Genomic DNA, 56370 nt, shown 5'->3' with positions numbered 1-56370 from the left:
TCGCCCGCCTGGGCGCCCGGCCGGACGGCTGGCTGCCGGTCATGCGGCCGGCCCGGGAACGCTGGCTGCGGCTGTGCCTCGTGTACGACACCGGGACCACGATGCCCATGTGGCGGCCCTTGGTCCACGAGCTGCACACGACCTTCGCCCAGTCCGGTGTCTTCCGCACCGTGGAACTCCACGCGGCACGGCCGGACGGCACGGTCCCCGCCCAGGCCGCCGCCGCGTCCGCCGACGGCCGCACGGTGACCCTGCTCATCAGCGACTGCATGGGCCCGCAATGGCGGGAAGGCGCACCGGGCGAGCGCTGGTACCGCACGCTGCGCCGCTGGGCGGAGCGCATGCCGCTGGCCGTCGTGCAGCCGCTGCCCGAACGCCTGTGGCGCACCACCGCCCTGCCCGCGGAACCGGGCCTGCTCCACGCCCCGCGCGCCGCCGCCCCCTCCGGCGCGCTCTGCTTCACGCCGTACGACACCCGGCCGCGCCCGGCGGACGACGCCGTGCCGCTGCCCGTACTGGAGCCCGGCCCGACCTGGCTGTCGCACTGGGCGTCCCTCGTCGCGGATCCGGGAGGCACGCAATTTCCGGGGGCCGTCGGGTGGTTGGGGCACTCCCCGGCTCCGACGGACCCGTCGGAGCGCGAGAACGTGGCCCTGCTCTCCGCCGAGTCGATCGTGCTGCGCTTCCGCTCCACGGCCTCCCCCGAGGCGTTCCGCCTCGCCGGACACCTGGCCATGGGGACACCGCACCTGCCGGTCATGCGTCTGGTCCACGCTGCCGTCGAGGAGCGCCCGCGCCCCCAGCACCTGGCCGAGGTGATCCTCAGCGGGATGCTCACCGGCGTACCGGACGGACCGCCGGGCGCGTACGCGTTCCGCGACGGTGTGCGCGACGTCCTGCTCCGCAGCCTGCCCCGCACCGCGCGCGGCCGCACCCGCCGGTTCCTGGCCCAGGTGGGCGGGCTGATCGACGACAGGGCGGGGGCGGCGCCCGGCGAGCTGCGGGCGGGCGCCCGCGTGGGCGCCGACGGCCCGCACCGTGCCGACGGCCCGCACCGCGCGGACGGGGCGGACGAACCGGCCCTGGAAGCCGAGCCGTTCGCGACGGTGAGCCAGGAGAGCGTGCACCGCCTCGGCGGCACCTCCGGACTGCTCGCGGGCCGCTACCGGCTGGACCGGCCGGTCGGATCGGAGCCGTCGCGGTGGCTCGCGCGGGACAGGTGGCAGGGCGACGAGAACGTACTCGTGCGGACCTACCCGCGTCCGGCGCCGTGGCTGAGGACCGCCTTCACCGGCATCGCGCACCGGCTCACCCAGGTGCGCCACCCGAACGTCGCCGCCGTCCGCGACTACGGCGTGGAGGACGAAACCCCCTATCTGGTCCAGGACTTCGTCGAGGGACGGAGCCTGGACCGGCTGATCGGGCGTTCGCCGGACCGCCTCCCCGACTCCGAGCTCCTGCCTCTCGTCGCTCCGCTGGCCGCCGCGGTGACCGCCCTGCACGCCGACGGCATCGCCCACGGCGCCGTACGCCCCTCGAACGTCGTCGTCACGCCGCTCGGCCCGCTGCTGACCGGCCTCGACATCAAGGCCTTCGACACCACGAGCCGCGAGGAGGACCGCCGGGACCTCGGGCATCTCATCCGCGAGATGTACGGGGGGACCTGGTATCCCGGGTCGCAGCAGCTCACCATGAGCCTGGCCGGCCTGGATCTCTCCGACGAGCTGCAGTGGACGCTGCGGGATGCCGTCAACGGCCTCCTGTCCGACGACCCCGAGGCCCAGCGGCGCGGCGCCGCGCGCCTCGCCCGCCTCGACCCCGAGCCGGCCTACGACCGCCACTACTCCCTGCTCGGACCGCTCGCCGTCCGCCACGACGGGCGTCCGCTGGCCACCGGCTCCGGGCAGGAGCAGGCGCTGCTGTGCATGCTCCTGCTCCAGGAGCGCGGGGTGACCTACAACGAACTGGTCGACGGCCTGTGGGGCTCCGCCGCACCCAAGGACGCGCGCCGCCTCATCGACGCCTACGCCTCCCGGCTGCGCAACGCGCTGGGGCCCGACTCCGTGCGGGCGGCGGGATCGCACGCCCTGCTGCTCCAGGCAGGCGCGGACGACGTCGACCTGTTCCGGTGCCGCAGGCTCGCCGATCACGCGGAGGAGGCGCGCCGCGAGGACGACATCGAGACCGCCCTCCGCCTCGTCCGGGCCGCCCTCGACCTCTGGTACGGCGAGCCCCTGGCGGGCGTCCCCGGCCCGGCGGCCGAGACCGCCCGCACGGACATCCGCGAGCTTCGGCGGTCCTTGGAGCGCATGCGGCGAGAGCTCATGGCGCGTGAGAACGAGCCGGGGCCCGATCCCGTCGAACTCCAGGAACTGCTCCAGGAGTTCCCGCACGCCGACGACGAGACGCTCGCCCCCCACGAGGCGCGCCCCGCCGTCGACCTCGCCTCGCTCGACACCGCACAGAACGAGCCAGAGACGACCGCTCCCACCCGGACCTCCCTCGCCTTCGACCTCCTGACCCGCTCCACCCCCACCGCCGCCGCCCTGCGCGACCTGGGCGAGGTGCTCTCGCGGTTCCTCGTCCACGGCGGCATCGGGCCCGAGCAGTTCACCCTGTCGCCCCGCGCCCGGGGCTGGGACGTGACCGTCGCGGCCGAGGTCCACGCCCTTCAGGTCCTGACCGTCGTCCTGCGGGAACTGCCGCGCGCCCTGCTGGAGATGGCGCCCTTCGGGGCCGCGGTCACCCTCACCCGCGACCCGGACCGGACAGCGCCCGTCATGGAGCCGTCCGCCGAACGCCGGCGCCTGCTGAGCGGCACGAGCACCCGGCAGGCCGTCGTCATCGTCTCCGACGACCTCCACGACGATCTCGTACGCTCCGGACGCTTCGGCACCGTCCGCTTCGAGCGGGTGCCGCACTCCGACGACTGGTACCACTCGATCGCGTTCGGTTCGGCCCTCTCCGTGCCGAGCGCCGTGATCCTCGGCTTCGACGGCACCCTCACCCGTCTCTTCCCGGGCACGGCGTCCTCCGACGCCGCCCGCAGGCTCGCCGCGCTGGCCGTGGAGCGGCGCGACGTGGACGCCGCGCTGGCCGGCGAGGCCGCGCCGCCGGCGGTGCCGGGCGGCCCCGGCTCCGAGAACCCGGGGACGTACCACCCGCTCGACGTGCTGCGCGCCTACGTCCAGGAGCACGGCCCGATCGCGCACGACATGAGCGTCCTCCTGGAGGAACTGGAGACACCCGCCGCGCAGGCCGCCCGTCCCGTCCCCCACTCCTCGGCGCTGCTGCGCGAGCTGGCCCGCTCGCCGATCGGGGAGCGCGTCGCCGTCGCCACCGACGTCTCGCCGCGCGCCGTGTCCGCATATCTGGCCGCCCGCAAACTGCCGCTCCCCGGGGGCGGCATCCACGGCCGCGACCACGACCACCTCCGCCTGCTGCCGGAAGCGGACTGCCTGGGCCGCGCGCTGGAGCGGCTGGACACGCCCCCGGACCGCTGCCTGATGGTCGGCGCCCTCGCCCAGGAGGCGGCCGCGGCGGGCACGCTCGGCGTTCCGTTCGTCGGGCTCGCCGCCGACGAACGGCGGCGCGAGCGACTGCTCGACGCCGGGGCCCTACGCACCGTCAATTCCCTGTCGGAACTGACGGGCCTGGCCGACCACGTCGGCTGAACGCCCCGTTCCTCCCCTCCCGGGTCCGAACGAGTCACACAAAGCCGCCAGATCGGCGAGTATGCGCCTTTTCGGCGGCGAGGCCTCCGGGTCCACTGGAACCACCGCACTGCCTGCGACTCCGCGAACACCACCCGTGCGGCGGCACCCCGCCCGGCTCAGCTCAGCGAGCGCGCCGTCCGCGCCCACCGCACGATGCGAGACAGGACCGCCGTCCGACGGTCCGTACGGTCTGCGCTCTCGGGAGGATCTGCCATGACCGTCAGTCTGGAGCAGTTGCGCCGCTGCCATATCGCCGTCGACCTGGGGGCCGCGCGGACCCGGGTCTTCGTGAAGGGCTCCGGACTCGTCGTCGACGAGCCGAGCGCCGCCGCCGTGAACACCCGCACCGGCGCGCTCATCGCCGTCGGGCAGTTCGCCGAGCAGATGACGGGCCGTACGCCCGGCTACATCAGGGTCGTCCGGCCCGTCTCCGGCGGCACCGTCGTCGACATCGAGATGGCCCAGCGCATGCTGCGCCACCTGCTCGGCGAGAAGCTCCGCCGCGCCCTGCGCCGCAAGCCGCGGCTGCGCGCCGCCGCCTGCACCCCGCACGACGCCGACCCGCTGGCGCAGCGCGCCGCCGTCGAGACGCTGGTCGGCCTCGGGGCGCGCCGCGTGGAACTGGTGGACACGCTCATCGCGGCCGCGGTCGGCTGCGGACTGCCCGTGGAGCGGCCCGAGGCGACGATGATCCTGGTCTGCGGCGCCGCCACGACCCAGGTCGCGGTGCTCTCCCTGGGCTCGATCGTGACCGCCGAACGCATCCCGGTGGGCGGCGAGGCCATCGACCACGCGATCGTCCAGCACCTGCGCCACCAGCACGAGTTGATGCTGCCCTCGCAGTCCGTGCGCCCCCTCCAGCTCGCCCTGAGCGGGAACGGCCTCACCCCGCACGGCCCGGAGTCCACGGAGATCCACGGCAGGGACGTGGCGACCGGCCTGGCCCGCTCGGTCCACGTGGACACGGCGGCGGTGCGCGACGCGATCCACACCCCGCTCACGGCCGTGCTCGACGGCATCGGCAAGGTGCTGCGCGACTGCCCGCCGGACCTGGTGGCCGACCTCGCGGACCGCGGCATCATGATGGTCGGCGGCAGCGCGCTCCTGCCGGGGCTCGACCAGATGCTCCGGGACGCGACCGGAATGCCCGTACATATCGCGGAACGGCCTGATGTGTGCGCTGTTCTCGGCCTCGGTGCGATGCTGGAGGGCAAGATCCAACCGCTGGTCCTGGACCCGCTGTCCGGCTGACCCGCGCACCACGCCACCGCACCACGACACGGAGCACGTCACCGAGATGCCCGAAGGAGCAGACGCCCCGCTGTCCTCGAAGCCGCTGCCCTCGATGCCGCTGCTGGAGGCGGTCCTCGCGGTCGGCACCGACCTCGAACTCCGCGCCACGCTCCAGCACATCGTGGACAGCGCGGCCCGGCTGACCGGGGCGCGCCACGGCACGCTCACCGTCCACGGTGTGGGTACGGGTACGGGTACCGATACCCGTACCCACACCGGTCCCGGCCCGGACGGACCGGGACCGGGAACGTCACCGGGTGAACTGTTCGTGGCGGGCGGCCCCGGTCGCCACCTCGACGGCCACCCCGACGGCCGTCCACCGGCTCGCCCGGAGACGGACGGCGACGCCATCGACGTACCGATCCGCGTCCACGACGAGGCATTCGGCGACCTGCGGCTCGCCGGAAAGCCGGACGGTCCCTTCACCGACGAGGACCGCCAGCTCCTGCGGGTCCTGGCGAGCCAGGCGGGCATCGCGATCGGCAACGCCCGCCTCTTCGAGGCGGCCCGCCAGCGCGAACGCTGGATCGAGGGCGCGGCGGCGGTCACCACGGCCCTCCTCACGGGCGAGGAGGCGGCCGACGCGCTGATGACGGTCGCGGACCGCGCGAGAATCCTCGCGGGCGCGGCGGCGGGCGTGATCCTCCAGCCCACGAAGGCGGGCGGCATGAGCATCGTCGCCGCCGCCACGGACGGGGCACCGCACGGGTGGGGGACGTCGGCGGGGCGCCGGGACGGACAGGGCGGGCAGAGCGGGCAGAGTGAACGGGGCGGGCAGAGCACGGACAGCCGCCCGCTCCCACCCTCACACCCCCACGCCCCCACTCCCACCCCCGCGCCCAAGCCCACTTCCAACCACCCCACCCCCAACGACCTCATCGGCACCACCATCGAGCCCGGCAGCGCCGTCCTGACCCAGCTCCTCGGCGGTGAGCCGGTGTTCATCGAGGACTCGGCGACCGACCCCCGCATGACCACACACGTACGCGTGCGCTTCGGCCCGAGCATGATGCTGCCCCTCCAGGCCGGCGGGCGGCTCATCGGCACGCTCGCCCTGCCCCGCCGCCGTGGCGCGCCCGCCTACACCGCCGCCGAACGCCTGCTCGCCACGCAGTTCGCCTCGCAGGCCGCCCTCGCGCTCGTGCTCGCCGACGCCCAGCAGAGCCGGCAGCGCCTCGCCGTGTTCGAGGACCGCGACCGCATCGCCCGCGATCTGCACGACCTCGTCGTCCAGCGGCTCTTCGCGACCGGCATGATGCTCGAATCGACCCGCCGCAGGGCCCGGTCGGCCAAGGTGCAGACCACGCTCGACCACGCCGTCGACGAGCTGGAGTCGACCATCCAGGAGGTCCGCACCGCCATCTTCGCGCTCCAGCAGCCGCCCGCCGACGCCCCGGCCACCTTCCGCGGCAAGGTCCTGCGCGAGACGGCCGGCGCGGGCGCGGTCCTCGGCGTCCAGCCCTCGGTGCACTTCGCGGGACCCGTCGACAACCGGATCGCGGACCCGGCCGCCGGGCACCTCCTGGCCGCGCTGCGCCGCGCCCTGGCCGCCACGTCGCGCCGGACCGGCGTCACCCGCGTCGACGTGACGGTCGACGCCCGGACGACGCTGCCGGACGGCCGGGAAGGGGTGCGCCTGACGGTGTACGACGACGGGGCCACGGACGGCGTGGAGGCGGGCACCACCGTGACGTGGCAGGCGCCGCTCTAGGCCGCCGCCTCCCCGCGCTCGCCCCATACCCGCCCCACGAATGACCGAGTACAGTCATTCGACGGTGCGCCGGGGCGGAGTGCCCACGAGGACGCTCGGCCGTACGGCGCCCGAGCACCCACCGTGCCACCGCAGCCGGGAGGAACGCGTGCGCCCACCGAAGCTCGACCGGTCGTTCAAGGAAGTACTGGAGCGCCGCAAGCTCTTCCTGAGACCGATCGGCGGCGGGGGAACCGTCCTGGTGTGCGTGGCGGACGGCAGCCCGGAGGGGTTCGAGATCGGCCGCGTCGTGCTGGGGCGCCCCAGCGGGGCGGTCATCCGCTACCGCGTACGCAGGCCCGACAAGAGCTACGAGGTGCAGGAGTCGGAGTGCCTGTCCTGGCTGACCTTCCAGGACCACGTCGGCGACATCCTCAGCCTGGCCTCGTACGACGACGTCCTGCGCCGCGCCGAGATCTCGTCGGGTGTCGCCTCGACCTACACGGCCGACCTGGGAGAGGAACGCGCGGCGTGGCTCGCCGAGGTCCCCGCCCCGGAGGGCATCACCGACCTGGGCAACGGCAGGGTCCGGCTCACCGAGTCCGCCGTCGCCTTCCTCCGCTGCCCCTCGACCCACTACACCCTGACCCTCACGGTCCACCCCGAGCTGGACATCCTGATGATCGAGGGAATGGACTGCTACGACCTGACCCGCGAGGCCTAGCCGCCCGGTCTCAGAGCGCCACCACCGAGACCTCCGTCGCCTTCACGCTCGTCCAGACCTCCGCCCCGTCCGCGAGACCGAGTTCGAGCGCCGCCTGTGGGGTGATCTCGGCGACCAGGTCCGGTGCCTCCTCCGAGGTGATCAGGACCCGCAGCCTGCTGCCCGCGGTGGTGATCTCGCGTACCGTGCCGGGCCATACGTTGCGCGGGCTGCCCTCCGGCTTCTCGCGGTGCACGGAGACGGCCTCCGGCGCGATGACGGCGAGCGCCCGCGCCCCGGCGGCCGGCGGATCGGCGACGACCAGGCGCCCCTCGCCCGCCAGCGTGAGCGTGCCGTCGGCGTCCGCCGTGCCGGGCCAGGCGTTGCGGCCGAGCATCCGCGCCACCCAGGGCGAGCGCGGATGGCGGGTGACGTCGGCGGGCGGCGCGTCCTGCAGCGTGCGCCCCTCGTCGAGCACGAGGACCCGGGTGGCCAGGGAGACGGCCTCCACGGGGTCGTGCGTGACGATCAGGCAGACGCCGCCGAACCCGTCGAGGTGACGGCGCAGGGTGTGGCGGACGTGGGCGCGGGTGGTCTGGTCGAGGGCGGCGAGCGGCTCGTCCAGGAGCAGCAGCCGGGGCCGGGCCGCCAACGCCCGTGCCAGCGCGACCCGCTGGGCCTGCCCTCCGGACAGCTGCGCGGGCCTGCGGTGCGCGAGGTGTCCGACGCCGAGCCGGTCGAGCCACGTCTGTGCCGCCCGCCGGGCCTCGGCCCTGCGCACTCCCTGCGCGCGCAGTCCGTACGCGGTGTTGCCGAGCGCGTTCAGGTGCGGGAAGAGCGCACCGTCCTGCGGCACCCAGGCGACTCCGCGCCGGTGCGGGGGCAGTGCGGTGACGTCCCGTTCGCCGAGCCGCAGCCGGGCGTGGGCGCGCGGGGTCAGCCCGAGCAGGGCGCGCAGGAGGGTGGTCTTGCCCGCGCCGTTGGGGCCGACGACGGCGATGGTGGTGCCGGGTTCGGCGTCGAGGGTGAGTTCGGTGTAGCCGGTGACGTCGGCGTGCAGGGCCCACTTCTCCTGAGGGACGGTTTTCTCCAGGGGGACGGATTCCCCCAGAGCGACGGGTGGGACGGATGGGACGGGAGCGCCCGCCGCGTCGGCCGGTCCGGCCGCACCCGACAGGCCGTCCGAGTCGACCGCGCCGCCCGAGTCGGCCCGCGCCGAAGCCCCCGCACTCCCCCGGCCCCCGACGCCCGCCCCGCCCGTCCACCGCCCCCGCAGCCCGACGAGCACGGCCATCGCGATGGCGAGCAGCAGCAGCGACAGCGAGGTCGCGGCCTCCGGCGAGTCCTGGAGGAGCAGATACACCTGGAGCGGCAGGGTCTGCGTGGTGCCGGGCAGGTTGCCCGCGAAGGTGATCGTGGCCCCGAACTCGCCGAGCGCCCGCGCCCAGGTCAGCGCGGCCCCTGCGGCGAGGCCGGGCGCGACCATCGGCAGGGTGACGGTGAGGAACACCCGGAGCGGAGAGGCGCCCAGGGACGCGGCCGTCTCCTCGTAGCCGGGCCGCAGCCCGCTCAGCGCGCCCTCCAGGCTGATCACGAGGAACGGCATGGCCACGAACGTCGCCGCGACCACCGCGCCGGAGGTGTGGAACGGCAGCACGATCCCGAAGGTGTTCTCCAGCCACGGCCCGAGCAGCCCGCGCCGCCCGAACCCGAGCAGGAGCGCGACGCCGCCGACGGTCGGCGGCAGCACCATCGGCAGCAGCACGAGGGAGCGTACGAGCGCCTTGCCGGGGAAGTCGACGCGCGCGAGCAGCCAGGCGAGCGGCACCCCGAGCAGCAGCGAGAGGCCGAGCGCCCAGAAGGACACGAGCAGCGACAGCTTCAGGGCCTGGGTGACGCCGGGCGTGGTCAGATGCGTCCCGAGGTCGGCCCATTCCGTCCGGGCGAGGATGCCGACCAGGGGCAGCAGCAGGAACGTCACGGCGAGCAGGGCGGGCAGCGCGAGGGCCACGGGCGGGCGGGTGCGGCCGGGGGTGCGGGGACGGATTCTGCTCATCGGGGTTCCCGGGATCGGTGGTGGTGACGCGTACGGCCGGGCGCCCGTGGCGGGGAGGCGCCGGGCGCCCGGCTGCCGTACGCCTTCGGGGAGCGCGGCCCCCGAAGGCTCGGTGCGGGCTACGGCTTCTGGAAGCCCCCGTCGCGCAGGATCTTCTGCGCCTCGGGCGTGCTGAGCCACTTCACGAACGCGGCGGCGGCGTCGCTGTTCTTGGAGTCCTTGAGGGTCGCGGCGGGGTACTCGGCCACGGCGTTCTGCTCGTCGGGGATCTCGACGGCGTCGACCTTGTCGGGGGCGGTGGCGGCGTCCGTCTTGTAGACGATGCCGGCGTCGGCCTCGCCGAGTTCGACCTTGCTCAGCACGGAGCGGACGTTCGCCTCCTTGGAGACGGGCTTCACCTCGACGTGCTGCTTGTCGAGGACCTGCTTGCTGTAGCGCCCGACCGGCACGGCGTCGTCGGCGAGCACGACCTTGAGCTTGGGGTCGGCCAGGTCCTTGAGGTTCTCGACCTTGTCGGGGTTGCCCTCGCGGGTGGCGATCACGAGGCGGTTCTTGGCGATGACGGTGGGGGTGCCGGTCTCGCCCTTGAGGCCGTCCATGGTCTTGGTGTCGGCGGTGACGAGGACGTCGGCGGGCGAGCCCTGCCTGACCTGCGCGGCGAGCTCCTGCGAACCGGCCGGGGAGATCGTCAGCTTCGTGCCCGGGTGCTCCTTCTCGTACGCCTTCTTGGCGGTGTCGAAGACGTCGGTGAGGGAGGCGGCGGCGAGGACGGTGAGGTTCACGTCCTTGTCACCGCCGTCCTTCTTGCCCGCGTTGTCGTCGTCGTTGCCGCAGGCGGCGAGCGGGACGAGCAGCGCGGCGGTCACGGCCGCGGCGGCGGCACGGCGGGCGGTCAGGGCGGGGAACTTCGGGGACATGGGACGGGACTCCTCGCGGAAGGCGGACGACGGAAATACGGTTACGGAGCTACGGATGTACGGAGGCGGGTCGCCGGGGGACGGACGGCGAAGCACCCGCTCCGGACCGGGCACGGAAGGCCGGGCCGGCCGACCGGTCGGGTCGGCGACCGCTCAAGCCCGGTCGATGTGCACGCTCGTGGACTTCACCCGGGCCGTGGCCTGCATCCCGACCTCCAGGCCGAGCTCCTCGACGGCCTCTCTGGTCAGCAGCGAGACGAGGCGGTGGGGACCCGCCTGGATCTCCACCTGCGCGGCGACGTCGCCGAGTTTCACGGCGGTGACGATGCCGGGGAACGCGTTGCGCGCGGAGGTGTACGAGACGTCCTCGTCGCCTCCCCCGCCGTTCTGCCCGACCTCGATGGAGAACGCGGCCAGATCACGGCCGTCGATGAGCCGCCGCCCGGCCTCGTCGCGGTGTGTGGCGACGCGTCCGGCGTCCGCCCAGCGGCGGGCGGTGTCGGGGCTGACCCCGAGCAGACGCGCGGCCTGCCCAATCGTGTAGGACTGCATATGCGACAAGATATGCGCGATCGCCTCGCATTTGTAAAAGTTGAGGCAGTCATCCATCGCAGATGCGCTCCACGGGCGCCCGGTCTGGATGAACCTCCAAGAACAGGCACCGGCCGGCCACGGACTCCGCCGCCCACGAGGACGACCGACCGCGACGGCCGAAAGGCCACGTACACCGACGTGACCCGGCACTCCGCACGACGGCTCCGCGCATACGCCGCCCGAACCGGTCGACTCGCCGTGCATGGCACTCTTCGGCAGGCGCACGCGAAGGCGAAGGCGAAGGCCCGAACGGTCCGCCCGCGCCTGGTGGCCGGCCCTGCGGCGGACCGGCAGCCGGTTCCGGGACGACGGCCTGCCCGACCGGGCCGCCGCCCTGACGTACTACGGCGTCCTCTCGTTCTTCCCCGCGCTCCTGCTGCTGGTCTCGCTCCTGGGCGTGATCGGGGAGTCGGCGACCAGCGCGGTCCTCGACGACCTCCAGAAGCTGACGCCGGGCCCGGTGCGCGACCTGCTGCGCGACGCGGTGCGCCAACTGCGGGACAGCGGCGGCACCAGCGGCGCGATGGCGGTCGCGGGCCTGGTGCTCGCGATCTGGTCGGCCTCGGGCTACGTGGCGGCGTTCATCCGCGCCGCCAACGCCGTCCACGGCCTCCCCGAAGGCCGCCCGGCATGGCAGCTGGCCCCGCTCCGGATCTTCCTCACCCTGACCCTGATGGCCCTGTTCGCGGCCAACGCGCTGATCGTGGTGTTCACCGGACCGCTCGCCGAACGGGCGGGCGACGCGATCGGCGCGGGCCGGGCGGCGCTCACCGTCTGGTCGCTCGCCAAGTGGCCCGTCCTGCTGCTCCTCGTCGCCCTGATGATCACCCTGCTCTTCCGGCGGGCGCCCGACGTCCGGGGCACCGGCTTCCGCTGGCTGAGTCCGGGCAGCGCCCTCGCGGTGCTGCTGTGGCTGATCGCCTCCGCCGGCTTCGCGGTGTACGTCGCCCATTTCGCCTCGTACAACAAGACGTACGGGACCCTGGCCGGCGGCATCGTCTTCCTGGTCTGGCTGTGGCTCTCGAACCTGGCGATCCTGCTCGGCCTCGCGTTCGACGCGGAGCTCGCCCGCCGCCGCCCGGCCGGCACCGAGGGGCCGGGCGGTCGATACGCGTGATCCAAGGGTGAAAAAGGGCCGCCACGGTTTACGTGACGGCCCTCGCGGATACGTTCGCGCAGGTCAGAACGATTCTGCACAGAACCGCTGAGGTGGGGCGGGTGGGACTCGAACCCACGGCCGACGGATTATGAGTCCGCTGCTCTAACCGGCTGAGCTACCGCCCCTAACGGCGCGTCGCGCACATTTGTGCGCGCCGTCTGCCGCAGCATAGCCGCTCATACGATCTCCTGCTTCGGATGGTCGGCATCGCACGACCATGAGGACCGCAGGGCTGGCCACTTGGTTCCACCGGACACGAAAAAGGACCCCTGAGAGGCATCTCAGGGGTCCTTCGTCACAGCTCTCCCGACTGGACTCGAACCAGTAACCTGCCGGTTAACAGCCGGCTGCTCTGCCAATTGAGCTACAGGAGATCGAGCTCCCCCGACTGGACTCGAACCAGTAACCTGCCGGTTAACAGCCGGCTGCTCTGCCAATTGAGCTACAGGGGATCGTCTCGTTGCATCGAACGCACCTAGCTGGGAACTCTCCGGGCGGCGGGCGCTCGCTGCGACACATACATTAGCGCAAGCAGGGGGGTGCTCCGCCAATCGGTATCCCTCGGCCGATCACCAGGCGAGTCGGCGGGCGGGCGACAGACGAGTGGCAGGCGTGCGACAGGCGCGCGAAGCCGACGCAAGGGAAGGGTGGCAGCCATGCGGTACCGGCTCACATTCGTGGCGGGACTGGCTCTCGGGTACGTGCTCGGGACCCGGGCCGGACGCGAGCGCTACGAGCAGTTGAAGAAGTCCGCCCGTGAGATCGCGCAGAACCCGGCCGTGCGCAACACCGTCGAGTCCGCGACGCAGCAGGGCCGCGAGGTCGCGGGCAAGGCGTTCCACTCGGTCTCCGAGAAGGTCGGGGACAAGATGCCCGACTCGGTGGCCGAGCGGGTGCGGTCGCTGCGCGAGCGCGGGCAGGACGGCGGCGGGGACGACTGGGGCACCAGCAACACCTAGGTCCCCGGCGGAGTACGGCGCCCGGAGCACGGGGCGGGGAACACAGGTACGGGACACGTCTCGCGGTGCGGCAGAATTCCAGGCATGGGGATAGTCGCAGGGTTGGACAGTTCGCCCGATTTCACGCGCATCGTGGTCTGTGACACGGACACGGGCGCCGTACTCAAGCAGGGCTATGCCCCGCATCCGACGGAGAGCACCGAGGGTGGCGGCCGGCCCTCGGACGTGGATCCGCAGGCGTGGCTGCTCTCCCTCGGCGAAGCGGCGGGCGGCGGGCTGCTCGAAGGCGTCCAGGCCATCGGCGTCTCCGCCCAGCAGAACGCCCTCGTACCGCTCGACCAGCACGGCAACACCGTGCGGCCCGCGCTCGTCGGCAACGACCGGCGGGCACAGGTCGCCGCCGTCGACCTGGTCGACGGACTCGGCAGCCGGGAGGCCTGGGCGCAGGCCGTGGGCTGTGTGCCGCAGGCCGCGCACCCGGTGACGAAGCTGCGCTGGCTGGCGAAGACGGAGCCGGAGTCGGCGCGGCGCGTGGCCGCCCTCATGCAGGCGCCGGACTGGCTGGTGTGGCAGTTGCTCGGCCGTCCCGCCCGGCGCACGACCGACCGCGGCGGCGCCTCCGGGACCGGCTACTGGTCGGCGGCGACGGGTACGTACCGCCCCGATCTCGTCGAACTGGCCCTGGGGCACCAGGCGATGCTGCCCGAGGTGATCGGTCCGGCCGAGGCCGCGGGGACGACGCCCGAGGGGCTGCTGATCTCGGCGGGCACCGGCGAGACGATGGCGGCGGCGTTCGGGCTCGGGGTGCAGCAGGGCGACGCCGTGGTGTCGCTCGGGGCGTCCGGGTCGGTGATGGCCGTCCACCACGGGGCGCTGGCGGACGCCGGCGGGATGATCACCTCCTTCGCGGACGCCACCGGCATGCATCTGCCGGTCGTGCACACGCTGAACGCCGTGCGGGTGCTGCGCGGCACGGCGGAGATGCTCGGGGTCGCGGATCTGGACGAGCTGTCCGCGCTCGCCATGAAGTCGACGCCGGGCGCGCACGGTCTGGTGCTGCTGCCGTATCTGGAGGGCGAGAAGACGCCGAGCCTGCCGCACGCGGCGGGGACGCTGACCGGGCTGCGGCGCGAGTCGATGAAGCCCGAGCACCTGGCGCGGGCCGCGTTCGAGGGCATGCTGTGCGGGCTCGGGGACGCGCTCGACGTGCTGCGCGGGCGCGGGGTCGAGGTGCGGCGGGTGTTCCTGCTGGGGGCCGCCGCCGAGCTGCCCGCGGTGCAGGCCGTGGCGCCGGCGCTGTTCGGTACGCAGGTCGTGGTGCCGCAGCCCGCGGACTACGCGGCGATCGGTGCCGCGCGGCAGGCCGCGTGGGCGCTGACGGGTCAACTGCCGCTGTGGCAGGGGGCCGCGGCGCAGGTCTTCGAGCCGGGCGAGGAGCACGCGGTGGGGCAGGCGGTGCGCCAGCAGTACGCGACGGTGCGGGAACAGTCGCACCCCGGGGCGTTCACCGCCTGATCCTTCTGGTGGGCCCGCCTTGATCCTTTGGGTGGGCCCACTTCTTTACCGGGGCTGAAATTTGACCGGGTCATGGGTTAATCGGTTGCACGCCGAGGGGGCGGGTGTCGGAGTATGGGGGGCGGCCTCGCCCGACCGCCGACACCCGACTCCTCGAGAGACCCGAGCGTGCTCATACGACTCCTGCGGACGCACCTGCGTCCGTACAAGAAACCCATCGCCCTGCTGGTGCTCCTGCAGTTCCTGCAGACCTGCGCCTCGCTCTATCTGCCCACCCTGAACGCCGACATCATCGACAACGGTGTCGTCGAGGGAGACACCGGCTACATCCTCACCTTCGGCGGCATCATGATCGCCGTCACGATCGTGCAGATGGTCTGCAACATCGGCGCCGTCTTCTTCGGCGCGCGGACCGCCTCCGCCCTCGGGCGCGACGTGCGGGCCGCCGTCTTCGACCGTGTGCAGTCCTTCTCCGCGCGCGAGGTGGGCCAGTTCGGCGCGCCCTCGCTGATCACGCGGACCACCAACGACGTCCAGCAGGTGCAGATGCTGGTCCTGATGTCGTTCACGCTGATGGTCTCCGCGCCCATCATGTGCGTCGGCGGCATCGTGATGGCGCTCGGCCAGGACGTGCCGCTCTCCGGTGTCCTGGTCGCGGTCGTGCCCGTGCTGGGCATCAGCGTGAGCCTGATCGTGCGGCGCCTGCGGCCGCTGTTCCGCAGCATGCAGGAGCGGCTCGACACCGTGAACCGCGTGCTGCGCGAGCAGATCACCGGCAACCGCGTCATCCGCGCCTTCGTCCGCGACACCTACGAGAAGGACCGGTTCCGCAAGTCCAACGCCGATCTGACCGAGGTGTCGCTCGGCACCGGCAAGCTGCTCGCGCTGATGTTCCCGATCGTGATGACGGTCGTGAACGTCTCCTCGATCGCGGTGGTGTGGTTCGGCGCGCACCGCATCGACAGCGGCGGCATGCAGATCGGCGCGCTCACCGCGTTCCTCGCCTATCTCATGCAGATCGTGATGTCCGTGATGATGGCCACCTTCATGTTCATGCAGGTGCCGCGCGCGGAGGGCTGTGCCGAGCGCATCGAGGAGGTCCTGGGCACCGCCTCCAGCGTGGTGCCCCCGGCCGACCCGGTGCGCGCACTGCGCAGCCACGGCCACCTGGAGATCCGGTCCGTGGGCTTCCGCTATCCCGGTGCCGAGGAGCCCGTGCTCAGGACCATCGACCTGGTGGCGCGGCCCGGCGAGACGACCGCCGTGATCGGATCGACCGGCAGCGGCAAGTCGACGCTGCTGAGCCTCGTACCGCGGCTGATCGACGCGACCGAGGGGCAGGTCCTGGTCGGTGGCGTGGACGTGGGCACCGTGGACCCCGCGCTGCTCGCGCGGACGGTGAGCCTCGTGCCGCAGAAGCCCTATCTGTTCGCGGGGACCGTGGCGACCAATCTGCGGTACGGCAACCCCGACGCCACCGACGAGGAGCTGTGGCACGCCCTGGAGGTGGCCCAGGCCAAGGACTTCGTCTCCGGTCTGGAGGAGGGGCTCGACGCGCCGATCTCGCAGGGCGGCACGAACGTCTCCGGCGGTCAGCGCCAGCGCCTGTCCATCGCGCGCACGCTCGTGCAGCGCCCGGAGATCTACCTCTTCGACGACTCGTTCTCCGCGCTCGACTACGCCACCGACGCGGCGCTGCGCGCGGCGCTGGACCGGGAGACGGCGGAGGCGACCGTCGTCATCGTCGCCCAGCGCGTCTCCACCATCCGCGAGGCCGACCGCATCGTCGTCCTCGACGAGGGCCGGGTCGTGGGCACGGGCCGCCATCACGAGCTGATGGAGGGCAATGAGACCTACCGGGAGATCGTGCTCTCCCAGCTGACGGAAGCGGAGGCCGCGTAATGGCTGGTCCTGGCGGCCCGATGATGGGCCCCGACTCCCGGTCGATGGACTTCAAGAGCTCCGGCAAGCGCCTCCTCGCGCAGTTCAAGCCGGAGCGCACCACGATGTACGCGATGCTCGCGACCGTGGTCGTGAGCGTCGCGCTCACCGTGCTCGGCCCGAAGATCCTGGGCCGCGCGACCGACCTGCTCTTCGCGGGCATCGTCGGGCGCGACATGCCCGACGGCATCACGAAGGAGCAGGCCATCGAGGGCCTGCGCGCCAAGGGCGACAGCGGCATGGCCGACATGCTCTCCGGCGTCGACTTCACGCCGGGCCAGGGCATCGACTTCGGCGCGGTGGGCGAGGTCCTGCTGCTCGCGCTCGGCACGTTCCTGGCGGCGGGTCTGCTGATGGCCGTGGCGACGCGGCTGTCGAACCGCGCCATCAACAAGACCGTGTTCCGGATGCGCGGCGACGTGCAGCAGAAGCTGTCGCGGCTTCCGCTGTCGTACTTCGACAAGCGCCAGCGCGGCGAGGTGCTCAGCCGCGCGACGAACGACATCGACAACATCAACCAGACGCTTCAGCAGACGATGGGACAGCTCGTCAACTCGCTGCTGACGGTGATCGGTGTCCTGGTGATGATGTTCTGGGTGTCGCCGCTGCTGGCGCTGGTGGCGCTGATCACGGTGCCGCTGTCGTTCTTCGTGGCGACGAAGGTCGGCAAGCGCTCGCAGCCGCAGTTCGTGCAGCAGTGGCGCACGACCGGCGAACTCAACGCCCACATCGAGGAGATGTACACCGGGCACACCCTGGTGAAGGTGTTCGGCCGGCAGGAGCAGTCGGCGAAGGCGTTTGCCGAGCAGAACGAGCAGTTGTACGAGGCCGGGTTCAAGGCGCAGTTCAACAGCGGGGTCATGCAGCCGCTGATGTTCTTCATCTCGAACCTGAACTATGTGCTCGTGGCCGTGGTGGGTGGCCTTCGGGTGGCGTCCGGTTCGCTGTCCATCGGCGACGTGCAGGCCTTCATCCAGTACTCGCGGCAGTTCTCGATGCCGCTGACGCAGGTCGCCTCGATGGCGAACCTCGTGCAGTCCGGTGTCGCGTCCGCGGAGCGGATCTTCGAGATCCTCGACGCGGAGGAGCAGGAGGCCGACCCGGTGCCGGGCGAGCGTCCCGACCGGCTGCACGGGCGGGTCGAGATGGAGCACGTCTCCTTCCGCTACGACCCGGACAAGCCCCTCATCGAGGACCTGTCGCTGGCGGTGGAGCCGGGCCACACGGTCGCCATCGTCGGCCCGACGGGCGCCGGCAAGACGACGCTCGTCAATCTCCTCATGCGGTTCTACGAGGTGACGGGCGGACGCATCACCCTGGACGGCGTCGACATCGCGAAGATGTCGCGGGACGAACTGCGGTCCGGCATCGGCATGGTGCTCCAGGACACCTGGCTGTTCGGCGGCACCATCGCGGAGAACATCGCGTACGGCGCCGCGAAGGACGTCGGCCGCGAGGACATCGAGGAGGCCGCGCGGGCCGCGCACGCGGACCGGTTCATCCGGACGCTGCCCGAGGGCTACGACACGGTGATCGACGACGACGGCACGGGCGTGAGCGCGGGCGAGAAGCAGCTCATCACCATCGCGCGGGCGTTCCTGTCCGACCCGGTGATCCTCGTGCTCGACGAGGCGACCAGCTCGGTCGACACCCGTACCGAGGTGCTGATCCAGAAGGCGATGGCGCGCCTCGCGCACGGGCGCACGTCCTTCGTCATCGCGCACCGGCTCTCCACGATCCGTGACGCGGACACGATCCTCGTCATGGAGAACGGGTCGATCGTGGAGCAGGGCACGCACGACACCCTGCTGGCGGCCGAGGGGGCGTACGCGCGCCTGTACGCCGCGCAGTTCGCCGAGGCCGTCGCCGAGGTCAACTGACCCTGTCGCGGCCCGGTCCGACCGGCCGCCGTGGCTCGGGGCGCGCCTCCTTCGGGGGCGCGCCCTTCTCAGTCCAGGTAGCCCCTCAGCTGGTCGGCGAAGGCGTGGTCCCTGAGCTTGTTGAGGGTCTTGGACTCGATCTGGCGGATGCGTTCGCGCGTCACGCCGAAGATGCGGCCGATCTCCTCCAGGGTGCGGGGCCTGCCGTCGGCGAGGCCGTAGCGCAACTGGACGACCTTGCGCTCGCGTTCGCCGAGCGTGGAGAGGACCGCCTCCAGGTGCTCGCGCAGCAGCAGGAACGCCGCCGACTCCACGGGAGAGGCCGCGTCGCCGTCCTCGATGAGGTCGCCGAGCGCGACGTCGTCCTCCTCGCCGACGGGGGCGTGCAGCGAGACGGGCTCCTGGGCCAGGCGCAGCACCTCGCTGACGCGCTCGTGGGGCAGGTCCAGGTGGGCGGCGACCTCTTCGGGCGTGGGCTCGTACCCGCGCTCCTGGAGCATGCGGCGCTGGACGCGTACGACGCGGTTGATGAGCTCGACGACGTGGACCGGGACGCGGATGGTGCGGGCCTGGTCGGCCAGCGCGCGGGACATGGCCTGGCGGATCCACCACGTCGCGTACGTGGAGAACTTGTAGCCGCGGGCGTAGTCGAACTTCTCGACCGCCCTGATCAGGCCGAGGTTCCCTTCCTGGACGAGGTCGAGCATGGTCAGTCCGCGGCCCACGTAGCGCTTGGCGACGGAGACGACCAGGCGCAGGTTGGCCTCGATGAGGCGGCGCTTGGCCATGCGGCCCATGACGACGAGTTTGTCGAGGTCCAGGGCGAGTTGGGAGTCGAGGTCGGGGGTGCCCGCCAGTTTCTCCTCGGCGAACAGGCCGGCCTCGACGGCACGGGCGAGCTCCACCTCCTCCGCTGCGGTGAGCAGGGGTATCCGCCCGATCTCGCGGAGGTACTGGCGGAACAGGTCGGAGGAGGGGCCGCCGGTCTCGGTGCGGCTGCGGGGGGTGGGCAGGTCGAGGGTCTCCGGCTCCAGGGCCTCGGGCGCCTCGGTGGTCTCGGGGGTGTCGGTGGCCTCGGGGCCTTCCTGCGCCGGCTGGGCTTCCCGCGTCGGCTGGGCCTCGGGTGCGCCCTGCGCCTCCGGGTGCCGGGAGGCACGGCTCTGCGGTGGGACCGCCTCCAGGACGTCCGTATCCGCATCCGCGCGCGCGGCGGTGTCGGTCTGGGTGAGGGTCTGGGTCTGCACGGGGGCGACCTCCAGGATGATCGCTGCTGAGGCGTGCGGCAACGGGAGAGAGACGGCGGCCTCGCCGCTGTCCGTCCCGAACACGATGTGTGGAACCGCGGGGGTGTCGGGCCCGCTGTCTGCGGGCCGGCCGCGCTCCGAGGACTCAGGCACCGGAACCCAGTGTGGGGTACGACACACGGCCGCCACGAGGGGCGTGCGGTGACTTTTTGAGTCCGGTCCGTGACCGCCCGGTTACCCGCCGGGTAACCCTTGGCCCCGGAATGAATCCCCGCGCGGGCCCGGAAGTCGCCTCGGAGGGACGTACGCGGTCGCCTCAGAGGGACGTACGCAGCTGCCTCAGAGGGCGTCCGCGCCGCGCTCGCGCAGCGCCTGGCCGTACTGCTGGAGGACCCACAACTCGTTCTGCACGGCGGTCAGATGCTGGGGGTCGCCGCCCGCGCCGAGGCGGGCGAGGCTGCCCTGGACGTCGCGGATGCGGCGGTCCACGGCACGCAGCCTGACCTGCACGAGCTGGATGCCCGCGTACATCTCGTCGACCGTCCTGCGCAGGATCGCCTCGACGGCGAGCTCGGTGACCATCGAGCGCACGGCGTCGTCGGGCGCCGCGTCGCGGACGCGGACCAGGTACTCCTGCGGGTCCTGTACGCCGAGCTCGGCGCCGCCCGCCTCCTCCACGGCGCGGCGCACCGCGGCGTACGGCGGGGCGGTGAACTCGTCGACGCCGTACGCGTCGAAGGCCGGGGAGACCAGCTCGGGGCGTTGCAGGGCCAGTTTGAGCAGCTCGCGCTCGGTGCGGTGGGCGGGGCTGCGCAGGGTGAGGGCGGGGCCGCTGAAGCCCGGCGGGGCGCTCTCGTACGCGGGCGAGGGGCGCTGGGCGGCCGGGGCGGGGCCCTTGCCGCCGCGCTCGCGGGCCCACCGGGCCAGCTGGGCGACGCGCTTGACGACGAACTGCGTGTCGAGGATGCCGAGCATGCCGGCGAGCTGGACGGCGACCTCGTGCTGCGCGCCGCTGTTCTTGATGCGGGCGACGACGGGCGCGGCCTCGTCGAGGGCGGCGGCGCGGCCCGCGGGGGTCTCCAGGTCGTAGCGCGCGACGATCTGGCGGAGCGCGAACTCGAAGAGCGGGGTGCGGGGTTCGACCAGGTCGGCGACGGCCGCGTCGCCCTTGGCCAGGCGCAGCTCGCAGGGGTCCATGCCGTCGGGGGCGATCGCGATGTACGTCTCGGCGGCGAACTTCTGGTCGTCCTCGAAGGCGCGCAGGGCGGCCTTCTGGCCCGCCGCGTCGCCGTCGAAGGTGAAGATCACCCGGGCCGAGCCGTTGTCCATCAGGAGGCGGCGGAGGATCTTGATGTGGTCGCCGCCGAAGGCGGTGCCGCAGGTCGCGATGGTGGTGGTGATGCCGGCGAGGTGGCAGGCCATCACGTCGGTGTAGCCCTCGACGACGACGGCGCGGCTGGCCTTGGCGATCTCCTTCTTGGCCAGGTCGATGCCGTAGAGGACCTGGGACTTCTTGTAGATCGCCGTCTCGGGCGTGTTCAGGTACTTCGGGCCGTTGTCGTCGTCGCGGAGCTTGCGGGCGCCGAAGCCGACGACGTCGCCGCCGATGTCGCGGATGGGCCACATCAGGCGGCCGCGGAAGCGGTCGATGGGACCGCGGCGGCCCTCCTGGGAGAGGCCGGAGAGGGTCAGCTCCTTGTCGGTGAAGCCCTTGCCGCGCAGATAGCGGGTGAGGTGGTCCCAGCCCGCCGGGCTGTAGCCGACGCCGAAGTGCGCGGCGGCGCTCTGGTCGAAGCCGCGCTCGGCCAGGAAGGTGCGGCCGATCTCGGCCTCGGGCGAGTCCAGCTGCTCCACGTAGAACTGCGCGGCGATCTTGTGGGCCTCGACCAGGCGGATGCGCTCGCCCCGCTGGTGCGCGGGGTTGTACCCGCCCTCCTCGTAGCGCAGCGTGATGCCCGCCTGGGCGGCGAGGCGCTCGACCGTCTCCGAGAACGTGAGGTGGTCGATCTTCATCACGAAGGCGATGGTGTCGCCGCCCTCCTGGCAGCCGAAGCAGTGGAAGAGTCCCTTGCTCGGGCTGACCTGGAAGGACGGCGACTTCTCGTCGTGGAAGGGGCACAGGCCCTTGAGGTTTCCGCCTCCGGCGTTGCGCAGCTGGAGGTAGTCGGAGACCACGGCGTCGATCGGGACCGCGTCCCGGACCGCCTTCACGTCTTCGTCATTGATCCTGCCTGCCACGTAGGAATACTACGGCGCCCCTGTGACACTCTCGTCCGGCCGGTCACGACAGGAGCGACGCCAGGGGGGTCGACGGGTCCGCGAGGGCGTCCGGGTCGGGCCGTGCGCCCCGGCGGATCAGCTGCTGGATGGGCTCCGTGACGTCCCACACATTCACGTTCATCCCCGCGAGGACCTGGCCGTCGCTCAGCCAGAAGGCGATGAACTCCCGCTTCCCCGCGTCGCCCCGGATCACGACCTGGTCGTACGTCCCCGGAGGCGCCCAGCCCGAGTACTCCAGGCCCACGTCGTACTGGTCGGAGAAGAAGTACGGCACGCGGTCGTACGTGACGTCCCGGCCGAGCATCGCGCGGGCCGCGGCGGGGCCGCCGTTCAGGGCGTTCGCCCAGTGCTCCACGCGCAGCCGGCCGAAGAGCGGGTGGTGGAGGGCGGCCACGTCGCCCGCGGCGTGGATGTCGGGGTCCGAGGTGCGCAGCGCCGTGTCGACGGCGATGCCGCCGCCGTGCTCGCGGTCGACGAGGTCGAGGCCCGCGGACTCGGCGAGGGCGGTGCGCGGGGCCGCGCCGATCGCGGCGAGCACGTCGTGCGCGGGGTGCTCCTCGCCGTCGTCGGTGCGGGCGGCGAGGACCATGCCGTCCTGTCCGGTGATCTCGGTGAGGCGCGCGCCGAAGTGGAAGCGGACGCCGTGCTCGGCGTGCAGGTCGGCGAACATCTGGCCGACCTCGGGGCCGAGGACGGAGTGCAGCGGCGTCGCCTCGGGCTCGACGACGGTGACCTCCGCGCCGTACTCGCGGGCGGCCGCGGCGACCTCAAGGCCGATCCAGCCGGCGCCCGCGATCACCAGGTGGCCGTTGTCCCTGCCGAGGGCCGCCAGGACGTGGCGGAGGCGGTCGGCGTGCGCGAGGCGGCGCAGGTGGTGGACGCCCGCGAGGCCGGTGCCGGGGACGTCGAGGCGGCGGGGCTCGGCTCCGGTGACCAGGAGCAGCTTGTCGTAGTGGATGACGGTGCCGTCGCCCAGGCGCACGGCCTTGGCGGCGCGGTCGATGGCGACGACCGTCTGCCCCAGGTGCAGTTCGACGTCGGCCTGCGCGTACCACCCCGGTTCGTGGACGAAGACGCTGTCGCGGTCCTCCTTGCCCAGGAGGTACCCCTTGGACAGGGGCGGGCGCTCGTAGGGGTGGTCCCGCTCGTCACCGATGAGGATCACCCTGCCGGTGAAGCCCTCGGAACGGAGGGTCTCGGCCGCCTTGGCGCCGGCCAGACCTCCTCCGACAATGACGAACGTCTGATCCGCGTCGACCACTTCATGCCTCCTTGCCGGGGGTACCGGGGGTGTCCCCCGGAAGAACACAGCCTTGCCTCTGGGACATGCCGCCACAGGGAGCGTCCCGCACGGAGCGTGATGGGGGAAGGGGGCGTGGCCCCAACTGGCCACATCTCGTCACGCCCCGTGGTCACTTCAAGGTCACTCGGCGTCGTTTCACCGGGGCCTCGCCGTCAGTCGGGTGTGCAGGGCGCGGGCCGACGCGTCGGTGAGGGACGCGATCTGGTCGACCACGACGCGCTGGGCGGCGCGGTCGTCGGACGCCGTGTCGTAGAGCGCGCGGAACTGGGGGTCGAGGCCGTCGGGGGCGCGGGCGGTGAGCGCCTCGGCGAGCTCGGCGACGACGACGCGCTGGTCGGCGCGCAGCCGCTCCTGGGCGGGGCGCTGCATCACATAGCGGTCGGCGACGGCCTTGAGGACCGCGCACTCGTGCCGCGCGGCGCGGGGGACGACGAGCTCGGCGGCGTAGCGCGTGAGGGGGCCCTTGCCGTACCGCCCGCGGGTGGCGGTCTCCGCGGCCAGGCAGAAGCGGCCGATGAGCTGGCTGGTTGCGTCCTTCAACCGGGCCTGGGCGACGGCCGAGCCGTCGTAGCCGTGCGGCCACCACTCCTGGTCGAGGAGGCGGTCGAGGGCCTGGGCGAGCTCTTCGGGGTCGGTGTCCACGGGGACGTAGCGCCCGATGGCCACGTCGAAGATGTCGCGCCGCTCGGGCTCCGCGTGCAGGGCGTTCGGATCGATGTGTCCGGCGTGCAGGCCGTCCTCGAAGTCGTGGACCGAGTACGCGACGTCGTCGGACCAGTCCATGACCTGCGCCTCGAAGCAGGTGCGCTGGCCGGGGGCCTCCTTGCGGACCCAGTCGAAGACCGGCCGGTCGTCTTCGTAGACACCGAATTTGGGTGACGCGGGGTCGGTGGGGTGGGCGCCGCGCGGCCAGGGGTACTTGGTGGCGGCGTCCAGGGCGGCGCGGGTGAGGTTGAGGCCGACGCTCACGAGGTCGCCGCCGGCGTCGGAGGGGACGAAACGCTTGGGTTCGATGCGGGTGAGGAGCCGCAGCGACTGGGCGTTGCCCTCGAAGCCGCCGCAGTCCGCCGCCACTTCGTTCAGCGCCTGTTCGCCGTTGTGCCCGAACGGCGGGTGGCCCAGGTCGTGGGAGAGGCAGGCCGTCTCCACCAGGTCGGGGTCGCAGCCGAGGGCGGCGCCCAGCTCGCGGCCCACCTGGGCGCACTCCAGGGAGTGCGTGAGGCGGGTGCGGGCGCTGGCGTCCCAGGCCTGGCTCCTGGTGCCGGGGGTGACGACCTGTGTCTTGCCCGCGAGGCGGCGCAGCGCCGCGGAGTGCAGGACGCGCGCGCGGTCGCGCTGGAAGGCCGTGCGCCCCGGCCTCTTGTCGGGCTCGGCGGCCCATCGCTCGACGGCGGCCTCGTCGTAGGCGCTGTAGGCGTCGTATCGCGCGTTCGGTGCTGTGCCTTCCATGCACCGACAGTAGACGCAAGCAGTGACAAAGAGGGATCTGGCCCCTCGGATCCAGCCGTGCGGATCCGCTCCGACGTGTGTGGTGGCGGGGTGTCAGACCGCCGTGAGGTGCCGGTGTTCGGGGCGGTGCGGGGCGGTGCGTGCCTGGTCGTAGCGGTGCAGGACGAGCCGGGCGAGGGCCGGGTGGGTGCCGAGCGGGGCCGAGGCGAGCCAGGGCGCGGCGGCCGCGCTCTGGGCGGCGAAGCGGCCGGGCGCGGTGAAGTACGCGGCGACGGCGGCGCGGTCGCGGCCCTGGGCGGCCAGCGCGGCGAGGGCGTCCGGCACGGTGCGGGCGCAGGCCGCGGTGGGCGCCGCGTAGGCGGGGACGACGGGGACGCCCAGGCGCTCGGCGAGCAGCTCGGCGGTGGCCTGGGCGTCGGCCGCGGCCTCCGGGTCGCGGGAGCCGGCGGCGGCGAGGACGACGCCGTGCCGGGCCGCCGCGGACCGGCCCGGGGGCCGTGCGGGCCAGCCGGACTCGACGAGCCGGGCGTGCAGGGCCTCGGCGAGCAGCGGGTGCGGGCCGAGCGGGGCCGCGACGCGGGTCTCGACGTGCGGCGCGGCCGCGGCGGCCCCGGGGATGTCGCGCTTGACGTGCTGGCCCCTGCCGAGCAGCAGCGGCACGAGCACGGCCCGGCCCCCGGGGTGCGCGGCGAGGGTGTCGGTGAGCAGCGGCTCGTTCAGTTCGATGTGGCCGAGGCGGACGGCGAGGCCGGGGCGCAGCGCGCGGATCCGCTCGGCGAGGGCGGTGACGATGCCGAGGGCGCGCGGGTCGCGGCTGCCGTGGGCGACCAGGACGAGGGTGGGGTCGGGTGCGGGGGCCGGGCGGCGGGTGCCGCCGAGGGACATGTGGCTGAGCTGGGTGCCGAGTTGGCTGGTGATCCGGTTCATGAGCTGCGCCGTACTGTCGAGACCGTCGAGGCCGGTGCTGCCGGGACGGTCGGGGTGAGTGCTGCCGGACTCGTCGTACAGAGGGTTCGACGGCGTCATGGACCGAGGATGGCCGGAGCGTGTTGCGACGGCGTTGCGCGCCCGTCACGGCTGTTTTCCCCGGTCTCACGGCGCCGTCCGGGCCGGGGTCAGGGGCGGGGCTCGGGGCTGTGTCGGGGGTGGTCTCCGGGTTGTTTCGGGGGCGGGAGTCGATGACGCGGTCGGTGGGGTCGCTTACGGTTGTGGCAGTGATCGGATCGGGGGAGATCCGGTGGGCACGGGGGCGATGGCATGGAACGGACGGGGTGGGCGCGGCGGTCGAGGCCGCCGGGCCGGTGGCGGGACCAGCAGGCCGGGCAGTGGCTGCGGCGGGTGCGGCGGCGTGCGCGGCTGCCGCGCACGCGGAAGGGGCAGCGCAGGGCCGTGCAGGCGGTGATGGCGCTGTGTGTGCTCGCGCTGCTGCCGACGACCTGGCTGTTCGTGGCGACGGACGACGAGGTGGGCACGGTCGCGGGCGCCCCGCGGTCCGAGGTCGCGATGGTGTTCGGGGCCGGGCTGTGGAAGGGCGAGCCGTCGCCGTATCTGGCGCACCGGCTGGACGCGGCGGCCGAGTTGTACCGCGCGGGACGCATAGAGGTCGTGCTCGTCACGGGCGACAACAGCCGCGAGGACTACGACGAGCCGGACGCCATGCGCGCCTACCTGACCAAGCACGGGGTGCCGGACCGTCGGATCGTCAGCGACTACGCGGGGTTCGACACGTGGGACTCCTGCGTCCGCGCCAAGAGGATCTTCGGCGTGGACCGGGCCGTGCTGATCAGCCAGGGCTTCCACATACGCAGGGCGGTGGCGCTGTGCGACGCGGCGGGCGTCTCGTCGTACGGCGTGGGGGTGGACGCGGTGCACGACGCGACCTGGTACTACGGCGGCGCGCGGGAGGTGTTCGCGGCGGGCAAGGCGGCGGTGGACTCGGTGTTCCGGCCGGATCCCCGTTTCCTCGGCCCCCGCGAGCGGGGCGTGGACCGGGCACTGGCCACGCCCCGCTGAGGGGGCGCCCCCGTCAGGGACACGACCGCCTCACCGTGCGGCGCGCGGGCCGCTGAGGTCCGCTTACCCCGCGCGTAACGCGATCGCGCGGCGGCGCGTAACACGCACGGCGGAGCCTGGACCGCATGCACTCCACCGCGACACCGGCGACCCCGACCCACTGTCCGTACTGCGCCCTGCAATGCGGGATGGGCCTGGCCGCGGGCCCTCGGGGCGTGGACGTGGTGGAGCGCGCCGGGTTCCCCGTCAACAAGGGAGCCCTGTGCGGCAAGGGGCGTACGGCCCCCGCGCTGCTCTCCTCCCGGGTGCGCCTGACGGAGCCACTCGTCCGGTCCCACGCCACGGGCAGGCTCGCACCGGCCACCTGGGAGGAGGCCCTCGACCGGGTCGCCGACGGGCTGTCCCGCACGCGGACGGATCATGGCGCGGACGCGTGCGGGGTGTTCGGCGGGGGCGGGCTGACCAACGAGAAGGCGTACGCGCTGGGCAAGTTCGCACGGGTGGCGCTCGGCACGTCGCAGATCGACTACAACGGACGGTTCTGCATGTCGTCGGCCGCGGCGGCCGGGCAGCGGGCGTTCGGGCTGGACCGGGGGCTGCCGTTCCCGCTGGCGGACATCCCGCGCACCGGCTGCGTGATCCTCGTCGGGTCGAACCTCGCCGAGACGATGCCGCCGGCACTGCGGTACCTGACCGAACTGCGTCAGAACGGCGGCACGTTGATCGTGGTCGATCCGCGGCGGACGCGCACCGCGGAGCAGGCCGACCTGCATCTGGCACCCCGGCCGGGCACGGACCTGGCGCTGGCGCTGGGCCTGCTGCACCTGGTCGTGGCCGAGGGCCGCACGGACGAGGCGTTCATCGCGGAGCGCACGAGCGGCTGGGACCGGGCGCGGGCGGCGGCGATGGCGCACTGGCCCGAGCACGTCGAGCGGATCACCGGGGTGGCGGTGCCCCGGCTGCGGGAGGCGGTGCGGATGTTCTGCGACGCCGGGGCCGCGATGGTGCTGACCGCGCGCGGGCCCGAGCAGCAGTCCAAGGGCACGGACACCGTGGGGGCGTGGATCAATCTGTGCCTGGCCACGGGGCACGCGGGGCGCCCACTGTCCGGGTACGGCTGCCTGACGGGCCAGGGCAACGGCCAGGGCGGGCGCGAACACGGCCAGAAGGCGGACCAGTTGCCCGGGTACCGCAAGCTGACCGACCCGGCGGCGCGGGCGCACGTGGCGGGGGTCTGGGGGGTGGACCCGGACACGCTGCCCGGCCCCGGCAGGTCGGCGTACGAACTGCTCGACGCGCTCGGCGGGGACGTCAGGGCGCTGCTCCTGATGGGGTCCAACCCGGTGGTGTCGGCGCCGCGGGCCGCGCATGTGGAGGAGCGGCTGCGCTCGCTCGACTTCCTCGCGGTGGCGGACGTGGTGCTGTCCGAGACGGCCCGCCTCGCGGACGTGGTGCTGCCGGTGACGCAGTGGGCCGAGGAGACCGGGACGGTGACGAACCTGGAGGGCCGGGTGCTGCTGCGGCGCCGGGCGGTGGCCCCGCCCGACGGGGTGCGCTCCGATCTGGACGTGCTGCACGGGCTCGCGGAGCGGCTCGGGCACGGGAAGGGGTTCCCCACGGACCCCGAGGAGGTGTTCGAGGAGCTGCGCAGGGCGAGTGCGGGCGGGGTCGCGGACTATGCGGGGATCTCGTACGAGCGGTTGGCGGAGGGGGACGGGGAGGGGGTGTTCTGGCCGTGTCCGGCGGAGGGTGCGGGGCTCGCCGAGGAGTCGGGGACCGGAAGGGAACCGGGGACGGGCGGGGGCGCGGAGACGGGCCGGGGCCCGGGTGGTGTGCCGCATCCCGGGACGCCCCGGCTGTTCCTCGACCGGTTCGCGACGGAGGACGGGCGGGCGCGGTTCGTGCCGGTCACGCACCGGGCCTCGGCCGAGGAGCCGGACGCGGAGTATCCGGTGCTGCTCACCACGGGGCGGGTGCTCGCGCAGTATCAGTCGGGGGCCCAGACGCGGCGGGTGGCGGAGCTGAACTCCGCGGCTCCGGGGCCGTTCGTGGAGCTGCATCCGCGGCTTGCGGCGCGGCTGGGGGTCGTGGAGGGCGAGCGGGTCGCGGTGGTGTCGCGGCGCGGCCGGGCGGTCGCGCCGGCTCGGGTCACCTCGGCGATCCGCTCGGACACCGTGTTCATGCCGTTCCACTGGCCGGGCGAGGGGCGGGCCAACTCGCTGACGCATCCGGCACTGGACCCGGTGTCGCGGATGCCGGAGTTCAAGGTGTGCGCGGTGCGTCTTGAGCGGGTGGACCGCGGGCCGGCGCAGGGGGCGCGGGAGGCGGCGGGACGGGCCCGGGGCTGAGGCTTCCCCGGGCCCGCCGATGGTGGCCGGCGAGAGGTCAGCAGGTGCGTCCGATGTACCAGGCGCCGTCCACGTCCCCTGCCTCACCGATCCAGGTGACGCCCGGGCCCACGCACTGGATCGTGTTGGGACCCCAGTCGTCGATCTCGATGAGGATCTTCGAGCCGTCGCTCGTGCAGTGGTTGTAGTACGCGTCGCTTCCCGTCTCGAAGAACCCGCAGGGGTCCTTCACGGACGGCTCGGCGGAGGCCGAGGACGCCATCGACATCCCCAGGCCCAGGGCCAGGGCGCCGATCAGGGCCGGCAAGGTACGGCGAACTCGCATGAGGCGTCTCCTTCTTGGGACAGGTGCTCGCGCACCACCTCGTGCACCGGCCCACGCCGGTGCACACGGAGAGCTTCCAGTCACTCACTGTCCGTAGTCGCGCGAAGTCGCCCGCACGAGTGATTCGATCCATCAGATCGAGTGCGCGGGCGTTTGAGCTGCGGATTCAGCCTGGCGGGGCGGGAGTTGAGCCCTGGGACGGGAGTTGCCGGCCGAGCCGGTGTGACGCCCAGTCACCGTTGCCGATCACCGCACCCGAGGTGCGCAGCCCGGCCGCCACGTGCGGGGCCGCCACGTACACCCAGGCGCGCACCGGCCCTCCCTCCGGACGGACCACGTAGCGCACGATCCGCTCGTACAGGTTGCGGGGGTCGCCCGGGACGTACTCCTCCAGCAGGTCCAGGGCGACGAGGAGACGGTCGTACGCGGCGGGCAGCGCGGTCACCAGCTCGCCGCGCACCGGGCCCGCCTCGGGGTCCTCGACGAGGTAGGGGTAACCGGGTCCGTCGTACAGGACCGCGCCCGGCAGCAGGGCGGGCTCCTGCGTGGCGACCCGGCCGGCCAGGTGGGCGGCGTGGTTGCACTCCCCCGGGCGCAGCGTGCCGTACACGAAGAACGGCAGCCGGGCCGCGCCGCCGGGCCCGCTCACTCGACGGCTCCCCGGTCCCCGACCTCCTGCGCCACCCAGTCCAGGTAGGCCGCGCTCCCCCGGACCACCGGTGTGGCGATGATCTCCGGGGTGTCGTAGTCGTGGGCGCCGGTGAGCCATGCCTCCAGGGCGGCGTACCGTGCGGGCGTCGTCTTGAGCAGCACCTGCCACTCCTGGGCGGTCTCGATGCCGCCCTCCCAGCGGTAGACCGAGGTGACGGGCCCGGAGATCTGCGCGCAGGCCGCGACCCGCTCCTCGACCGCGCCGCGCGCGAGGCCCCGCGCCTTGTGTTCGGTGTCCGTCGTGGTCAGCACGGTCAGCGCCCGTACCGCCGGTTCGTCGTCCATAGGCATACGCCGATTGTGCACAGCGGCGCGGGCGGGTGCCCCGGAAGAACGACGGCCAGAGGCCGGGGACCAGGTCCAAGGTCCCGAAAATGGCGATTCCCGCTCCTTTATTCGCGACTGTTACACAACCTCCCGTTTTCCGTGATGGACGGTTCCTACCGTCGAGAGCGGTGGCCGGTCCCTCTGCCGAATCCCCTGTGCAGTCCCCGGACCGGCCACCACCAGCCTCCGCACCCGCCGCGACAGTCAGCCACTCATGAACCCGATCCCCCGCCGCCTGCTCCTCCTGGGCGCCGTCCCCTTCGTCGTGCTCGCGGCCCTCGTGCTCACCGGGTGCGGCGGCACGAACGGGCTCGGCGCGGGCGAGGCCGCGCCCTCCGTGTCGATGCAGCCGCGCCCCGAAGCGGTCTGGCCCGCCTGGTCGGGCACGTCCTCGCGCGCGCCCGGCGCCGAGGCCGGCACGCACCAGCCGCCTCCGGAGGCGTTGAAGGGCCTGCCGAAGGTCGGTTCCGGAGGGCTCGCCGCGATGGACGTCCACGCGATCCTGCGGGCCGATCCGCGGACCAGGCCGCTCGCCGACCGCGGGATGATCGACCGCCCGGGGCGGGCCGGGCTGCGGCCGCCGATGTTCGTGGACCTGACCGGCGACAAGAAGCCCGAGATGCTCGTGGCCGCCGACACGGAGAGCGGCCGGAACGTCCTGGCCGTCTACACCGAGCGCGACGGCAAGGTCTATCCGATCCTGTTCACCTCCGGCAGGACCCTGAGCATCGAGACGATCGGCCCCGATCTGCTGGTGCGCACGCCCTGCGCGGACGGCGGCGAACAGGCCGTGCGCTTCCACTGGAACGGCATGCGGATGACCGCCGTCCCCGACGTCAAGGACTACAAGCGGCCGGGACGTCCGAACGGGACCGCCGAGCCGAAGCGGACCGCGGAGCCGAAACGGCCCGCCGAGCCGAAACAGCCCGCCGCCCCGCAGCGGACCGCCGACCCCACGAGCACCCCGCCCCCGCCCCCGCCCTCGTCCCCGTCTCCCGCCTCATCCCCGTCCCCGTCCCCCGGAGCGCCCTGATGCGGCGCTCCGGGGTCCGCGCCGCCCTCAACAGCCTCGGCCTGCGCTGGAAGATCACCGCGCTGCTCGCCGTGGGCTGCGCGGTGGTCGCCGTCGCCATCGGCCTGCTCGTCCACAAGGCCCGCCTCGACCAGGTCACCGACAGCGCCCGGTCGGGGGCGGTGGCGCAGTTGGTCCGCGTGCGTCAGCTGTACGAGCTGACGGGGCAGGTCGACCAGGACGACACGGACTCCGCCATCGACGATCCCGCCCTGCCCGCGCCGTTGCGGCAGGCGGCGCTGGCCGGGCAGCGCCAGACCTACCTCGACATGTCCTCGGGCGACCCGTGCGTCTGGGCGGCGCGGCCGGTCGGCGACAACCCGCGCCATGTGCTGTCCGTCCGCCAGCCGCTCGACGAACAGGCCGACGAGATGGCCGAATTCGACCGGCAGCTGATGGTCTCGGGCGCCGTCGTCGTCGGGCTGGCCGCGCTCGGCGGCGCCGGCCTGTCCAGCAGGCTCAGCCGGGAGCTGCGCACCGCGGCGGCCACCGCGCGCCGCATCAGCCAGGGCGACCTCGACGCCCGCATCGACCACCCGCGCCCGCCCGGCCTGCGGCACGGCAAGGACGAGGTCGCCGAACTGGCCACCGCCGTCGACACGATGGCCGCCTCCCTCCAGCAGCGTCTGGAGGCCGAGCAGCGGTTCACCGCGGATGTCGCCCATGAGCTGCGCACCCCGTTGACCGGGCTGCACACGGCGGCCGAGCTGCTGCCGCCGAGCCGCCCGACCGAGCTGGTGCGCGACCGGGTCCTCGCCCTGCGCACCCTCACGGAGGACCTGCTCGAAGTGGCGCGCCTGGACGCGGAGGTGGAGAAGCCTGACCTGGACGTGCATCCGCTGGGGCGGCTGGTCGAGACGATCGCGGAGCGCGCGGGGTGTTCGACGGCCGGGTTCACCGCGCAGGGCACGAGGAGCGCGTACGGGACGTTCGTCCGCACCGACGCGCGCCGGCTGGAGCGGATTCTGGCCAACCTCGTCGGCAACGCCCGCAAGCACGGCGCCGATCCGGTCGAGGTGCGGATCGACGGCGTCGAGGTCACGGTCCGCGACCACGGTCCCGGCTTCCCCGACCACCTGCTCGAGGAGGGTCCGCAGCGCTTCCAGACCGGGGCGCGGGAGCGCGGCCAGGGCACGGGCCTCGGCCTGACCATCGCGCTCGGCCAGGCCCAGGTGATCGGGGCCCGCGTGGATCTCTCCAACGCGCGGGACGGCGGCGCGGTGGCGGTGGTGCGCCTCCCGAGGGCCTGATGCCCGTACGCCCCCGACGTACGCCCCTCCCGAGGGCCTAACTCCCGTACGGCCGGACCGCCTTGGCCGACCGCAGGGCCCAGCCCCACCAGGCCAGCTGGTCGAGCATGGTCTTGGCCGCCGCGTCCGCCTGCGCCGGGTCGCGGTGGCGGCCCTCGTCGTCGAAGAGGGTGCCCGCGTTGTGGAAGGAGACGGTGTCGCGGATGGTCACGGTGTGCAGCTCGGCGAAGACCGGGCGCAGGTGCTCGACGGCACGCAGGCCGCCGGAGAGCCCGCCGTAGGAGACGAAGGCGACGGGCTTGGCCTGCCATTCGGCGCGGTGCCAGTCGATGAGGCTCTTCAGGGACGCCGGGTAGGAGTGGTTGTACTCGGGGGTGAGGACGATGAACGCGTCGGCGGCGGCCAACTGCGGGGTGACCTTGTCCAGTTCGGCGGCCACGGCGGGGTCCGGGCTGAAGGAGAGGGCCGTCGGCAGGTCGGACTCGGCGAGGTCGACGACGTCCGGGACGAGGTCGGAGCGCTCGCGGACCCGGGCGAGCAGCCACTCGGCGACGATCGGCCCGAAGCGGCCCTCGCGGTTGCTGCCGACGACGACGGCGACGCGGAGCGGGGCGTCGCCGTCACCGGCACCGAGGGCTCCGGCGGGAGCGGCCTCGACCCCGGCATCGAAGGGGGACTTCAGGGAGGACGTCGACGGGGAGGACGTCGAAGGGGACGTGGTTTCGGTCATGCGCCAAGCCTCGTAGTTAAACCATGGTTCAGGTCAAGCGGTGCCGCGGCTACGCTGACGGCCATGAGCGCCCCCCTCGACCCGCACGCGAAGGAAGCCACCGTCGGCGAGCTCGCCGCGCGCAGCGGAGTCGCTCCCTCCGCTCTGCGGTTCTACGAGCGCGAGGGGCTCATCACCTCCCGCCGCACCACCGGCAACCAGCGCCGCTACAGCCGCGACACCCTGCGCCGGGTCGCCTTCATCCGCACCTCCCAGCGGCTCGGCATCCCGCTGGCCACGATCCGCGACGTGCTCGGGCTGCTCCCGGACGACCGCACGCCGACCCGCGAGGACTGGGCCCGGATCTCCGCGTGCTGGCGCGAGGACCTCGACACCCGGATCCGCACCCTGGAGCGGCTGCGCGACAGCCTCACCGACTGCATCGGCTGCGGCTGCCTCTCGCTCGCCAAGTGTGCGCTGTCCAACCCGTGGGACGAGCTGGGCGAGCGGGGGCCGGGGCCGCGCCGCCTGGTGGAGGAGCGGGATCCGGTCGAGGAGACCCGGGAGAGGACGCCGGCGGAGGGCGTCTCGTAGCGTGACGCCCATGACAACCACCGCGCCGGCGCAGCGCATTGAGATCGACGGACGTCCCGCCACCGCCGAGAGCCTGCTGTGGCCGGCGCTCGTCACCACCGGGCACTTCACCGCGATGCAGGTCAGGGGCGGCCGGGTGCGGGGGCTCGACCGCCATCTGGCGCGGCTCGACGCGGCCACCCGCGAGCTGTTCGGGCAGAGCCTCGACGGGGAGCGGGTGCGCGGCCTGGTGCGGCACATCCTGCGGGACGACACCGCCGACGCCTCCGTACGCGTCTACGTCCACGCCCCCGACGACGAGCCGTCCCTCATGGTCACGGTCCGGCCGCCGACCGAGCTGGCCGCCACGATGGCGGACCGCGCGCAGGCGTTGCGGTCCGTGCCGTATCAGCGGCCCTTCGCCCACATCAAGCACCTGGGCGGCTTCGCGCAGGCGCGCCACGGCGATCTCGCGCGGCGCGCGGGCTTCGACGACGCGCTGCTCACCGGCCCCGACGGGACGATCAGCGAGGGCGCCGTCACGAACATCGCCTTCTTCGACGGCACGGACGTCGTGTGGCCCGACGCCCCGCACCTGGCGGGCATCGCGATGCAGCTGGTCGAGGCGGGGCTGCCCGCCGCGGGGCTGCCCACGCGGCACGCGCCGGTCACGCTCGCGGACCTGCCGTCGTACGCGGCGGCCTTCGTCACGAACTCCTGGGGGATCAGTCCGGTGCGGCGGATCGACGACGTCGCCTACAAGGTCGACGAGAAGCTGATGGCGATGGTGGCCGGGGTCTACGAGCAGGTGCCCTGGGACACGGTCTGAGCCGGTGACGGGTGCCGCCCCGGGCGGGGACCCGGTCTGAGCCGGGGCCGGTGCCACCCCGGGCGGGGACCGGTCCGGGCGCCCGTGACGGGTGTCGCCACGGAGGGGGTCACCCATTCACAGGCGCCGTGCGCGCCCTTCGGACTCGTGCCGTCCGCACGCCGGTGACCTGCTGGAACGCCGCCCGCACCGGGTCGGGAGCCGCCCCATCCGCGCCTTTCTGATGGCCCATCAGGAGGCGTGCGCCGCCGAGTGCCACTTACCTCGGTAGAGCGGGGTTCGACCGACGCAGCGGCACTTGGGGGTGCCGCGGGCCGTGCCTTCGCGAAGGCTCTCGGAGGAACGAGTACATGCGCATCGCCCGCCTGCTGACCGGTACCGCTCTCGCCGTGGCGGCGGCGGGCGCGGCGGCCTCCCCCGCGTCCGCCGCGGCCTCCGGAGGCCTGGAGATCCATCCGGCCACCGTCACGCCGGGCACCACCGTCACCGTGAACACCACCGCCTGCGGCTCGGGCGGGACCGCGACGGGCGACGCGAGCGCGGTGGGCGCGGGCACGTTCACGCTGGCGCCGAGCATGCACCAGGAGGACGCGGTCGGGCAGTTCAAGGTGCCGCCGTCCGCGCAGCCCGGCACGTACGAGATCGTCGCCAAGTGCTCCGGGTCCGGCGGCTCCGGCGTGAAGAACAAGCAGGTCACGGGCGATCTCATGGTGACGGTCACCTCGACCGCGGCGGCCGGTGAGCGGCAGCAGCCGCACCCGAAGGGACACGTGAAGACGGGGGTCGGCGGCGCGCTCGGTCCCGACCCCGTGCAGACCGCGGCGGGAGTGGCGGCGCTGGCCGTCGCCGCCGCGGGCGGTACCTGGCTCCTGCATCGCCGGGCGAGAGGCGACAGGATCTGACGGACACCCTCCGCTGTCCACCGGTACCGCCACCCCTGCCCCCTCCCCGCCCATGTCCCCTCGTGGGCGGGGAGGGGGACGAGGGCCCGGCCCGCCCGACCCCGAGGGGGACGCCGTATGCCTCGCAGGAAGACCGCCAACGCCGTCATAGGTGCCGTCACCGCCGTGGCGCTGTGCTCCGGGGCGTGGCTGCTGCGCAGCGGCGCCGCGTCGCATCCGCCGCCCCAGCCCTCCGCCGCGCAGGCCGCGTCGGCCCGGCCCGGCGCCCATGAGCACGAGCGGGCCGCCGTCCGCGACCGGGGCCCGGCGCCGCTGCCGCCCTCCCCGCCCGACCGGGTGCGGATCCCCTCGATCGGCGTCGACGCGCCCCTGATGGGCCTCGGCCTGACCCGCCAGGGCAGCCTCGACGTCCCGCCGCCCGAGCGCGAGAACCTCGCGGGCTGGTACGAGGCGGGCACCACGCCCGGCGAGCGGGGCACCGCCGTCGTGGCGGGGCACGTCGACAACAAGGAGGGGCCCGCCGTCTTCTACGAGCTGGGCGCGCTGGAGAAGGGCAGCACGATCGAGGTGGAGCGCAGGGACGGCGGGGTGGCCGTCTTCACGGTCCACGCGAACGAGGTGTACGACGCGAAGGACTTCCCCGACGAGAAGGTGTACGGCCCCGCGGCCCGCCCCGAGCTGCGGGTCATCACGTGCGGCGGGAAGTACTCGAAGAAGACCGGCTACCAGGGCAACGTGGTGGTCTTCGCGCACCTCACCGGGGTCCGCTAGGGCGGTCGGCTAGGCCACCCACTGCTCGTACGCCATCTTCACCACGAGCCCGAAGACGGTGGTCAGGAGCACGATCCGGACGAAGCCGCTGCCCTTCTTCAGCGCGGTGCGCGCGCCGAACATGCCGCCCGCGAGGTTGAACAGGGCCATCAGGCCGGCCAGCTGCCACAGGACGGCGCCCTGCCAGGCGAACATCGCGAGGGCGCCCGCGTTGGTGCAGCAGTTGACGATCTTCGCGGTGGCGGAGGCCGCGACCAGGTCGAGGTGGAGCACGGCGGTCAGGGCGAGCACGAGGAAGGTGCCGGTGCCTGGCCCGATGAGGCCGTCGTAGAAGCCGATGCCGAGACCGGCGAGGCCGATCGCGGCGAGGATGCGCTTCGGGGACGCGGGCTCGGCCGAGGGCGCGGTGCCGAAGGCGGGCCGCAGGATCACGAAGGCGGCCACGGCGAGCAGCACCACCATGATCACGGGCTTGAGGACCTCGGTGCTCATGCCGGCCGCGAAGAAGGCGCCGCCCATCGACCCGGCGAGCGCGGCGAGGCCGATGCGGACGGCGGTCGGCACGTCGACGGGGGTCTTCCTGACGTACGTCACCGCGGCGCCCGTCGTGCCGACGATGGCGACGGCCTTGTTCGTGCCGAGGGCGTGCGCGGCGGGCGTGCCGCCGGGCAGGCCGAGCAGCAGGGCGGGGAGCAGCAGCAGTCCGCCGCCGCCGACCACGGCGTCGATCCAGCCGGCCGCCAGGGCGGCGAGGCAGAGGACGACGACCGTGGTCAGGGATATGTCGGGCATGATCGCGACCTTATGGACGCGATGCGTGTGCCGTCCATCGAACCGGGGAGAGTTGAGGGTCTTCTGAGCTTGCCGGGCCGGGCCAGGGCACCCGGCGACCGGCCGTGGCGGGTCGTCAGGGGGCCGCCTGCGGGTCCGGGGCCGTCGCCGGGGCGCGGTCGGGGGCCGGGGGCGCGGACGGGTCGACGGTGAGGGCGAGCGCGGTGGCGAAGAGCGCGCTCGCTCCCGCGAGGCCCGCGGTGAGCGCACGGCGGGCCTGACGGGTGGGGCCCCGGTCGGGGGCGGCGGGTCTGCGGTGGCGTCCCATGGTCACCTTTCTGCGGGGTCTCGGTCCCGCGGTGGGTCTCGGGCCCGCGGTGGGTCGGCGGATTCTCGGGCTCGCTGCGGGGGCTCGCCCTACTGGGGTCTTGGCCTGCTGGGGTCTCGCCCTGCTGGGGGTCTTGGCCCGCCGCAGGTCTCGACCTGCGGCGGGTGTGGGATCACAGCGGGTCCTGGCCCACTGCGGGCCTCTACTCACTGCGGGCCCCGCCCCGCTGGGGGTCTTGCCTTGCTGCGGGTCCTGGCCCCCTGCGGATCTCGCCCCGCTGAGGGTCTCGCCCCACTGCGGTCTTGGCTCACTACAGGTCTCGACCTGCTGCGGGTCCAGGCCCGCTGCGGGGCCGCCGCGCCGCGGTCCCCGCCGCTGCGGGGCTCGGTTCAGAACGTGAAGCACTCGGCGTGGATCCGTTCCTCGGGGACTCCGGCCCGGACCAGCGCGGTGGTCGCGGCGGCGGACATGCCGGGTGGGCCGCACAGGTAGACGTCGTGCTCGGCGAGGTCGGGGACGAGGTTGCGCAGGGCCTGCGGGGCGAGCGGGTCGAAGGCGGCGTCGGAGGGGCCGAGCAGATAGTGCAGCGCGGCCCGCCGGCCGCGCGCGATCTCCTCCAGCTCCTCGCGCAGGACGAGCTGCTCCGCGCTGCCCGCGCGGTAGAGGAGGGTCAGGTCGCCGGGGCCGCCGGGCAGCGTCTCGAACAGGGCCCGCATCGGGGTGATGCCGACGCCGCCCGCGAGGAGCAGCACCTTGCGGCGCGTGCGCCGGTGGGCGGTGAGCGCGCCGAAGGGCCCGGTGGCCAGGACGCGCGTGCCGGGCCGCAGCCGCCGCATCCGCCGGGTGTGGTCCCCGGCAGCCTTGACGGTGATGCGCAGGGTGTCGCCGCGCACCGGCGCGGAGAGCGAGAAGGGCAGCGCCGTGTGCCAGAGCCTGCGCCGCAGGAACCGCCAGCGGAAGAACTGCCCGGGTTCGGCGCGCAGTTGGTCGAGGCCGATGCCCTGCATGACCACGGAGACGACGCCGGGCCCTTCGGCGCGTACGTCGACGACGCGCAGGCTGTGCCGCAGCGCCTGCCGCACGGGGACCACGAGGCGGTACCAGACCAGGAGCACGGCGACGGTGGCGTGCAGCAGGGACCACAGCCACACCGACAGGACGTTCGACGCGACGTCGGGCCCGGCGAGCTGGTGGGCGAAGGCCAGCGCGGCGCCGAGGTAGGTGAGCAGGTGCACGGCCCGCCAGGTCTCGTGGGGCACGCGGCGGCGCACGGCGCGGGCGGAGCTGACGCCGACGGCGGCGAGCAGGGCGGTGCCCGCGGTGGCGGCGGCGAGGCCGGGGTAGCCGAGCAGGTCGAGGGCGGCGCTCAGGAGGTCGGTGCCGGCGTGGGCCGCGTACCCGCACAGGGCGAGCAGCGCGTGGCCCGCGCACAGGCTCAGCACGTACCGCCCGCCCAGCGCGTGCCGCCGCGCGAGCAGGTCGGCGCCGACGCCGTGCTCGACGGCCGGGACGCGGGCCATCAGGAACAGCATGACGAGGATCCCGTACCCGGCGAGCAGCCCCGTCAGGTGCGCCCCGGTGGCGAACAGCACGTCGAGCCGCGCGGACGGCTCGGCCTGCACGGCCCACAGGGCGGTCACGCCCGCTCCCCCGCCGAGGATCCCGACGCGCAGGGCCCGCGGGGAGACCCGGACCGGCGGGACGGGGGCGGCGGGCGCGGCGGGGCGGGCCGCGGCGGCGCCACGGGCCCGGCGCCGACCGCCGGACGGCCGCCCGGCCGGTGCCGGGCGCGAGGGCGCCGGGGGCGCCGGGGGCGCCGGGGGCGCCGGGGGCGTCAGCGGCACGGTCGGCATGGGCGGTATCGGCGCGTCCGACGGCGGCTTCGTCCGGCTCAGGTAGGCGGAGAAGGCCGGGTACGCGTCGAGTCTGGGGTCGGCTGCCTCGGTGGTCACGGCGGCACACTAGGCGCCGGGACCCGCCGGAAGAGGCTGGTCAGCGGCGCACGGGAGATCCTTAAGGCGGCCTTGAGGATCGGCTCAACAGGGGTTAAGCCAGGGGCTCCCGCGGCGGGCCCGGCAGGGGCCCGTGGCCCGGTGCGCGGCCCCTCACACCCGCGGACGCCCCGTGCTGAGGGCAGCGTTCCCCCCGGGAAACAGCGGCGATCCGGCCGGGTAACACCCGCCCCGCAGGCTGCGGGACATGACATCGACGGTAGTGGTGATCGGCGCGGGCCTCGCGGGCACCCGCATCGCCCAACGCCTCGGCGCCGACACCGTGCTGATCGGCGAGGAGGAGCACGCCCCGTACAACCGCGTCCTGCTCGCCGAGGTCCTCGCGGGCCGGTACGGCCCGGACGTCATCGCCCTGCCGAGCCCCGAGGGCACCACGCTGCGCACCCGGGCGGTCCGCGTCGACCGCGCGGAACGGCGGGTGCACTGCGCGGACGGCACCGTCGTCCCGTACGGCACCCTCGTCCTCGCGACCGGCTCGAACCCCGTCCTGCCGCCCCTGCGCGGCCTGTTCGCGCCCGGCGCCCGGGAACTCCCCCGTGGCGTGCACGCCTTCCGGACCATGGACGACTGCCTCGCCCTGTCCGCGGCGGTGGCGCCCGACACCCGCGCCGTCGTCATCGGCGGCGGCCTCCTCGGGGTCTCCGCGGCCCGCGCGCTCGCCCGGCGCGGCGCCGAGGTCGTCCTGGCCCAGCAGGCCGAGCGGCTGATGGAGCGCCAGCTCGACCCGGCGTCCTCGGAGTTGGTGCGGCGCCACCTGACCGGCCTGGGCGTGGAGGTGCACACCGAGTGCCGGGTGCGCGGGCTCGGCGTCGACGGCGGTGCCGTGCGCCGCGTCGAACTCGCCGACGGCTACGCCCTGGACACCGAGCTGACCGTCCTGGCCTGCGGGGTGCGCCCCCGCACCGGTCTGGCGCTGGGCGCCGGCCTGGACGTACGCGAGGGGATCGTCGTGGACGACCTGCTGCGGACGTCCGATCCGCACGTGCGGGCCGTCGGTGACTGCGCCGAGCACGCGGGCCGCGTCTACGGCCTGGCGACCCCGGCGGTGGAGCAGGCCGACGCGCTCGTGGACGCGCTGACGGGCGCGGCCCGCGGACGGGCCGCCCGCCCGTACACCGGCAGCCGCACCCTGACCCGCCTCACGCTGCCGGGCCCCGGCCCCGACGCCCTGGACCTCGCCGCCTTCGGCGAGGTCGAGCCGCGCCCCGACGACGACGTCGTCGAGCTCGCCGACGCCACCCGCGGGACGTACCGCAAGGTCGTCGTCCGCGGCGACCGGCTCGTCGGCGGCGTGCTGCTCGGCGAGCTCGGCTCGGTGGGCGCCCTGGCCCGCGCCTGGGAGTCCGCCGAGCCGCTGCCCGACGACGCTGGCCCCCTGCTCCACCTGCTCACGCCCGACCTCACCCCCGACGGAGGCCGCTGACATGCCGCAGCCCGAACACACCCCGCGACCGCACCGCCCCACGCTCGCCCTCGTGGGCCACGGCATGGTCGGCCAGCGCTTCCTGGAGGCCGCCGCCGAGCACGGGCTCACGGCGAGCCACCGCGTGGTGGTCCTGTGCGAGGAGCCGCGCCCCGCCTACGACCGGGTCGCGCTCACCTCGTACTTCTCGGGCCGCACTCCCGACGAACTGTCCCTGACCGACCGGGAGTTCCTCGACCGGCACGGCATCGAGCTGTACGTCGGCGAGCCCGCCGAGCGCATCGACCGGGAGAGCAGGACGGTCACCGCGCGCTCGGGGCGGACCTTCGCGTACGACACGCTCGTCCTCGCGACCGGCTCGTACCCGTTCGTGCCGCCGGTGCCCGGCAAGGACGCCACGGGCTGTTTCGTCTACCGCACCATCGAGGACCTGCTGGCCATCGAGGAGTACGCGAAGACGCATGCCACGACCGGCGCCGTCGTCGGCGGCGGACTGCTCGGCCTGGAGGCGGCGGGCGCGCTGCGCGGGCTCGGACTGACCACGCACATCGTGGAGTTCGCGCCGCGCCTGATGCCGGTGCAGGTCGACGAGGGCGGCGGCCGGGCGCTGCTGCGCACCATCACCGGCATGGGCCTGACCGTGCACACCGGCACCGGCACGCAGGAGGTCCTCACGGACGGGGACGGCGCCGTGCGGGCCATGAAGCTGTCCGACGGCGGTGAACTGGCCACGGACATGGTGGTGTTCTCGGCGGGCGTGCGCCCGCGCGACCGGCTCGCCCGTGACATGGGCCTCGCGGTCGGCGAGCGCGGCGGCATCGCCGTCGACGAGCGGTGCCGCACCAGTGACCCGGACGTGTACGCGATCGGCGAGTGCGCGCAGGCCGTGGACGGCCGGGTCTACGGGCTCGTCGCGCCGGGCTACGAGATGGCCGCGACGGCCGCCGCCGCGATCGCCGCCCGCGAGGCGTCCTTCACGGGCGCCGACCTGTCCACCAAGCTGAAGCTCCTCGGCGTGGACGTGGCGTCCTTCGGCGACGCGCACGGCACGGCCGAGGGCTGCCTCGACGTCGTGTACGCCGACTCCCGCTCGGGGACGTACAAGAAGCTGGTGATCGGCGCGGACGGCACGCTGCTCGGCGGGGTCCTCGTCGGCGACGCGGAGGCGTACGGCACGCTGCGCCCGCTCACCGGGTCCGTGCCGCCCCTCGCGCCCGAGCAACTGGTCCTGCCGGCGGGCGCGGGCGGCCCGGTGGTGCTCGGCCCCGCCGCGCTGCCCGACTCGGCCGTCGTCTGCTCCTGCCACAACGTCACCAAGGGCACGATCCGCGGCGCCGTCACCGAGCACGGCTGCACGACGGTGCCCGAGGTCAAGAAGTGCACCAAGGCCGGTACGGGCTGCGGCAGTTGCGTGAAGGTGCTCGGGCAGCTGGTGGACGACGAGCTGTCGGCGTCCGGCGTCGAGGTCGACAAGGGCCTGTGCGGCTGCTTCGGCCAGACCCGCCAGGAGCTGTACGAGATCGTGCGCGCCCTGCGCGTCACGTCCTTCCGCGCGCTCCTGGACGGGCACGGCCGCGAGGGCGCGCGCGGCGGCGAGGGCTGCGAGGTCTGCAAGCCGGCGGTCGGCTCGATCATCGCCTCGCTGGCCCCGACGATCGGCGCGGACGGCTATGTCCTGGACGGCGAACAGGCGGCGCTCCAGGACACCAACGACCACTTCCTCGCCAACCTCCAGAAGAACGGCTCCTATTCGGTGGTGCCGCGCATCCCGGGCGGCGAGATCACCCCCGAGAAGCTCATCGTCATCGGCGAGGTGGCGCGGGACTTCGGGCTCTACACGAAGATCACCGGCGGCCAGCGCATCGACCTGTTCGGCGCCCGGGTCGAGCAACTGCCCATGATCTGGACGCGGTTGGTGGACGCGGGCTTCGAGTCGGGGCACGCGTACGGCAAGGCGCTGCGCACGGTGAAGTCCTGCGTCGGGCAGACCTGGTGCCGCTACGGCGTGCAGGACAGCGTGCGCATGGCCATCGATCTGGAGCTGCGCTACCGCGGGCTGCGGGCGCCCCACAAGCTGAAGTCGGCGGTCTCCGGCTGCGCGCGCGAGTGCGCGGAGGCCCAGTCCAAGGACTTCGGCGTGATCGCCACGTCCAGCGGCTGGAACCTGTACGTGGGCGGCAACGGCGGCGCGACCCCGCGCCACGCGGACCTGCTCGCCCAGGACCTGGACGACGCCGCCCTGGTGCGCCTGATCGACCGGTTCCTGATGTTCTACATCCGCACCGCCGACCGCCTGGAGCGCACGGCGGCGTGGCTGGAGCGGATCGAGGGCGGCCTCGACCACGTGCGGGACGTCGTCGTCGACGACTCGCTGGGCATCTGCGCCGAGCTGGAGGCGCTGATGGCCGACCACGTCACGCACTACCGCGACGAGTGGGCAAAGACCCTCGACGACCCCGAACGCCTCGCCCGCTTCGTGTCGTTCGTGAACGCGCCGGGCGTGCCGGACCCCACGGTCGGCTTCGTCCCCGAGCGGGACCAGATCAAGCCGGACCTGCCCCTGCTCTCCCTCAGCCCCCGGCCCCTGGAAGGAGCCTCCCGATGAACGTCCAACTCCGTCTGGCGGACGACTGGTTCGCGGTCTGTGAGCGGGCGCGGCTGACGCCGGGGCGGGGCCTCGCGGCCCTGCTGCCCGACGGCAGGCAGGCCGCGCTGTTCCTCGACCGCGAGGGCCGCGCGTACGCCATCGACAACCGTGACCCGTTCACGGGCGCGGCGGTGCTCTCGCGGGGCCTGCTCGGCTCGGCGGACGGGCGGCCGTTCGTCGCCTCGCCGCTCCTGAAGCAGCGGTTCGACCTGGCGACGGGGCGGTGCCTGGACGACGACGAGGTGACGGTGGCGGTCCATCCGGTCCGGATCGCGTGACGGGCACCGGGCCGCGTGACCGGCACCGTCCACTCGGCGGGGACCCCTTGACTGGTCGTTCCAGAATTTGCTTGACCGGTCGTTCCAGAAAGCCCTAGAGTCCTCTTCGTGGCCAGGACCAAGGAATTCGATCCGGACGCCGCGCTGCAGTCAGCCCTGGAGCTGTTCTGGCGGCGCGGCTACGAGGCGACGTCCATGGCGGACCTCGTCGAGGCGCTCGGCATCGGGCGCGCCAGCATCTACGCGACCTTCGGGAACAAGCACGACCTGTACCTGAAGGCCCTGGAGCGGTACGGGGAGCAGCAGAAGCCGCTGCTGCTCTCCGAGCTGGCGCAGCCGGGCCCCGCGCTGCCCGCCGTACGCGCGGTCGTCCGCCGCTTCGGCGCGGAGGCCACGGCGGACGAGCACCGCCTGCCCGGCTGTTTCGTCACCAACACGGCGACGGAGCTGGCGCCGCACGACGCGGCGGCCGCGCGCAGCGTCGAGCGCAGCTGGGACAGCATCGAGACCCTGCTGCACTCCGCGCTCGTGCGCGCCCGGGCCCAGGGCGAGCTGCCCGAGGACCGCGACCCGCTGACGCTGGCCCGCATGCTGCTCGTCCTGATGCAGGGCCTGCGCGTGGTCGGCAAGGCGAGCGGCGAGCCGGCGCGGATCCGGGACGCGGTGGAACAGGCGCTGGCCCTGCTGGACTGACCTCAGGCGCCCCCTCCCCCCTTCCGCCCCCTGTCGCACACCCCTGTTGCACACCTCCTTTTTCATGCCCTCATTCACGCCCTTATTCATGTCCTTATTCATGCCCTAATACTAGACCGAACGGTCAAGAAAGAGTGACGTCATGACTGGCGCAGCACCCACCCGCACCCGCTTCACCGGCCGCACCGCCCTCGTCACCGGCGGCGGCTCCGGACTCGGCCGGGCCATCGCGCTCGCGTTCGCCGCCGAGGGCGCGAACGTCGTCGTCGCCGGGCGGACCGAGGCCACCCTGAAGGAGACCGTGACGCTGATCGAGGAGGCCGGCGGCACCGCGCTCGCCGTCACCGCCGACGTCGCCCGCTCCGCCGACCTGGCCGCGCTCGTCGCCGCCACCGTCGAGCGCTTCGGCTCCCTGGACGTGGCCGTCAACAACGCGGGCATCCTGCGCGCCGGGCAGCCGGTCGCCGAGCTGCCCGAGGAGGACTGGCGCACGATGCTCGACATCAACGTCACCGGCGTCCTGCTCGCCCTGCAGGCCGAGGTCAGGCAGATGCGCACGCAGTCCACGGGCGGCGCGATCGTCAACATCGGCTCCACGCTCGGCGCGCACACCAGCCTGGCCGGCACCGCGGCCTACGGCGCGACCAAGGCCGCCGTCTCCGCGCTGGGCCGCGCGGCCGCCGCCGAGCACATCCGGGACGGCGTCCGCATCAACACCGTCAGCCCCGGCTCCTCCGACACCACCATGTCGTTCCGCCCCGGCGAGACCGAGGCCGACCGCGCGGCCCGCGTGAAGGAGACGAACCCGCTGGGCCGGGTGTCGACGACCGGGGAGGTCGCCGCGGCCGTGCTGTACCTCGCGGCGGACGAGTCGGGCTCCGTGGTCGGCGCGGACCTGGTGATCGACGGAGGCGCGGCGGCCTGAGGAAAGTGCCTGCCGTAGGCTCCCCCTCCGACTTACCGTCGAGTAAGAAGACGGTGTCGTACGAGAAGCCGATGGAGAGGGAGCCCTGCCATGGCCGCCTGGACCGCGAGCGACATCCCCGACCAGAGCGGCCGCACGGCCGTGGTCACCGGAGCGAACAGCGGCATCGGCCACATCACCGCGCGCGAGCTGGCCCGCCGCGGCGCCCGCGTGATCCTCGCCTGCCGCAGCGAGGAGCGCGGGCGCGGCGCGGTGGACCGGGTGCTCGGCGACGTGCCGGGCGCCGCCGTGGAGTTCCGGCCGCTCGACCTCGGGGACCTGGCGTCCGTACGGGACTTCGCGGGCGCGTACGACGACGAGCGCCTCGACCTCCTGATCAACAACGCGGGCGTCATGGCCCTCCCCCAGGGCCGCACCGCGGACGGCTTCGAGACCCAGTTCGGCGTCAACCACCTCGGGCACTTCGCGCTCACCGGCCTGCTGCTCCCCCGCCTCCTGGGCACGCCCGGGGCCCGGGTCGTCAGCGTCTCCAGCGGTTTCCACGCGCTCGGCACCATCGACTTCGACGACCTCAACGGCGAGCGGCGCTACCGCCGCTGGATCGCCTACGGCCGCTCCAAGACGGCCAACCTCCTCTTCATCCACGAACTGGCGCGGCGCCTGGCGGCCACCGGCTCCGACGTCGTCGCGGCCGCCGCCCACCCCGGCTACGCCTCGACCAATCTGCACAGCGCGGGCCCCCGGATGGAGGGCCGCAGGACGGCCGAGCGCGTCATGGAGCTCGGCAGCCGCGTCATCGCGCAGTCCGCGCGGGCGGGGGCGCTGCCCACGCTGTACGCGGCGACGGCGCCCGGCGTGCGCCCCGACTCGTTCACCGGCCCCGGCCCGCTCGGCTACCGCGGGGCGCCGACGCGTTCGTGGCGGATGAAGTGGACGCGCGACGACGCGACGGGCGAACGGCTCTGGGCGGCCTCGGAGCGGCTGACGGGGGTGCGGTACGACGCCCTCAAGGGCTGAGCCCCGTAACGCGCGGGCCCGGCCGGGCGTCACGCAGCCGCGCGCAGCTCCACCGCCGCCAGCGGGACGAACCCGGGCCCCTCTCCGGCGGTCGGCGCGTCCTTGCCCGCGAGGCGCCGCAGCATCGCGAGCGCGATCCGCTCGCCCTGCGCCTTGGCGCGGTCCGCGTTCGGGCCGCTGTGCAGCCCGTCGACCGTGGCGTGCCACAGCTGGACCCAGCGGCCGAAGTGCTCGGCGGTGAGCGGGCGCGCGGTGTGCAGGGCGGCGTGCGGGGCGAAGGCGTTGCGGCGGTACTCGGCGGTGCGGAAGAGCGCGCGCTCCCAGAAGTCGGTGATGCGCGGCAGGTGCACGTCGAGGTCGGTCCCGGCGATCTCCGTGAAGAAGGGGCCGATCAGCGGGTCGTCGAAGGCGGCCGTGTAGAAGCGGCGGAGCAGCACGTCGAGGTCGGCGCGGGACGCGACGTCGGCGCGGGCGCGCGGGGCGACCGCGGCGGGCGGGAGGTCCGCGCCCGCGCGTACGGCGGGCTCGGTGGGTGGGAGGTCCGCGGAGAGCGGGATGTGCCGGGCGTCCATCCCTCCACGGTCCGCCCGTCCCCGGCCCGCTCCCAGGGCCGAAGGTCCCCGTCACCGCAGGTCGGAGGCCTCGAAGACACCTCGTACCGCCGCCCCGTCCGCGCGGTCCACCAGACGCTGGAGCTCCACGCAGCCCGTTCTGAGCAGCCCCGCCTCGCGGGCCGCGCGGGCGCCCGTGTCCAGGCGGTGCAGGAGCAGGGGGTTGGCCACCAGGATCTGCGGGTCGAGCTCGACGCGGTTGCCGAGGGAGTCGCTCAGGACCAGGCGCGCGGCGACACCCTCGCTGTGCCGCACGGCGGTCAGCAGCCCGGTGCACACGTGCCGGCGCCTGCCGAGCCCCCGCACGGCGAGCCAGCCGGGGCCCGCGGTCACGCGCACGGGGTGCAGCACGAGGTACAGCAGCCCGGACAGCCCGGCCCACAGCGGCGCCCGGACCGCGTCCAGCGTGCCGTTGGCCCAGTCGACGAGCAGGACGAGCCCGAAGAGCGTCACCGCGCAGAAGACGGCGGCCCGCACGTCGTCCGCCCAGCCGCGGTCCGACATGACCTCGCCCGGCACACCCGCCGTCGTCGTCCCGCCGACGAGGCCGTCGTCCCGTGCCCTGCCCCGGCGCACCGCGCCCCGTGTCGTCCTGTGATGTCCCATGTGCCGCACCGTAGGACGGCCGGGCCGCCGCGTCAGCGCCGTTGACGGAGTGCATACACACGCGGGGCGGGGTTTGACGGGCCGCTGACGCGACACGCCGGGCTCCCGCAGCGGGACACTCGGCCGCAACACCCCTGTCGTAATTCCTCTGCATGGTTGATCGTTGGGCCGGGCACACAAGGCCGGGCCACGGACTTCGCACGGCGCACAGAGGCAACTCCGACATCGCACAGGGGGACGACCAGCATGACCATCAGCCGCAGGACACTGCTCGGGACGGGCGCGGCACTCGGGCTGCTCACCGCGTGCGGCTCCAACACCGGGCGCGGAGACGGCGGTTCGGGCAACGGCCCGGAACTCTCGCAGTGGTACCACCAGTACGGCGAGGCAGGCACGGAACAGGCCGTGAAGCGGTACGCCGCCGCGTACAAGAAGGCGGACGTCAGCGTGCAGTGGCGGCCCGGCAACTACGACGAGCAGACCGCCGCGGCGCTGCTCACCGACTCCGGCCCCGACGTCTTCGAGGTCAACGGCCCCTCCCTGGACCAGATCCGGCGCGGCCAGGTCGTCGACCTCACCGACCTCTTCGAGGGGGTGAAGGACGACTTCAACCCGGCGGTGCTCGCCCCGAAGACGTACGACGGGAAGATCTGGTCGATCCCGCAGGTCGTCGACATGCACCTGCTCTACTACCGCAAGAGCCTCCTCGACGACGCGGGCGTGCGGCCGCCGAAGTCCCTCGACGAGCTGGTCGACGCGGCGAAGGCGCTGACCACCAAGAAGGTCAAGGGCCTCTTCCTCGGCAACGACGGCGGCGCCGGCGCCCTCGGCATCACCCCCTTGTACGCGGCCGGCCTCAGCGCGGTCACCGAGGACGGCAAGGTCGGCTTCGACGACCCGGCGGCCGCCCGCGCCCTCGGCAAGCTGCACCAGCTGTACGCCGACAAGTCGCTGCTGCTCGGCGCGCCCGCCGACTGGTCGGACCCGTCGGCGTTCACGCAGGAGCTGACCGCCATGCAGTGGTGCGGCCTGTGGGCGCTGCCCGCCGTGAAGAAGGAACTCGGCGACGACTTCGGGGTGTTGGCGCTGCCCGCCGACGGCTCCGGCGGCACACCCGCGCTGCCCGTCGGCGCGTACGGCGCGGCGGTGAGCGCCCGCAGCGACCGCAAGAAGGAGGGCAAGGACTTCCTGAAGTGGCTGTGGATCGACAGGACCGACTACCAGCGGGACTTCGCGCTCTCCTACGGCTTCCACATCCCGGCCCGGCTCTCCCTCGCGAAGAAGGCCGACGAGCTGAAGGAGGGCTCGGCCGCGGACGCCGTGCGCTACTCCACCGAGTACGGCTACGCGGAGCCGCTGCTGTGGACCAAGGCGAGCCGCACCGCCTACCAGGACGCGCTGAGCCGCGTCATCAAGTCCGGCGCGAACCCGGAGAGCGAGCTCAAGTCCGTCGTGCGCACCGTGCGGGCGGAGCTGGAGCGGGTGAAGAAGAAGCCGTGAAGCGCGAGTCGACGGAGCCGGGCACGGTCCGCGCCCGGCCGTTCGGCACCCAGAACCGCACTCTGTGGTTCTGGGTGTTCGTCGGGCCCTTCCTGCTCGGCCTGGTCCTTTTCACCTACGTACCGCTCGGCTGGAGCGTCTACCTCAGCTTCTTCGACGCCCACAACACGGTCTCGCCGACCGACTTCATCGGCTTCGACAACTACACGTCGATGCTGCGGAACGACGCGTTCACCGACAGCCTGGTCACCTTCGCGGTCTTCTCGGCGTTCATCGTGCCCACCACGTTCGTGCTGTCGCTCGCGCTCGCCCTGATGGTGAACCGCGTCCGCCGCGCGCAGGCGTTCTTCCGGTCGGTCTTCTTCCTGCCCGCGGCGTGCAGTTACGTCGTGGCGGCCCTGGTCTGGAAGCTGTCGATCTTCAACGGGGTGCGGTTCGGGCTCGCCAACACCGTGCTCGGCTGGTTCGGCACCGACCAGATCGCCTGGCTCTCGACCACGGAACCGCCCTGGTACTGGCTGGTCATCGTCACCGTGCGGCTCTGGCTCCAGGCCGGCTTCTACATGATCCTGTTCCTCGCGGGGCTCCAGCGCATCTCCCCCACCCTCTACGAGGCGGCCGCCGTGGACGGGGCGCGGCCCGGCTGGCAGGTCCTGCGGCACATCACGCTCCCGCAGCTGCGGGCGACGTCGGTGGCCGTGACGCTGCTCCTGGTGATCAACGCGTTCCAGGCCTTCGACGAGTTCTACAACCTGCTCTCGGACTCCCAGGGCTATCCGCCCTACGCCCGCCCGCCGCTCGTCTACCTCTACTACACGGCGCTGGGCCAGGAGCAGAACCTCGGCTTCGGCAGCGCGGGCGCGGTGATCCTCGCGCTGATCATCGCGGTGGTGACGATCGGCCAGGCGAGCTGGTTCGGCCTCGGACGGAAGGAGGACTGAGCACGATGGACGACGCCCTGGTCCGGGTGGGCCGCGCGCTGCGGTCCGTCCTGCTGATCGCGCTGGCCCTGCTGTTCCTGATCCCCTTCTACCTCCTCGTACGCAACGGCCTGGCGTCCGAGGACGACATCACCTCGCCCGAGTGGACGTTCTTCCCCTCGACGCTGCACTGGTCGAACATCTCGGAGCTCTTCGACGACCCGACCGTGCCGATGGCGCGCGCCCTGCTCAACTCGTCGCTGATCGCCGTCGCGACGACGCTCGGCACGCTCGTCCTGGCCTCGCTCGCCGGGTACGGCCTGGCCCGTATCCCCTACCGCCACGCGAACAAGGTCTTCTACGCGATCCTCGCCACGATGATGGTCCCGGCGGCCGTCACCTTCGTCCCGAGCTTCGTGCTGGTCTCCTCGCTCGGCTGGGTCTCCACGCTGCGCGGCCTGATCGTCCCGACGCTGTTCTCGGCGTTCGCGTGCTTCATCTTCCGGCAGTACTTCCTGGGCTTCCCCAAGGAGCTGGAGGACGCGGCGCGGGTGGACGGGCTCGGCTACTGGCGCACGTACTGGCGCGTGGTCGTGCCCAACTCCCGGCCCGTCTTCGCGGCCGTCGGCACGATCGTGTTCATCGGCGCGTGGAACTCCTTCCTGTGGCCGCTGGTCATCGGCCAGGACCGGGACGCGTGGACGGTGCAGGTGGCGCTGGCCACCTACACCACGTCCCAGGTCATCCGGCTGCACACGCTGTTCGTCGCGGCGGCGGTGTCGATCGTGCCGCTGCTCGTGGTGTTCCTGTTCTTCCAGCGGTGGATCGTGGCGGGGGTGGAGCGGTCGGGGATCGACGACTAGCGGGACGGCACGGGCCGACGCGGGACGGCGCGGGCCGGCGCGTCAGGCCCGCGCCTCGAAGCGGTACAGCGAATAGCCGTACGTCGTCTGCCGCTTGAGGCCCCGCATCCGGATGTGCCGCGCGGTCACCGGCTCCGCCAGGTCGACCGCGTCGACGCCCGCCGTCGTCCGGCCGCGCCGCTCGGCGACGGTGCGCCAGCCGGAGGCGCCCGCGGGGTCGTCGGTGGCCTCCAGGTCGTAGTCGCGCCCGGCGGCGGCCTCCCAGTCGAGGAGCAGCCGCCGCACGGTCCGCGCCCGGCCCAGGTCGACGGCGAGCCACTCGCCGTCGGTGTAGCGGGAGGCCCAGCGGGTCGCCGGGTCGCCGTCGACGGCGTTCTCCGCGCCGAGCGAGGCGGTCTCCGCCGACGACGCGGTGGCCTGCCCGCCGCGCGCCAGGTCGGGGGCGTCGAAGAGCTGGACCGCCCACAGCGTCCAGCGCGCCCGCCCGCTCTCCCGGCCGCGCACCCGCACATACCGGGCCGTCCCGGTCTCGAACTCCAGCTCGTCCCAGCCCGGTTGGTCCCTGCCCCGGCGCTCGGCGACCTTGCGCCAGCTCCCGCCGTCCCGGGAGACCTCGATGTCGTACGCCCGCCCGTGCTCGGGCCCCCACTCCAGCCGGACCCGCGCCACGGCGCGCTCCTCGCCGAGGTCGACGCGCAGCCAGGGCCCGCCGCGCTCGGCGGCGCTGGTCCAGCGGGTGGCGGGGTCACCGTCGGCGGCGTGCGCGGGGTGGGCGCCGGAGGACGCGGTGGCGGGCGCGCCGAAGGCCAGCTGGTCGGGCTCGGCGAGGGTGGGGGTCACGGTGGTGAGGCCGGGACCGAGCGCGCCGCGCCGCAGCAGCGCGGTGAACTCGCCGTACGCGAGGCCCTGCGCGGCGCCGCTCCACATCTTCTGCGCGAGGGTGCCGTACGTCCTCTCGACCAGGGCGTGCGCGTCCTGCTGGGTGTAGGGGGTGCGCACGAGGTCGTTCCACACGGCGGACATGGCGCCGCGCAGCTGCGGGTCGCGCGGCGGCAGGCTCTCGGCGCCGGGGAAGACGTGCGGCTCCCAACTGTCGTACAGATAACGGCCGTCGAGTCCGTGGCCGTGGTAGTAGTCGGCGAACGGGACGATGTAGAGGGTGGCGTCGTTCGTGTTGACGATCTCGTAGCCGTCGGCCTTGGCGGCCCGGGGCCCGTACCAGCCGTTGTTCCAGCTGTGCACGGTGACGTCCCGGTCGTATCCGTCGGCGGACCCGGCCATCTCGGTCAGGCTGCCCCAGGCGCGCGGGTGCTTGCCGAGGCCGCGCAGATGGGCGGCCATGGCGTTGAAGTAGGCGCGGTACTGGGCCTCGGGTCCGGTGTACTCGTCGGCGCCGTAGTGCACTTCCGGGGCGCGGAACCACGGCACGAACTCGTCGAAGACCTTCTTCATGAACGCGGTCGTCTCCGGTTCCGCGAGGTCGAGGTGGTCGGAGTTGCCGCCGTCGAGCCCGAGCGAGGGATGCAGGCGCACGAAGGAACGGGCGTGCGCGGGGGCGTCGATCTCGGGCGTGAGCTGGACGGCGTGCAGGGCGGCGGTGTCCTCGAAGGAGTCCCAGTCCCGGCGCGAGTACGACCCGTCGGGCGCCGCGAGCCCGTCCCACTCGGGCTTGTCGCTGCGCAGCCGGAAGGCGTCGTAGGCCTTGCTCCAGTCGCCGTCCGGTGCCTTGATCTCGTTGTCGTTGAGGTGAAGTTGGAGGTCGTTGAGCTTGAACCACCCCATGATCCGCAGGTAGTCGCGGACGAAGCCGGGGGTGAAGAAGCGGCGCCCGACGTCCAGCATGAAGCCGCGCAGCCGGTAGTTCGGCCAGTCGCGCGCGGTGCCGACGGGGACCCGGGAGCGCGTCGCGTCGTGGAGCAGGATCTGCAGCAGCGTGCGGGTGCCGTAGTAGACGCCGCTGTAGGCGGGCGCGGTCACGGTCACGGCCCGTTCGGCGACGTCGAGGGTGTAACCCTCCTCCCGGTAGCGCTCGCCGCCCTCGGGGTGCCGGGCGGCCGGGTCGAGCCGCAGCACGATCTCACCGCGGGCGGGCCCGCCGTGCCCCGCGCGGCGGGGGGCGGCGATCTCTATGCCGGTGACGTCGGCGAGGTCATGGGTCAACTGCCGTGCGAGCGGCATGAGTCGCCGGGCGTCGCGCTCGGGGACGACGACGCGGGACGCCCCCGTCAGCCGGTACGCGCCGGTGCCGCCGTCCCACTCCTGGAGGGCGGGCACGACGGTGGGCCGTCGGTCGGCACGTGGGGCTCCCGCTCCTGCGGCTGCCCGCGACCGGGCCGCCGCCACGGGCAGCGGGAGGGCGACGGCGGCAGCCGCCACGGCGGTCGCGGTGATGAGGGCACGGCGGGAGAGGTGACGGGGCGGATGCGGGGGCGCGTGACGGGAGGGAGGCGTCATGGCAGTGGACTACACCACTCAACTCACCATGGTCACAAGAGAATCAACGGAATCGCCCAGCACGGTCGGCAGGCGACCCCCGGGAATCAACAGTTCTCAAGACAGTCACCGTGGGCTGCCGGACACGAACCGGGTTCAGGGCAACCGGAATCCGCCCGACGGGGATGACAGGCCCCCGAGCCAGCGATGCCGTGGGTACACACGGGCGAGGAGATCGGCCAGGGTCGTGCGCTGAGCCGACGTCATGTGAGGGACGGTCGCGTCGAAGTCTGCCTGGTCCTTGGGGCGCGCGTGCTTGGCCTTGAACAGCAGGACCAGTTCAGGCGCCAGGTAGGGGATGCCGTCCGGAGTCCGGTGGATGATCTCGCCGTACGGCAGCCGGATCGTCTCGTCGTGCCGACAGATCCAGGTCGTGCCGTCGTGGGGTTCGCGGAACACGTCGAGCAGATAGTCGCCGGTGGCCGGATCGCGCAGCCAGGTCTGATGTGTCGCGGCCAGCACGTCGGGGGTGGTGTCCTCCCAGACCCGACCGCTGCCGACCGCGTCGAAGACGTATCCCGCGAAGCGGTCGCGCACCTCGGGGAAGTCCGCGGCGGGAACGGCGATCTCGATGTCCCCGTGCTCGCGGGTCCGCGCCCCGCGAAACAGATCCAGCGCCCAGCCTGCGGCCACGCACCAGGGAGCGCTGACGCCGGCCAAGCGCTGTGCGACCTCACTCGGGGTCCAGCAGGACGCCCACCTGGCGTCGAGGGCATCGAGCTCGGCGGGCGACAGCTCGACCCCACCACTGGGAAGTTGCTCGCTCACGAGAGGGAATCTACCAACGGGACCGAAACGATCGCAGACGTGGATTGTCGTGTGCAGTCGTTGCCGTCAGCGCTGCCGTCTCCTCAGCCGAGATACGGCTGCTCGCGGTGCTCCAGAAAGTGCCGGAGCCTCAGCCGCTGCGTGTGATGCATCGGCAGTTCCTCAAGATCGCGCGGAGGGACGAACCTGAGTTCGGTCGACTCGTCGGAGATCGCGAGCCGACCGCCGATGATCCGGGCCGTGAAACAGACGTTGAACTGGCGTCGGACCTCGCCGTCCGTATACACGATGACGTGTTTCGGATCGGTGTACGTACCGACCAGGCCCACAATCTCCACGTCGAGGCCGGTCTCCTCCTTGACCTCGCGGACTGCCGCGCCGGGCAGGGAATCGGTCAGCTCCATGCCGCCTCCTGGCAGCGCCCACAGTTCGTTGTCCCGGCGGCGCTGGAGCAGGATCCGCCCCCGGCCGTCAGTGACGACCGCTGAGGCCGCGACTACAAAGCTGTTCGGCATGGGCGCGTCGGGATCGTCGTAGTACTCGGTCCGCGCCATGGTCACTCCTCCAGCGGTACTGGCTCCGCGCAGACGAAAGGCCGAACCACCCGAGCCCGGGCAGCCTTCCGGGTGGTCCGGTCACGGAAGCCCTGATCAGGAACCCCGGTGCCAATGGCACCGCCCCTCCTACGCCCCGCCCACCGCCGTCAGCAGCGCCAGTGGGGCCGCCGCCGAGCGGGATTCCAGGACGCACGAGTGCGGGTACGGCACCGGGAGCGGGTGGGCCGTCCTGTCGTAGCCCGCGAGGACCTCCGGGAGGCGGCCGTCCGCGGTGGCGGCCGCGGCGGCCAGGCCGCGGGCGACCGTGCGGGCCTCGTCGTGCAGGCCGTAGCGGGCCAGGCCCAGCGCGATCAGCGCGTTGTCGTGCGGCCACACCGAACCCCGGTGGTAGGAGAGCGGGTGGTACGCGGGCTGGCCGGCCGCGACCGTCCGCACCCCCCAGCCCGAGAAGAAGTCCGGTTCCATCAGGCGGCGGCCCACCGCCTCGCCGTACTCCTTGTCGAGCAGCCCGGACCACAGCAGATGGCCGGCGTCCGAGGCGAGCGCGTCGACCTGGTGCCCCTCGCCGTCCAGGGCGAGGGCGGGGAAGTTCTGCTCCGCCATCCAGAAGTCCCGCTGGAAGCGGTCCCGCAGATCACCGGCCGTCTGCGCCAGCAGATCGCCGTAGACCTTGTCGTCCCAGACGGTCCGCGCCAGCCAGGCGGTGCGCCGCAGGGCGTCGTACGCGTAGCCCTGCGCGCCCGCCGCCATGACCGGGCCGCTCGCCCCGGTGCCGTCGGCGGAGCAGATCGCGCCGGGCGAGTCCTTCCAGTTCTGGTTGGCGAGGCCGCCCTCGTCCGCGCGGTAGACGAGATAGCCGCGCGAGGTGAGCCCGCCGTGGTCGAGCATCCAGCCGACGGCGGCGCGCGCGGTCCCCGCGAGGCGACGGGCGAGCGCCGTGTCCCCGGTCTGTTCCGTGTACGCGCCGAGGAGCACCAGGAAGAGCGGGGTCGCGTCGACCGAGCCGTAGTAGCGCCCGAACGGCACCTGGCCGAAGTGCGCGAGCTCGCCGTGGCGCACCTCGTGGACGATCTTGCCGGGCTGTGCGACCGCACCCTCGACGGCCTCGGTGGCCTGGGTCGCGGCGAGCGCGGGGAGCGTGTCGGCGGCCAGGCCCGGCAGATAGGGCAGCGCGAAGAGCGAGGTCAGCAGGGCGTCCCGGCCGAGCAGCGTGAGGAACCACGGCACGCCCGCGCCGGGCACGCTCAGCACCTCGCCGTCCGGCCCGTGCGCCGGCACCCGCAGGACCGCGAGGTCCGCCAGGCCGCGCGTGCACGCGTCCGCGAGGTCGGGCCAGCCGGCGGGCAGCGTGACCCCGGCGGCGAAGTCCTGCTCGATGGCGTCGAGTTGCCGGACGGCCTCGTCCGGGCCACTCGGCACCGGAACGTCG

Annotated in this window: 47 protein-coding genes and 4 tRNA genes (2 of these 51 running past the window's edge); 27 read left to right on the top strand and 24 right to left on the bottom strand. The window is 73.4% G+C overall.

Going from position 1 to position 56370, the window contains the following annotated elements; translation table 11 throughout:
* The 4 genes from AB0L89_RS02385 to AB0L89_RS02370 all read left to right on the top strand — a co-directional run.
* A protein-coding gene (locus AB0L89_RS02385) for an SAV_2336 N-terminal domain-related protein (RefSeq protein ID WP_365132923.1) crosses the window boundary here: on the top strand, positions 1 to 3674 show its 3' portion. Its footprint begins 535 nt before the window's first position; the window shows 3674 of its 4209 coding nt (coding positions 536-4209); its start codon lies beyond the left edge, outside the window; its stop codon occupies positions 3672 to 3674.
* Positions 3675 to 3929: 255 nt separating this feature from the next.
* On the top strand, positions 3930 to 4967 hold the full coding sequence (locus AB0L89_RS02380; RefSeq protein WP_365132920.1) for a rod shape-determining protein: 1038 nt from the start codon (positions 3930 to 3932) through the stop codon (positions 4965 to 4967).
* 46 nt (positions 4968 to 5013) lie between these two features.
* On the top strand, positions 5014 to 6720 hold the full coding sequence (locus AB0L89_RS02375; RefSeq protein ID WP_365132917.1) for a GAF domain-containing protein: 1707 nt from the start codon (positions 5014 to 5016) through the stop codon (positions 6718 to 6720).
* 148 nt (positions 6721 to 6868) lie between these two features.
* Positions 6869 to 7423 (top strand): hypothetical protein, encoded by a 555-nt coding sequence (locus tag AB0L89_RS02370; RefSeq protein ID WP_365132914.1) that lies wholly within the window; start codon positions 6869 to 6871, stop codon positions 7421 to 7423.
* 10 nt (positions 7424 to 7433) lie between these two features.
* On the opposite strand, the gene AB0L89_RS02365 is transcribed toward AB0L89_RS02370, so the two are convergent.
* The 3 genes from AB0L89_RS02365 to AB0L89_RS02355 all read right to left on the bottom strand — a co-directional run bounded on the left by AB0L89_RS02365 (position 7434) and on the right by AB0L89_RS02355 (position 10927).
* The gene (locus AB0L89_RS02365; protein WP_365132911.1) at positions 7434 to 9458 is read right to left on the bottom strand and encodes an ABC transporter permease; all 2025 of its coding nucleotides are present in this window, start codon (positions 9456 to 9458) and stop codon (positions 7434 to 7436) included.
* Positions 9459 to 9577: 119 nt separating this feature from the next.
* Positions 9578 to 10375: a molybdate ABC transporter substrate-binding protein gene (modA, locus tag AB0L89_RS02360; protein WP_365132908.1), complete on the bottom strand. Its 798-nt coding sequence runs from the start codon at positions 10373 to 10375 to the stop codon at positions 9578 to 9580.
* Between the two features lie 153 nt (positions 10376 to 10528).
* Positions 10529 to 10927: a helix-turn-helix transcriptional regulator gene (locus AB0L89_RS02355; RefSeq protein WP_365132905.1), complete on the bottom strand. Its 399-nt coding sequence runs from the start codon at positions 10925 to 10927 to the stop codon at positions 10529 to 10531.
* A gap of 244 nt (positions 10928 to 11171) precedes the next feature.
* Here AB0L89_RS02355 and AB0L89_RS02350 point away from each other — a divergent pair, with 244 nt between their 5' ends.
* Positions 11172 to 12086 carry a YihY/virulence factor BrkB family protein gene (locus AB0L89_RS02350; RefSeq protein WP_365132902.1) on the top strand — a complete coding sequence of 305 codons (915 nt, stop codon included), beginning with the start codon at positions 11172 to 11174 and terminating at the stop codon, positions 12084 to 12086.
* Between the two features lie 93 nt (positions 12087 to 12179).
* Here the strand turns inward: AB0L89_RS02350 and AB0L89_RS02345 are convergent.
* The 3 genes from AB0L89_RS02345 to AB0L89_RS02335 form a co-directional block, all read right to left on the bottom strand.
* Positions 12180 to 12253 (bottom strand) — tRNA-Ile (locus tag AB0L89_RS02345).
* A gap of 176 nt (positions 12254 to 12429) precedes the next feature.
* Positions 12430 to 12502 (bottom strand) — tRNA-Asn (locus AB0L89_RS02340).
* A gap of 5 nt (positions 12503 to 12507) precedes the next feature.
* Positions 12508 to 12580 (bottom strand) — tRNA-Asn (locus AB0L89_RS02335).
* 204 nt (positions 12581 to 12784) lie between these two features.
* Between AB0L89_RS02335 and AB0L89_RS02330 the strand changes: the two genes are divergently transcribed.
* The 4 genes from AB0L89_RS02330 to AB0L89_RS02315 all read left to right on the top strand — a co-directional run bounded on the left by AB0L89_RS02330 (position 12785) and on the right by AB0L89_RS02315 (position 18423).
* Complete coding sequence (locus tag AB0L89_RS02330; RefSeq protein WP_365132899.1) at positions 12785 to 13087, top strand: YtxH domain-containing protein; 303 nt, start codon at positions 12785 to 12787, stop codon at positions 13085 to 13087.
* Positions 13088 to 13171: 84 nt separating this feature from the next.
* Entirely contained in the window at positions 13172 to 14602 is a 1431-nt protein-coding gene (locus tag AB0L89_RS02325; RefSeq protein WP_365132896.1) for an FGGY family carbohydrate kinase, read from the top strand.
* Positions 14603 to 14770: 168 nt separating this feature from the next.
* Complete coding sequence (locus AB0L89_RS02320; RefSeq protein WP_365132893.1) at positions 14771 to 16504, top strand: ABC transporter ATP-binding protein; 1734 nt, start codon at positions 14771 to 14773, stop codon at positions 16502 to 16504.
* Complete coding sequence (locus AB0L89_RS02315; protein ID WP_365132890.1) at positions 16504 to 18423, top strand: ABC transporter ATP-binding protein; 1920 nt, start codon at positions 16504 to 16506, stop codon at positions 18421 to 18423. Before AB0L89_RS02320 ends, AB0L89_RS02315 begins: the two co-directional genes overlap by 1 nt.
* A gap of 68 nt (positions 18424 to 18491) precedes the next feature.
* Here AB0L89_RS02315 and AB0L89_RS02310 read toward each other — a convergent pair whose 3' ends face one another.
* From AB0L89_RS02310 to AB0L89_RS02290, 5 genes are all read right to left on the bottom strand, one after another.
* Positions 18492 to 19820: a sigma-70 family RNA polymerase sigma factor gene (locus tag AB0L89_RS02310; protein WP_365132887.1), complete on the bottom strand. Its 1329-nt coding sequence runs from the start codon at positions 19818 to 19820 to the stop codon at positions 18492 to 18494.
* A gap of 186 nt (positions 19821 to 20006) precedes the next feature.
* The gene (gene dnaG / locus AB0L89_RS02305) at positions 20007 to 21905 is read right to left on the bottom strand and encodes a DNA primase (RefSeq protein WP_365132884.1); all 1899 of its coding nucleotides are present in this window, start codon (positions 21903 to 21905) and stop codon (positions 20007 to 20009) included.
* Between the two features lie 43 nt (positions 21906 to 21948).
* Positions 21949 to 23208, bottom strand: coding sequence for an FAD-dependent oxidoreductase (locus AB0L89_RS02300; RefSeq protein WP_365132881.1), 1260 nt, complete (start codon positions 23206 to 23208; stop codon positions 21949 to 21951).
* Positions 23209 to 23385: 177 nt separating this feature from the next.
* Positions 23386 to 24699: a deoxyguanosinetriphosphate triphosphohydrolase gene (locus AB0L89_RS02295; protein ID WP_365132878.1), complete on the bottom strand. Its 1314-nt coding sequence runs from the start codon at positions 24697 to 24699 to the stop codon at positions 23386 to 23388.
* Between the two features lie 93 nt (positions 24700 to 24792).
* Positions 24793 to 25725, bottom strand: a complete 933-nt coding sequence (locus AB0L89_RS02290; RefSeq protein ID WP_365132875.1) for a sirohydrochlorin chelatase — start codon at positions 25723 to 25725, stop codon at positions 24793 to 24795.
* Between the two features lie 303 nt (positions 25726 to 26028).
* On the opposite strand from AB0L89_RS02290, the gene AB0L89_RS02285 reads away from it, so the two are divergent.
* Positions 26029 to 26712 (top strand): ElyC/SanA/YdcF family protein, encoded by a 684-nt coding sequence (locus tag AB0L89_RS02285; RefSeq protein WP_365133945.1) that lies wholly within the window; start codon positions 26029 to 26031, stop codon positions 26710 to 26712.
* A 125-nt stretch (positions 26713 to 26837) separates the two neighbouring features.
* Complete coding sequence (locus AB0L89_RS02280; RefSeq protein WP_365132872.1) at positions 26838 to 29060, top strand: molybdopterin oxidoreductase family protein; 2223 nt, start codon at positions 26838 to 26840, stop codon at positions 29058 to 29060.
* Between the two features lie 37 nt (positions 29061 to 29097).
* Here AB0L89_RS02280 and AB0L89_RS02275 read toward each other — a convergent pair whose 3' ends face one another.
* The 3 genes from AB0L89_RS02275 to cutA all read right to left on the bottom strand — a co-directional run bounded on the left by AB0L89_RS02275 (position 29098) and on the right by cutA (position 30387).
* A complete protein-coding gene (locus AB0L89_RS02275) occupies positions 29098 to 29385 on the bottom strand; it encodes a DUF6355 family natural product biosynthesis protein (RefSeq protein WP_365132869.1) in 288 nt (95 codons plus the stop codon).
* A gap of 166 nt (positions 29386 to 29551) precedes the next feature.
* A complete protein-coding gene (locus AB0L89_RS02270) occupies positions 29552 to 30034 on the bottom strand; it encodes a gamma-glutamylcyclotransferase family protein (RefSeq protein ID WP_365132866.1) in 483 nt (160 codons plus the stop codon).
* Positions 30031 to 30387 (bottom strand): divalent-cation tolerance protein CutA, encoded by a 357-nt coding sequence (gene cutA, locus AB0L89_RS02265; RefSeq protein ID WP_365132863.1) that lies wholly within the window; start codon positions 30385 to 30387, stop codon positions 30031 to 30033. Before cutA ends, AB0L89_RS02270 begins: the two co-directional genes overlap by 4 nt.
* Before the next feature lie 250 nt (positions 30388 to 30637).
* On the opposite strand from cutA, the gene AB0L89_RS02260 reads away from it, so the two are divergent.
* The 3 genes from AB0L89_RS02260 (at position 30638) to AB0L89_RS02250 (ending at position 32745) form a co-directional block, all read left to right on the top strand.
* Positions 30638 to 31456, top strand: a complete 819-nt coding sequence (locus AB0L89_RS02260) for a hypothetical protein (protein WP_365132861.1) — start codon at positions 30638 to 30640, stop codon at positions 31454 to 31456.
* Between the two features lie 155 nt (positions 31457 to 31611).
* Positions 31612 to 31719 (top strand) — tRNA-Val (locus tag AB0L89_RS02255).
* The gene (locus AB0L89_RS02250; RefSeq protein WP_365132858.1) at positions 31720 to 32745 is read left to right on the top strand and encodes a HAMP domain-containing sensor histidine kinase; all 1026 of its coding nucleotides are present in this window, start codon (positions 31720 to 31722) and stop codon (positions 32743 to 32745) included.
* A 37-nt stretch (positions 32746 to 32782) separates the two neighbouring features.
* On the opposite strand, the gene AB0L89_RS02245 is transcribed toward AB0L89_RS02250, so the two are convergent.
* A complete protein-coding gene (locus tag AB0L89_RS02245; RefSeq protein WP_365132855.1) occupies positions 32783 to 33475 on the bottom strand; it encodes an NAD(P)H-dependent oxidoreductase in 693 nt (230 codons plus the stop codon).
* Positions 33476 to 33538: 63 nt separating this feature from the next.
* Here AB0L89_RS02245 and soxR point away from each other — a divergent pair, with 63 nt between their 5' ends.
* From soxR to AB0L89_RS02225, 4 genes are all read left to right on the top strand, one after another.
* The gene (gene soxR / locus AB0L89_RS02240) at positions 33539 to 34048 is read left to right on the top strand and encodes a redox-sensitive transcriptional activator SoxR (protein ID WP_365132852.1); all 510 of its coding nucleotides are present in this window, start codon (positions 33539 to 33541) and stop codon (positions 34046 to 34048) included.
* 10 nt (positions 34049 to 34058) lie between these two features.
* On the top strand, positions 34059 to 34856 hold the full coding sequence (locus AB0L89_RS02235) for an aminotransferase class IV (protein ID WP_365132849.1): 798 nt from the start codon (positions 34059 to 34061) through the stop codon (positions 34854 to 34856).
* Between the two features lie 350 nt (positions 34857 to 35206).
* Complete coding sequence (locus AB0L89_RS02230; protein WP_365132846.1) at positions 35207 to 35758, top strand: hypothetical protein; 552 nt, start codon at positions 35207 to 35209, stop codon at positions 35756 to 35758.
* A gap of 117 nt (positions 35759 to 35875) precedes the next feature.
* On the top strand, positions 35876 to 36529 hold the full coding sequence (locus tag AB0L89_RS02225) for a class F sortase (RefSeq protein ID WP_365132843.1): 654 nt from the start codon (positions 35876 to 35878) through the stop codon (positions 36527 to 36529).
* Positions 36530 to 36538: 9 nt separating this feature from the next.
* Here AB0L89_RS02225 and AB0L89_RS02220 read toward each other — a convergent pair whose 3' ends face one another.
* The 3 genes from AB0L89_RS02220 to AB0L89_RS02210 form a co-directional block, all read right to left on the bottom strand.
* Positions 36539 to 37321, bottom strand: coding sequence for a TSUP family transporter (locus AB0L89_RS02220; protein ID WP_365132840.1), 783 nt, complete (start codon positions 37319 to 37321; stop codon positions 36539 to 36541).
* Positions 37322 to 37436: 115 nt separating this feature from the next.
* Entirely contained in the window at positions 37437 to 37628 is a 192-nt protein-coding gene (locus tag AB0L89_RS02215) for a hypothetical protein (protein WP_365132837.1), read from the bottom strand.
* Between the two features lie 389 nt (positions 37629 to 38017).
* Entirely contained in the window at positions 38018 to 39580 is a 1563-nt protein-coding gene (locus AB0L89_RS02210; RefSeq protein WP_365132834.1) for a ferredoxin reductase family protein, read from the bottom strand.
* Between the two features lie 247 nt (positions 39581 to 39827).
* Between AB0L89_RS02210 and AB0L89_RS02205 the strand changes: the two genes are divergently transcribed.
* The 6 genes from AB0L89_RS02205 to AB0L89_RS02180 all read left to right on the top strand — a co-directional run bounded on the left by AB0L89_RS02205 (position 39828) and on the right by AB0L89_RS02180 (position 46623).
* Entirely contained in the window at positions 39828 to 41063 is a 1236-nt protein-coding gene (locus AB0L89_RS02205; RefSeq protein ID WP_365132831.1) for an FAD-dependent oxidoreductase, read from the top strand.
* Between the two features lies 1 nt (position 41064).
* Positions 41065 to 43668, top strand: a complete 2604-nt coding sequence (nirB, locus tag AB0L89_RS02200; RefSeq protein WP_365132828.1) for a nitrite reductase large subunit NirB — start codon at positions 41065 to 41067, stop codon at positions 43666 to 43668.
* A complete protein-coding gene (nirD, locus tag AB0L89_RS02195) occupies positions 43665 to 43988 on the top strand; it encodes a nitrite reductase small subunit NirD (protein WP_365132825.1) in 324 nt (107 codons plus the stop codon). Before nirB ends, nirD begins: the two co-directional genes overlap by 4 nt.
* A gap of 108 nt (positions 43989 to 44096) precedes the next feature.
* Positions 44097 to 44681, top strand: a complete 585-nt coding sequence (locus AB0L89_RS02190) for a TetR/AcrR family transcriptional regulator (protein ID WP_365132822.1) — start codon at positions 44097 to 44099, stop codon at positions 44679 to 44681.
* A gap of 142 nt (positions 44682 to 44823) precedes the next feature.
* Positions 44824 to 45606 (top strand): glucose 1-dehydrogenase, encoded by a 783-nt coding sequence (locus AB0L89_RS02185; protein ID WP_365132819.1) that lies wholly within the window; start codon positions 44824 to 44826, stop codon positions 45604 to 45606.
* A 90-nt stretch (positions 45607 to 45696) separates the two neighbouring features.
* Positions 45697 to 46623 carry an oxidoreductase gene (locus AB0L89_RS02180; RefSeq protein ID WP_365132816.1) on the top strand — a complete coding sequence of 309 codons (927 nt, stop codon included), beginning with the start codon at positions 45697 to 45699 and terminating at the stop codon, positions 46621 to 46623.
* A gap of 29 nt (positions 46624 to 46652) precedes the next feature.
* Here AB0L89_RS02180 and AB0L89_RS02175 read toward each other — a convergent pair whose 3' ends face one another.
* Together AB0L89_RS02175 and AB0L89_RS02170 are read right to left on the bottom strand one after the other, a co-directional pair.
* Positions 46653 to 47195 (bottom strand): group III truncated hemoglobin, encoded by a 543-nt coding sequence (locus AB0L89_RS02175; RefSeq protein ID WP_365132813.1) that lies wholly within the window; start codon positions 47193 to 47195, stop codon positions 46653 to 46655.
* A 51-nt stretch (positions 47196 to 47246) separates the two neighbouring features.
* The gene (locus AB0L89_RS02170; RefSeq protein ID WP_365132810.1) at positions 47247 to 47840 is read right to left on the bottom strand and encodes a hypothetical protein; all 594 of its coding nucleotides are present in this window, start codon (positions 47838 to 47840) and stop codon (positions 47247 to 47249) included.
* 246 nt (positions 47841 to 48086) lie between these two features.
* On the opposite strand from AB0L89_RS02170, the gene AB0L89_RS02165 reads away from it, so the two are divergent.
* From AB0L89_RS02165 to AB0L89_RS02155, 3 genes are read left to right on the top strand one after another with little or no spacing between them, the layout of a single operon-like run.
* Positions 48087 to 49340, top strand: a complete 1254-nt coding sequence (locus AB0L89_RS02165) for a sugar ABC transporter substrate-binding protein (RefSeq protein ID WP_365132807.1) — start codon at positions 48087 to 48089, stop codon at positions 49338 to 49340.
* Positions 49337 to 50281, top strand: coding sequence for a sugar ABC transporter permease (locus tag AB0L89_RS02160; protein WP_365132804.1), 945 nt, complete (start codon positions 49337 to 49339; stop codon positions 50279 to 50281). Before AB0L89_RS02165 ends, AB0L89_RS02160 begins: the two co-directional genes overlap by 4 nt.
* Before the next feature lie 5 nt (positions 50282 to 50286).
* Positions 50287 to 51123: a carbohydrate ABC transporter permease gene (locus tag AB0L89_RS02155; RefSeq protein WP_365132801.1), complete on the top strand. Its 837-nt coding sequence runs from the start codon at positions 50287 to 50289 to the stop codon at positions 51121 to 51123.
* 42 nt (positions 51124 to 51165) lie between these two features.
* Here AB0L89_RS02155 and AB0L89_RS02150 read toward each other — a convergent pair whose 3' ends face one another.
* From AB0L89_RS02150 to AB0L89_RS02135, 4 genes are all read right to left on the bottom strand, one after another.
* Positions 51166 to 53577 (bottom strand): discoidin domain-containing protein, encoded by a 2412-nt coding sequence (locus tag AB0L89_RS02150; RefSeq protein ID WP_365132798.1) that lies wholly within the window; start codon positions 53575 to 53577, stop codon positions 51166 to 51168.
* A gap of 135 nt (positions 53578 to 53712) precedes the next feature.
* Entirely contained in the window at positions 53713 to 54384 is a 672-nt protein-coding gene (locus AB0L89_RS02145; protein ID WP_365132795.1) for a hypothetical protein, read from the bottom strand.
* Positions 54385 to 54467: 83 nt separating this feature from the next.
* Complete coding sequence (locus AB0L89_RS02140) at positions 54468 to 54938, bottom strand: NUDIX domain-containing protein (protein ID WP_365132792.1); 471 nt, start codon at positions 54936 to 54938, stop codon at positions 54468 to 54470.
* A 129-nt stretch (positions 54939 to 55067) separates the two neighbouring features.
* A protein-coding gene (locus AB0L89_RS02135; protein WP_365132789.1) for a glycogen debranching N-terminal domain-containing protein crosses the window boundary here: on the bottom strand, positions 55068 to 56370 show its 3' portion. 677 nt of this gene lie beyond the right edge of the window; the window shows 1303 of its 1980 coding nt (coding positions 678-1980); its start codon lies off the right edge, out of view; it ends in the stop codon at positions 55068 to 55070.

This window comes from Streptomyces sp. NPDC052114 (assembly GCF_040680155.1).
GTDB lineage: Bacteria > Actinomycetota > Actinomycetes > Streptomycetales > Streptomycetaceae > Streptomyces.
This window is presented reverse-complemented; position numbering and strand designations above follow the sequence as displayed.

Bases quoted from the DNA above. Each gene is read 5' to 3' on its own strand.
- AB0L89_RS02205 (WP_365132831.1), top strand. From the start codon at position 39,828: ATGACATCGACGGTAGTGGTGATCGGCGCGGGCCTCGCGGGCACCCGC.
- AB0L89_RS02180 (WP_365132816.1), top strand. From the start codon at position 45,697: ATGGCCGCCTGGACCGCGAGCGACATCCCCGACCAGAGCGGCCGCACG.
- AB0L89_RS02375 (WP_365132917.1), top strand. From the start codon at position 5,014: ATGCCCGAAGGAGCAGACGCCCCGCTGTCCTCGAAGCCGCTGCCCTCG.
- AB0L89_RS02280 (WP_365132872.1), top strand. From the start codon at position 26,838: ATGCACTCCACCGCGACACCGGCGACCCCGACCCACTGTCCGTACTGC.
- AB0L89_RS02260 (WP_365132861.1), top strand. From the start codon at position 30,638: ATGAACCCGATCCCCCGCCGCCTGCTCCTCCTGGGCGCCGTCCCCTTC.
- AB0L89_RS02355 (WP_365132905.1), bottom strand. From the start codon at position 10,927: ATGCAGTCCTACACGATTGGGCAGGCCGCGCGTCTGCTCGGGGTCAGC.
- AB0L89_RS02330 (WP_365132899.1), top strand. From the start codon at position 12,785: ATGCGGTACCGGCTCACATTCGTGGCGGGACTGGCTCTCGGGTACGTG.
- AB0L89_RS02225 (WP_365132843.1), top strand. From the start codon at position 35,876: ATGCCTCGCAGGAAGACCGCCAACGCCGTCATAGGTGCCGTCACCGCC.
- AB0L89_RS02315 (WP_365132890.1), top strand. From the start codon at position 16,504: ATGGCTGGTCCTGGCGGCCCGATGATGGGCCCCGACTCCCGGTCGATG.
- cutA (WP_365132863.1), bottom strand. From the start codon at position 30,387: ATGCCTATGGACGACGAACCGGCGGTACGGGCGCTGACCGTGCTGACC.
- AB0L89_RS02170 (WP_365132810.1), bottom strand. From the start codon at position 47,840: ATGGGACATCACAGGACGACACGGGGCGCGGTGCGCCGGGGCAGGGCA.
- AB0L89_RS02290 (WP_365132875.1), bottom strand. From the start codon at position 25,725: ATGACGCCGTCGAACCCTCTGTACGACGAGTCCGGCAGCACTCACCCC.
- AB0L89_RS02295 (WP_365132878.1), bottom strand. From the start codon at position 24,699: ATGGAAGGCACAGCACCGAACGCGCGATACGACGCCTACAGCGCCTAC.
- soxR (WP_365132852.1), top strand. From the start codon at position 33,539: ATGAGCGCCCCCCTCGACCCGCACGCGAAGGAAGCCACCGTCGGCGAG.
- AB0L89_RS02140 (WP_365132792.1), bottom strand. From the start codon at position 54,938: ATGGCGCGGACCGAGTACTACGACGATCCCGACGCGCCCATGCCGAAC.
- AB0L89_RS02245 (WP_365132855.1), bottom strand. From the start codon at position 33,475: ATGACCGAAACCACGTCCCCTTCGACGTCCTCCCCGTCGACGTCCTCC.
- AB0L89_RS02380 (WP_365132920.1), top strand. From the start codon at position 3,930: ATGACCGTCAGTCTGGAGCAGTTGCGCCGCTGCCATATCGCCGTCGAC.
- nirD (WP_365132825.1), top strand. From the start codon at position 43,665: ATGAACGTCCAACTCCGTCTGGCGGACGACTGGTTCGCGGTCTGTGAG.
- AB0L89_RS02275 (WP_365132869.1), bottom strand. From the start codon at position 29,385: ATGCGAGTTCGCCGTACCTTGCCGGCCCTGATCGGCGCCCTGGCCCTG.
- nirB (WP_365132828.1), top strand. From the start codon at position 41,065: ATGCCGCAGCCCGAACACACCCCGCGACCGCACCGCCCCACGCTCGCC.
- AB0L89_RS02230 (WP_365132846.1), top strand. From the start codon at position 35,207: ATGCGCATCGCCCGCCTGCTGACCGGTACCGCTCTCGCCGTGGCGGCG.
- modA (WP_365132908.1), bottom strand. From the start codon at position 10,375: ATGTCCCCGAAGTTCCCCGCCCTGACCGCCCGCCGTGCCGCCGCCGCG.
- AB0L89_RS02215 (WP_365132837.1), bottom strand. From the start codon at position 37,628: ATGGGACGCCACCGCAGACCCGCCGCCCCCGACCGGGGCCCCACCCGT.
- AB0L89_RS02165 (WP_365132807.1), top strand. From the start codon at position 48,087: ATGACCATCAGCCGCAGGACACTGCTCGGGACGGGCGCGGCACTCGGG.
- AB0L89_RS02175 (WP_365132813.1), bottom strand. From the start codon at position 47,195: ATGGACGCCCGGCACATCCCGCTCTCCGCGGACCTCCCACCCACCGAG.
- AB0L89_RS02350 (WP_365132902.1), top strand. From the start codon at position 11,172: ATGGCACTCTTCGGCAGGCGCACGCGAAGGCGAAGGCGAAGGCCCGAA.
- AB0L89_RS02220 (WP_365132840.1), bottom strand. From the start codon at position 37,321: ATGCCCGACATATCCCTGACCACGGTCGTCGTCCTCTGCCTCGCCGCC.
- AB0L89_RS02185 (WP_365132819.1), top strand. From the start codon at position 44,824: ATGACTGGCGCAGCACCCACCCGCACCCGCTTCACCGGCCGCACCGCC.
- AB0L89_RS02235 (WP_365132849.1), top strand. From the start codon at position 34,059: ATGACAACCACCGCGCCGGCGCAGCGCATTGAGATCGACGGACGTCCC.
- AB0L89_RS02365 (WP_365132911.1), bottom strand. From the start codon at position 9,458: ATGAGCAGAATCCGTCCCCGCACCCCCGGCCGCACCCGCCCGCCCGTG.
- AB0L89_RS02325 (WP_365132896.1), top strand. From the start codon at position 13,172: ATGGGGATAGTCGCAGGGTTGGACAGTTCGCCCGATTTCACGCGCATC.
- AB0L89_RS02155 (WP_365132801.1), top strand. From the start codon at position 50,287: ATGGACGACGCCCTGGTCCGGGTGGGCCGCGCGCTGCGGTCCGTCCTG.
- AB0L89_RS02150 (WP_365132798.1), bottom strand. From the start codon at position 53,577: ATGACGCCTCCCTCCCGTCACGCGCCCCCGCATCCGCCCCGTCACCTC.